Annotated in this window: 52 protein-coding genes and 1 pseudogene (2 of these 53 running past the window's edge); 29 read left to right on the forward strand and 24 right to left on the reverse strand. The window is 67.6% G+C overall.

Translation table 11 applies throughout. The annotated features are described in order from the left end of the window. Both GPX89_RS28115 and GPX89_RS28120 read right to left on the reverse strand, forming a co-directional pair. Positions 1-762 carry the 5' portion of an MFS transporter gene (locus GPX89_RS28115; protein ID WP_157390737.1) on the reverse strand. 699 nt of this gene lie to the left of the window's left edge, so the window shows 762 of its 1,461 coding nt (coding positions 1-762); the start codon lies at positions 760-762; its stop codon lies off the left edge, out of view. 171 nt (positions 763-933) lie between these two features. Beyond that, positions 934-1,617 (reverse strand): FadR/GntR family transcriptional regulator, encoded by a 684-nt coding sequence (locus GPX89_RS28120; RefSeq protein WP_328602397.1) that lies wholly within the window; start codon positions 1,615-1,617, stop codon positions 934-936. Between the two features lie 65 nt (positions 1,618-1,682). Here GPX89_RS28120 and GPX89_RS28125 point away from each other — a divergent pair, with 65 nt between their 5' ends. The 8 genes and pseudogenes from GPX89_RS28125 (at position 1,683) to GPX89_RS28160 (ending at position 11,028) form a co-directional block, all read left to right on the forward strand. After that, positions 1,683-2,975 carry a CynX/NimT family MFS transporter gene (locus GPX89_RS28125; protein ID WP_328602398.1) on the forward strand — a complete coding sequence of 431 codons (1,293 nt, stop codon included), beginning with the start codon at positions 1,683-1,685 and terminating at the stop codon, positions 2,973-2,975. Positions 2,976-3,259: 284 nt separating this feature from the next. Next, positions 3,260-4,729: a nitrate/nitrite transporter gene (locus tag GPX89_RS28130; RefSeq protein ID WP_235948296.1), complete on the forward strand. Its 1,470-nt coding sequence runs from the start codon at positions 3,260-3,262 to the stop codon at positions 4,727-4,729. A gap of 23 nt (positions 4,730-4,752) precedes the next feature. Continuing rightward, positions 4,753-7,317, forward strand: coding sequence for a nitrite reductase large subunit NirB (gene nirB / locus GPX89_RS28135; RefSeq protein WP_157390738.1), 2,565 nt, complete (start codon positions 4,753-4,755; stop codon positions 7,315-7,317). A gap of 67 nt (positions 7,318-7,384) precedes the next feature. Next, positions 7,385-7,777 carry a nitrite reductase small subunit NirD gene (gene nirD, locus GPX89_RS28140; RefSeq protein ID WP_157390739.1) on the forward strand — a complete coding sequence of 131 codons (393 nt, stop codon included), beginning with the start codon at positions 7,385-7,387 and terminating at the stop codon, positions 7,775-7,777. After that, positions 7,774-8,919, forward strand: a pseudogene (locus GPX89_RS28145) (uroporphyrinogen-III synthase); the annotation flags it as partial. The gene nirD and the pseudogene GPX89_RS28145, both read left to right, overlap by 4 nt. Before the next feature lie 344 nt (positions 8,920-9,263). Continuing rightward, positions 9,264-10,082, forward strand: a complete 819-nt coding sequence (locus tag GPX89_RS28150; RefSeq protein ID WP_328602399.1) for a sirohydrochlorin chelatase — start codon at positions 9,264-9,266, stop codon at positions 10,080-10,082. Positions 10,083-10,176: 94 nt separating this feature from the next. After that, a complete protein-coding gene (locus tag GPX89_RS28155) occupies positions 10,177-10,404 on the forward strand; it encodes a hypothetical protein (protein ID WP_157390740.1) in 228 nt (75 codons plus the stop codon). Between the two features lie 216 nt (positions 10,405-10,620). Further along, positions 10,621-11,028 (forward strand): nuclear transport factor 2 family protein, encoded by a 408-nt coding sequence (locus GPX89_RS28160; RefSeq protein WP_157390741.1) that lies wholly within the window; start codon positions 10,621-10,623, stop codon positions 11,026-11,028. Positions 11,029-11,046: 18 nt separating this feature from the next. Here GPX89_RS28160 and GPX89_RS28165 read toward each other — a convergent pair whose 3' ends face one another. Beyond that, positions 11,047-11,652, reverse strand: a complete 606-nt coding sequence (locus GPX89_RS28165; RefSeq protein ID WP_328602400.1) for a TetR/AcrR family transcriptional regulator — start codon at positions 11,650-11,652, stop codon at positions 11,047-11,049. A 145-nt stretch (positions 11,653-11,797) separates the two neighbouring features. Here GPX89_RS28165 and GPX89_RS28170 point away from each other — a divergent pair, with 145 nt between their 5' ends. The 5 genes from GPX89_RS28170 to GPX89_RS28190 all read left to right on the forward strand — a co-directional run bounded on the left by GPX89_RS28170 (position 11,798) and on the right by GPX89_RS28190 (position 18,720). After that, positions 11,798-13,150, forward strand: a complete 1,353-nt coding sequence (locus GPX89_RS28170) for a flavin-containing monooxygenase (RefSeq protein ID WP_235948299.1) — start codon at positions 11,798-11,800, stop codon at positions 13,148-13,150. Positions 13,151-13,159: 9 nt separating this feature from the next. Then, the gene (locus GPX89_RS28175) at positions 13,160-14,359 is read left to right on the forward strand and encodes a serine hydrolase domain-containing protein (RefSeq protein WP_157390743.1); all 1,200 of its coding nucleotides are present in this window, start codon (positions 13,160-13,162) and stop codon (positions 14,357-14,359) included. 154 nt (positions 14,360-14,513) lie between these two features. After that, positions 14,514-16,175: a class I adenylate-forming enzyme family protein gene (locus GPX89_RS28180; RefSeq protein WP_157390744.1), complete on the forward strand. Its 1,662-nt coding sequence runs from the start codon at positions 14,514-14,516 to the stop codon at positions 16,173-16,175. Positions 16,176-16,181: 6 nt separating this feature from the next. Beyond that, complete coding sequence (locus GPX89_RS28185; protein WP_157390745.1) at positions 16,182-17,927, forward strand: N-acyl-D-amino-acid deacylase family protein; 1,746 nt, start codon at positions 16,182-16,184, stop codon at positions 17,925-17,927. 13 nt (positions 17,928-17,940) lie between these two features. Beyond that, on the forward strand, positions 17,941-18,720 hold the full coding sequence (locus GPX89_RS28190) for an SDR family NAD(P)-dependent oxidoreductase (RefSeq protein ID WP_157390746.1): 780 nt from the start codon (positions 17,941-17,943) through the stop codon (positions 18,718-18,720). Positions 18,721-18,777: 57 nt separating this feature from the next. On the opposite strand, the gene GPX89_RS28195 is transcribed toward GPX89_RS28190, so the two are convergent. The 9 genes from GPX89_RS28195 to GPX89_RS28235 all read right to left on the reverse strand — a co-directional run bounded on the left by GPX89_RS28195 (position 18,778) and on the right by GPX89_RS28235 (position 24,713). Then, positions 18,778-19,632 carry an aldo/keto reductase gene (locus GPX89_RS28195; RefSeq protein WP_157390747.1) on the reverse strand — a complete coding sequence of 285 codons (855 nt, stop codon included), beginning with the start codon at positions 19,630-19,632 and terminating at the stop codon, positions 18,778-18,780. An 82-nt stretch (positions 19,633-19,714) separates the two neighbouring features. Beyond that, positions 19,715-20,089 (reverse strand): YbaB/EbfC family nucleoid-associated protein, encoded by a 375-nt coding sequence (locus GPX89_RS28200; protein WP_157390748.1) that lies wholly within the window; start codon positions 20,087-20,089, stop codon positions 19,715-19,717. After that, positions 20,080-20,295: a hypothetical protein gene (locus GPX89_RS28205; RefSeq protein WP_157390749.1), complete on the reverse strand. Its 216-nt coding sequence runs from the start codon at positions 20,293-20,295 to the stop codon at positions 20,080-20,082. The genes GPX89_RS28200 and GPX89_RS28205 overlap by 10 nt, the downstream gene beginning before the upstream one ends. Before the next feature lie 50 nt (positions 20,296-20,345). Then, a complete protein-coding gene (locus GPX89_RS28210; protein ID WP_157390750.1) occupies positions 20,346-22,148 on the reverse strand; it encodes a hypothetical protein in 1,803 nt (600 codons plus the stop codon). Position 22,149: 1 nt separating this feature from the next. Further along, entirely contained in the window at positions 22,150-22,443 is a 294-nt protein-coding gene (locus tag GPX89_RS28215) for a WXG100 family type VII secretion target (protein ID WP_157390751.1), read from the reverse strand. Beyond that, positions 22,440-22,763: a WXG100 family type VII secretion target gene (locus tag GPX89_RS28220; protein ID WP_157390752.1), complete on the reverse strand. Its 324-nt coding sequence runs from the start codon at positions 22,761-22,763 to the stop codon at positions 22,440-22,442. The genes GPX89_RS28215 and GPX89_RS28220 overlap by 4 nt, the downstream gene beginning before the upstream one ends. Positions 22,764-23,126: 363 nt before the next feature. Beyond that, positions 23,127-23,699 carry a histidine phosphatase family protein gene (locus GPX89_RS28225; RefSeq protein ID WP_157390753.1) on the reverse strand — a complete coding sequence of 191 codons (573 nt, stop codon included), beginning with the start codon at positions 23,697-23,699 and terminating at the stop codon, positions 23,127-23,129. Beyond that, positions 23,696-24,505, reverse strand: a complete 810-nt coding sequence (locus GPX89_RS28230; protein WP_157390754.1) for a CbtA family protein — start codon at positions 24,503-24,505, stop codon at positions 23,696-23,698. Before GPX89_RS28230 ends, GPX89_RS28225 begins: the two co-directional genes overlap by 4 nt. Before the next feature lie 22 nt (positions 24,506-24,527). After that, positions 24,528-24,713, reverse strand: coding sequence for a CbtB domain-containing protein (locus tag GPX89_RS28235; RefSeq protein ID WP_407939504.1), 186 nt, complete (start codon positions 24,711-24,713; stop codon positions 24,528-24,530). A 431-nt stretch (positions 24,714-25,144) separates the two neighbouring features. Between GPX89_RS28235 and GPX89_RS45570 the strand changes: the two genes are divergently transcribed. From GPX89_RS45570 to GPX89_RS28255, 4 genes are all read left to right on the forward strand, one after another. Further along, on the forward strand, positions 25,145-25,537 hold the full coding sequence (locus GPX89_RS45570) for a hypothetical protein (RefSeq protein WP_157390755.1): 393 nt from the start codon (positions 25,145-25,147) through the stop codon (positions 25,535-25,537). 41 nt (positions 25,538-25,578) lie between these two features. After that, positions 25,579-26,466, forward strand: a complete 888-nt coding sequence (locus GPX89_RS28245; RefSeq protein WP_157390756.1) for an SGNH/GDSL hydrolase family protein — start codon at positions 25,579-25,581, stop codon at positions 26,464-26,466. 93 nt (positions 26,467-26,559) lie between these two features. Beyond that, positions 26,560-27,498, forward strand: a complete 939-nt coding sequence (locus GPX89_RS28250) for an SGNH/GDSL hydrolase family protein (RefSeq protein WP_157390757.1) — start codon at positions 26,560-26,562, stop codon at positions 27,496-27,498. Further along, complete coding sequence (locus GPX89_RS28255) at positions 27,495-28,805, forward strand: acyltransferase family protein (RefSeq protein ID WP_157390758.1); 1,311 nt, start codon at positions 27,495-27,497, stop codon at positions 28,803-28,805. The genes GPX89_RS28250 and GPX89_RS28255 overlap by 4 nt, the downstream gene beginning before the upstream one ends. On the opposite strand, the gene GPX89_RS28260 is transcribed toward GPX89_RS28255, so the two are convergent. Next, positions 28,802-30,427 (reverse strand): MFS transporter, encoded by a 1,626-nt coding sequence (locus GPX89_RS28260; protein WP_157390759.1) that lies wholly within the window; start codon positions 30,425-30,427, stop codon positions 28,802-28,804. The two genes, GPX89_RS28255 and GPX89_RS28260, sit on opposite strands and share 4 nt — an antisense overlap. 300 nt (positions 30,428-30,727) lie before the next feature. Here GPX89_RS28260 and GPX89_RS28265 point away from each other — a divergent pair, with 300 nt between their 5' ends. Next, on the forward strand, positions 30,728-32,263 hold the full coding sequence (locus GPX89_RS28265; protein WP_157390760.1) for an alkaline phosphatase family protein: 1,536 nt from the start codon (positions 30,728-30,730) through the stop codon (positions 32,261-32,263). Between the two features lie 101 nt (positions 32,264-32,364). After that, entirely contained in the window at positions 32,365-33,033 is a 669-nt protein-coding gene (locus tag GPX89_RS28270) for a hypothetical protein (protein ID WP_157390761.1), read from the forward strand. A gap of 183 nt (positions 33,034-33,216) precedes the next feature. Here GPX89_RS28270 and GPX89_RS28275 read toward each other — a convergent pair whose 3' ends face one another. The 6 genes from GPX89_RS28275 to GPX89_RS28300 all read right to left on the reverse strand — a co-directional run bounded on the left by GPX89_RS28275 (position 33,217) and on the right by GPX89_RS28300 (position 40,627). Next, a complete protein-coding gene (locus tag GPX89_RS28275) occupies positions 33,217-33,522 on the reverse strand; it encodes a hypothetical protein (RefSeq protein WP_157390762.1) in 306 nt (101 codons plus the stop codon). A gap of 107 nt (positions 33,523-33,629) precedes the next feature. After that, positions 33,630-34,364 (reverse strand): respiratory nitrate reductase subunit gamma, encoded by a 735-nt coding sequence (gene narI / locus GPX89_RS28280; protein WP_157390763.1) that lies wholly within the window; start codon positions 34,362-34,364, stop codon positions 33,630-33,632. Continuing rightward, positions 34,361-35,041 carry a nitrate reductase molybdenum cofactor assembly chaperone gene (gene narJ, locus GPX89_RS28285; protein WP_157390764.1) on the reverse strand — a complete coding sequence of 227 codons (681 nt, stop codon included), beginning with the start codon at positions 35,039-35,041 and terminating at the stop codon, positions 34,361-34,363. The genes narI and narJ overlap by 4 nt, the downstream gene beginning before the upstream one ends. Continuing rightward, positions 35,038-35,208: a hypothetical protein gene (locus GPX89_RS28290; protein ID WP_157390765.1), complete on the reverse strand. Its 171-nt coding sequence runs from the start codon at positions 35,206-35,208 to the stop codon at positions 35,038-35,040. The genes narJ and GPX89_RS28290 overlap by 4 nt, the downstream gene beginning before the upstream one ends. Continuing rightward, positions 35,205-36,905 (reverse strand): nitrate reductase subunit beta, encoded by a 1,701-nt coding sequence (narH, locus tag GPX89_RS28295; RefSeq protein ID WP_157391187.1) that lies wholly within the window; start codon positions 36,903-36,905, stop codon positions 35,205-35,207. The genes GPX89_RS28290 and narH overlap by 4 nt, the downstream gene beginning before the upstream one ends. Positions 36,906-36,916: 11 nt before the next feature. After that, positions 36,917-40,627 carry a nitrate reductase subunit alpha gene (locus GPX89_RS28300; protein ID WP_157390766.1) on the reverse strand — a complete coding sequence of 1,237 codons (3,711 nt, stop codon included), beginning with the start codon at positions 40,625-40,627 and terminating at the stop codon, positions 36,917-36,919. Between the two features lie 344 nt (positions 40,628-40,971). Here GPX89_RS28300 and GPX89_RS28305 point away from each other — a divergent pair, with 344 nt between their 5' ends. From GPX89_RS28305 to GPX89_RS28325, 5 genes are all read left to right on the forward strand, one after another. After that, entirely contained in the window at positions 40,972-41,415 is a 444-nt protein-coding gene (locus GPX89_RS28305) for a YdeI/OmpD-associated family protein (RefSeq protein ID WP_157390767.1), read from the forward strand. Positions 41,416-41,492: 77 nt separating this feature from the next. Then, the gene (locus tag GPX89_RS28310) at positions 41,493-42,950 is read left to right on the forward strand and encodes an HNH endonuclease signature motif containing protein (RefSeq protein WP_157390768.1); all 1,458 of its coding nucleotides are present in this window, start codon (positions 41,493-41,495) and stop codon (positions 42,948-42,950) included. Positions 42,951-43,716: 766 nt separating this feature from the next. After that, positions 43,717-44,499: an MmyB family transcriptional regulator gene (locus GPX89_RS28315; protein WP_328602401.1), complete on the forward strand. Its 783-nt coding sequence runs from the start codon at positions 43,717-43,719 to the stop codon at positions 44,497-44,499. 154 nt (positions 44,500-44,653) lie between these two features. Continuing rightward, on the forward strand, positions 44,654-45,808 hold the full coding sequence (locus GPX89_RS28320; protein ID WP_157390769.1) for an alpha/beta fold hydrolase: 1,155 nt from the start codon (positions 44,654-44,656) through the stop codon (positions 45,806-45,808). Between the two features lie 10 nt (positions 45,809-45,818). Further along, a complete protein-coding gene (locus tag GPX89_RS28325; RefSeq protein ID WP_157390770.1) occupies positions 45,819-46,184 on the forward strand; it encodes a nuclear transport factor 2 family protein in 366 nt (121 codons plus the stop codon). A 1-nt stretch (position 46,185) separates the two neighbouring features. On the opposite strand, the gene GPX89_RS28330 is transcribed toward GPX89_RS28325, so the two are convergent. Next, positions 46,186-47,934 carry an NTP transferase domain-containing protein gene (locus GPX89_RS28330; protein ID WP_328602402.1) on the reverse strand — a complete coding sequence of 583 codons (1,749 nt, stop codon included), beginning with the start codon at positions 47,932-47,934 and terminating at the stop codon, positions 46,186-46,188. A gap of 354 nt (positions 47,935-48,288) precedes the next feature. Here GPX89_RS28330 and GPX89_RS28335 point away from each other — a divergent pair, with 354 nt between their 5' ends. Then, complete coding sequence (locus tag GPX89_RS28335; protein WP_328602403.1) at positions 48,289-49,089, forward strand: MmyB family transcriptional regulator; 801 nt, start codon at positions 48,289-48,291, stop codon at positions 49,087-49,089. A 26-nt stretch (positions 49,090-49,115) separates the two neighbouring features. Here the strand turns inward: GPX89_RS28335 and GPX89_RS28340 are convergent, their stop codons facing one another. Then, positions 49,116-50,018, reverse strand: a complete 903-nt coding sequence (locus tag GPX89_RS28340) for an alpha/beta fold hydrolase (RefSeq protein WP_157390771.1) — start codon at positions 50,016-50,018, stop codon at positions 49,116-49,118. A gap of 221 nt (positions 50,019-50,239) precedes the next feature. Between GPX89_RS28340 and GPX89_RS28345 the strand changes: the two genes are divergently transcribed. Further along, positions 50,240-50,677 carry a hypothetical protein gene (locus GPX89_RS28345; RefSeq protein WP_198347636.1) on the forward strand — a complete coding sequence of 146 codons (438 nt, stop codon included), beginning with the start codon at positions 50,240-50,242 and terminating at the stop codon, positions 50,675-50,677. Positions 50,678-50,758: 81 nt separating this feature from the next. Then, positions 50,759-51,043 carry a WhiB family transcriptional regulator gene (locus GPX89_RS28350; protein ID WP_407939494.1) on the forward strand — a complete coding sequence of 95 codons (285 nt, stop codon included), beginning with the start codon at positions 50,759-50,761 and terminating at the stop codon, positions 51,041-51,043. A 77-nt stretch (positions 51,044-51,120) separates the two neighbouring features. On the opposite strand, the gene GPX89_RS28355 is transcribed toward GPX89_RS28350, so the two are convergent. The 3 genes from GPX89_RS28355 to GPX89_RS28365 form a co-directional block, all read right to left on the reverse strand. Continuing rightward, positions 51,121-51,876: a VOC family protein gene (locus tag GPX89_RS28355; protein WP_157390772.1), complete on the reverse strand. Its 756-nt coding sequence runs from the start codon at positions 51,874-51,876 to the stop codon at positions 51,121-51,123. Between the two features lie 66 nt (positions 51,877-51,942). Then, positions 51,943-52,242 carry an MGMT family protein gene (locus tag GPX89_RS28360; RefSeq protein ID WP_157390773.1) on the reverse strand — a complete coding sequence of 100 codons (300 nt, stop codon included), beginning with the start codon at positions 52,240-52,242 and terminating at the stop codon, positions 51,943-51,945. Positions 52,243-52,256: 14 nt separating this feature from the next. Further along, on the reverse strand, positions 52,257-53,042 hold the full coding sequence (locus GPX89_RS28365; RefSeq protein WP_157390774.1) for an alpha/beta fold hydrolase: 786 nt from the start codon (positions 53,040-53,042) through the stop codon (positions 52,257-52,259). Positions 53,043-53,172: 130 nt separating this feature from the next. Here GPX89_RS28365 and GPX89_RS28375 point away from each other — a divergent pair, with 130 nt between their 5' ends. Then, a complete protein-coding gene (locus GPX89_RS28375; protein ID WP_235948370.1) occupies positions 53,173-57,051 on the forward strand; it encodes a PD-(D/E)XK nuclease family protein in 3,879 nt (1,292 codons plus the stop codon). Beyond that, on the forward strand, positions 57,051-57,423 hold the beginning of the coding sequence (locus GPX89_RS28380; protein WP_328602404.1) for an ATP-dependent helicase. 3,389 nt of this gene lie beyond the right edge of the window; the window shows 373 of its 3,762 coding nt (coding positions 1-373); its start codon is at positions 57,051-57,053; the stop codon falls past the right edge of the window. The genes GPX89_RS28375 and GPX89_RS28380 overlap by 1 nt, the downstream gene beginning before the upstream one ends.

Raw genomic sequence — 57,423 nt, forward strand, 5'->3', positions numbered from 1 at the left:
GGACGAGCCATCGGATTTCGCGCCGGAGAGCGAGTCCATGTACCGCAGTGCGCCGAACAGGGCGACCAGAATGAACGGAATCCACATGAGCACCGCGAGGGTGATGCCGAACCGGTAGCCCGCGGGGGTCTTGGCCACGATGTGGGTGCCCAGCGTAATGATCAGCGGGACGAACAACTGCGTCTGTGCCACACCGAGATTGCCGCCCGCCGCGTTGATTCCCAGCGCCGCGCCCTTCTTCCCTTCCGGGAAGAAGAAGTTGATATTGGCCATGGACGACGAGAAGTTACCGCCGCCGACACCGGCGAGGGCGGCCAGCACCATGAACACCCACATCGGGGTGCCCGGGTGGTTGATGAAGTACGCCAGGCCCAGGCTCGGCACCAGCAGCATGGCGGCGCTGAAGGCGCTGAAGGCGCGACCGCCGAAGCGCGGGATGGCGAAGGTGTAGGGCACCCGCAGCGCCGCGCCGACCAGGGTCGGGGTGGAGGTCAGCAGCAGGGCGTTGTTGACCGAGTCCGGGTTCTTGGCGCTCAGGAAGGCGAATCCGGCCGAGCCCATGGCGGTCACCACGCTGGCCCAGATGACCCAGATGCTGAATCCCAGGTTCTCCGCGAAAACCGAGAAGATCAGATTCTTTCGGGCGGTTTGTTTTCCGCCGTTTTCCCAGAATTCACTGTTATCCGGTTCCCAATGGTCGATCCATCGTCCGCGTCGCTGGTAGGTGAAGGTCGTTTCCGGCGCCTCTACTACGGTTGCCATGGGCAGCTGTCCTCTCGGCTGTCGCGACCGCCCTCATCGTGGGCTCCCGGTCGGGGGAGCCGCTGCGGTCGCGATCAACCGTAGGAAGCGCGTTTTACGTCCGAGTGTTTTTCCGTGACGGAGACGGTAATTCGGGCTCACTTTTCGGTGCGGCGCGCGGTGACCTTTCGGTTACTCCAATTTCGTATCGAGCGTCCGATATTCGGCCATGAGCGAGTTGAGGAAGCAGTTGGCGACGCGGGCCGCGCGGTCGGGGTCGCCGTCGATCACCGCTTGCACGAGTTCGGCGTGCTCGTCGTGGTAGGTCGCGCCGTCCTGTTCGGAGCGGAAGCGGATCCCGGCCGCGATGACGGGCAGCAGCGAGTCGTAGAACTCCAGGTATACCGCATTGTGGCTGGCGACGACGATGGCGCGGTGGATTTGCACGTCGGCCTCGATGGCGGCGTCGAAGTCGGTGTCCCAGAAGCGGGTTCGGTCGTCGAGTAGTCGTCGCAGGGTCGCTATGTCGGTCTCGTCGCGGCGGGTGGCGGCCAGCCGGGCGGCGGTGGTGTCGAGGGCCTGCCGCAGCTCCAGCAGGTCGCGCTGCTGGGCGTCGGCGAAGTACTCGGACAGGGTGCCGCCGAGGCTGGACGTGCTGATCACGTAGGTGCCCGAGCCTTGTCTGCGCTCGAGCATGCCCGCGTGGACGAGGGCCTGGACGGCCTCCCGGACGGTATTTCGACCGGTACCGGTGAGTTCGGTGAGCTCGGGCTCGGTGGGGATACGCGAGCCGACGGCCCAACGGCCGGAACGGATTTCGGCACGAAGCTGCTCTGTCACCTGGGCGATGAGGCTCGTGCGCCGGACTGGTTGCACGGGTGACAGCGTACCCTGCCTCACATTCGTTGCATCACATCATCGGGTCATCCTATGATTTTCGGGTGACTGCGACGATGGATGAGACGATGGCCCCGGGGAGGGGCCTTACCAATGCCCCCACCCGGACGGCAGTCGAGATCCGTCCCGAACTTTCCCGGCGCGCCCTGTTCGAGGGCCGCCTGCTCGTGCTCGTCGCCATCGTTGTGTCCGCCCTCACCCTTCGCGTCGCCGTCACCGCCTTCACCCCGCTCGCCGGCCGGATCGGCCAGGACATCGGCTATTCCACCGCGGTGGTGGGCGTGTTCGGCATGCTCCCCACGGCCATGTTCGCGCTCGGCGGACTGATCACCCCGCTGATCTCGCGCCGCCTCGGCCTGGAGCAGACCGCGCTGGTGGCCATGCTCATGACCGGCGTCGGCTCGGCGATCCGCGCCATCGTGCCCGACACCTGGGAGCTGCTGGCCTTCTCGGCGCTGGCCCTGGCCGGCATGGGCATCGGCAATATCGTGATCCCGCCGCTGGTCAAGCGGTACTTCTCGGATCGGCTCGCGCTGCTGAGCTCGGTGTACATCATGATGGTGCAGCTCGGCACGGTCTTCCCGGCGCTGATCACGGTGCCGGTCGCCGACGCGCACGGCTGGCGCCTGTCGCTGGGCATGTGGGCCGCGCTGGCCTTCGCCGCCGCGCTGCCGTGGGTCGGTGTGCTGCGGGTCCGCCGCGATCACGCTCGCGCCGATGTCACCGAATTGCCCTCCGACGCCGTGGAATCCACCGGCAGGGTGTGGCGCTCGCCGCTGGCCTGGGGCATGGCGTTCATGTTCGGCATGACCTCGCTGATCACCTATTCGCTGTTCACCTGGATGCCGACGATCTTCAGCGACGCCGGCGCGAGCGCCTCCTTCGGCGGCAGCATGGTCGGCCTGTTCGCGCTGTTCGGCCTGGCGGCCGCGCTGACCGCCCCGATCGTGGTGGGCCGCATGGCCAATCCCTTCCCGATCGTGATCGCCTGTGCGGTGTTCTTCTTCATCGGCTTCGGCGGCCTGCTGTTCGCGCCGATGAGCGCCCCGCTGCTGTGGGTGCTGGCCCTGGGCCTGGGTCCCTCGACCTTCCCGATGGCCCTGACGCTGATCAACCTGCGCACCCGCACGGGCGCCGGTTCGGCCGCGCTGTCCGGGTTCACCCAGGGCGTCGGCTATTCCGTGGCGTGCACCGGCCCGCTGGTGTTCGGCGCGCTGCACACGATGACCGGAGGGTGGCTGGCGCCCTTCGCCTTCCTCAGCGTGGCCGTGCTCGTCCTGATGGTCGGCGGCTGGGTGGCGTGCAAGCCGAAAATGCTCGAGGACACCTGGAACTAGCGGTTATCCGCCATTTCGAGAAATTTCACCGTTCGAGTTGCCGAGCCGTGAGGTTGAGGCCATTATTTGTGGCGAGCCTCTCACCCTCCGGCTCGGTTTCGAGTTTCCTGGCGATTTGGAGCTTTCGGAAACCGTTGTGTCACATGCTCGAAACATGGCACTACATCTCACGCCGTTCAGTCGGTTTTCGTGAGCAACCGTTGATTTAACGGTCATTTCGCGCAGCATCCACGCAATACCCGTTTTCTACCTTGGGGCCATCCAGATTTCAGGAGGGCCTCTTGTTGACGCAGCCGACTCGCTTGCCGAAGGCGCTGACCCGCAAGCGCGACATCGAGCATTGGGATGCCGAGGATGTCGCGGCTTGGGAAGCCGGCGGTAAGGACATCGCGCGCCGCAATCTGATCTGGTCGGTGTTCGCCGAGCACGTCGGGTTCTCGGTGTGGTCGATCTGGTCGGTCATGGTGCTGTTCATGCCGCAGAACGTCTTCCACATCGATGCGGCCGGCAAGTTCTTCCTGGGCGCGGTCCCGACGCTGGTCGGCGGCTTCGCGCGGATTCCGTACACCGTCCTGACCGCCAAGTTCGGCGGCCGCAACTGGACGATCGTGAGCGCGCTGCTGCTGCTGATCCCCACGCTGCTGACGCTGTACTTCATCAACCGGCCGGGCACCTCCTACACGACGTTCCTGATCGTGGCGGCCTTCGCGGGTCTGGGCGGCGGCAACTTCTCCTCGTCGATGTCCAACATCAACGTCTTCTACCCGCAGCGGCTCAAGGGCTGGGCGCTGGGCATCAACGCGGGCGGCGGCAATATCGGGGTGCCGGTGGTGCAGTTGATCGGGCTGGCGGTCATCGCCACCCTGGGCAACGCCTCGGTGGTGTGCGCGGTCTACCTGGTGCTGATCGTGGTGGCGGCCGTGGGCGCGGCGCTGTACATGGACAACGTCAAGAACCAGAAGGCCGATCTGTCCTACATGCTGAAGGCGCTGCGGATCCCGCAGTCCTGGGCCATCGCCTTCCTCTACATCGGCACCTTCGGTTCCTTCATCGGCTACAGCTTCGCCTTCGGCCAGGTGCTGCAGATCAGCTTCAAGGCCGGCGGCGCGAGCGTCGCCGCGGCCACCCTGCACGCCGCGCAGATCGCCTTCATCGGCCCGCTGCTGGGTTCGCTGGCCCGCCCGTACGGCGGCAAGTGGGCCGACCGCATCGGCGGCAGCAAGGTCACGCTCTACACCTTCGTGGCCATGACCCTCGCGGCCGTGGTGGTCGCGGTGGCCTCGACCATGGGCGACCACGCCGGGCACCCCAAGGGCGGCGTGCTGATCGCCATGATCATCGCCTTCACCGCGCTGTTCGTGATCTCCGGTTTCGGCAACGGCGCGGTCACCAAGATCATCCCGTCCGTGTTCGAGGCGAAATCCCGCTCGCTGGAGGGTGATTCGGCCTCCCGCGCGGCCTGGGCCCGCAACACCTCGGGTGCGCTCATCGGCTTCGTCGGCGCGATCGGCGCACTGGGCGGCGTCGGCATCAACCTGGTGCTGCGCTCCTCCTACGCCTCCACCAAGTCGGCGACCACCGCGTTCTGGGTCTTCATGGCCTTCTATGTGGTGTGCGGCCTGGTCTGCTGGGCGGTCTTCATGCGCCGCCCCGGCCTGCGCGCCACCACCGACGCCGATGTCGTCGTCGAGGCCGAATCCCTTGTGCTCGAGGCCGAATCGGCTACTTCGTCCACCTCGTCGGCTCGCGCCTGACGTCCGTTCTCGAAAGGACTGTCATGACCCACAGCATCGAACGCAAGACCGTCGTCGTGGTCGGCCACGGCATGGTCGGTCACCGCTTCGTCGAGGCGCTGCGCTCCCGCGACGAGGCCGGCGCCTGGCAGGTCGTCGTGCTCAGCGAGGAGAAGCTGGCCGCCTACGACCGCGTGGGACTGTCCTCCTACGTCGGCATCTGGGAGACCTCGGCGCTGGCGCTGCCGGGCAACGACTACGAGGGCGACGAGCTGGTCGAGGTCCGCCTGGGCGTGAAGGCCGACGCGATCGACAAGGTCGCCCGCAAGGTCACCACCTCCGCCGGTGACGTGATCGCCTACGACGCACTGGTTCTCGCGACCGGCTCCTACGCCTTCGTGCCGCCGGTGCCGGGTCACGACCTCGAGGGCAACTTCGTCTACCGCACCCTCGAGGACCTCGACGGCATCCGGGCCGCGGCCGAGGCGGCCGGTCCGGGCGCGGTCGGCATCGTGGTCGGCGGCGGTCTGCTCGGCCTGGAGGCGGCCAACGCGCTGCGCCTGCTGGGCATGACCCCGCACGTGGTCGAGTTCAACAAGTGGCTGATGCCCGCCCAGGTCGACGAGGGCGGCGGCGCGATCCTGGAGAAGCTGGTCACCGAGCTGGGGCTGTCCGTGCACACCGGCGTCGGCACCTCGTCCATCGAAACCGTCGAGGGCGCACCGCTTTCCGAGAAGCTCAAGGTCACCTTCTCTGATGGCACCGAATTGCGTTCGGCACTGGTGGTTTTCGCCGCCGGTGTGCGTCCACGTGACGAAATCGCCCGCAGCGCAGGGCTGGAGGTCGGCGAGCGCGGCGGTGTCATCACCGATCTGAGCCTGCGCACCTCGGACCCGAACATCTACGCCATCGGTGAGGTCGCCGCGATCGAGGGCGTCTGCTACGGCCTGGTGGCCCCCGGCTACAACACCGCCGAGGTGGTCGCGGACCGCCTGCTCGGCGGCGCGGGCGAGTTCCCGGGCGCGGACCTGTCCACCAAGCTGAAGCTGCTCGGCGTGGACGTGGCCTCCTTCGGTGACGCGCACGGCCGCACCGAGGGCGCGCTGTCGGTGGTGCTGCACGACGCCGCCAAGGGCACCTACGCCAAGCTGGTCGTCTCCGATGACGCCCAGACCCTGCTCGGCGGCATCCTGGTCGGCGACGCCACCCAGTACTCGGCGCTGCGCCCGCTGGTCGGCCGCCCGCTGCCGGCCGATCCGGCCGCGCTGATCTCGCCGGCCGGTGCGGAACTGGGCGCGGACGCGCTACCCGACGACGCCCAGATCTGCTCCTGCAACAACGTGTCCAAGGGTTCGATCTGCGGCGCGATCGCCGACGGCGCCTGCGACGTCCCGGCCATCAAGAGCTGCACCAATGCCGGAACCTCCTGCGGCGGTTGCGTTCCCATGCTCAAGAAGCTGCTCGAGCAGTCGGGCGTGGCGGTCTCCAAGTCGCTGTGCGAGCACTTCTCGCAGTCGCGCGCGGAGCTGTTCCACATCATCCAGTCGACGGGCATCCGCACCTTCTCGGGCCTGATCGCCAAGTACGGCACCGGAACCGGCTGCGACATCTGCAAGCCGACCGTGGCCTCGATCCTGGCCTCCACCTCGAGCGATCACATCCTCGACGGCGAGCAGGCTTCGCTGCAGGACACCAACGACCACTTCCTGGCCAACCTGCAGAAGAACGGCACCTACTCGGTGGTGCCGCGCATGCCCGGCGGTGAGGTGACCGCCGACCAGCTCATCACCATCGGTGAGATCGCCAAGGAATTCGACCTGTACGTCAAGGTCACCGGCGGCCAGCGCATCGACCTGTTCGGCGCGCGGGTGGAGCAGCTGCCGCTGATCTGGAAGCGCCTGGTCGACGTGGGCATGGAATCCGGTCACGCGTACGGCAAGTCGCTGCGCACGGTGAAGTCCTGCGTCGGTTCCACCTGGTGCCGCTACGGCCAGCAGGACTCGGTCGGCATGGCGGTGCTGCTCGAAAAGCGTTACCGCGGTTTGCGTTCCCCGCACAAGCTGAAGCTGGCGGTCTCGGGTTGCGCCCGCGAATGCGCGGAGGCGCGCGGCAAGGACGTCGGTGTGATCGCGACCGAGAACGGCTGGAACCTCTACGTCGGCGGCAACGGCGGTCTGACCCCGAAGCACGCGGTGCTGCTGGCCGGTGAACTCGACGACGAGACGCTGATCAAGTACATCGACCGCTACCTGATGTTCTACATCCGCACCGCGGACCGCCTGCAGCGCACCGCGCCCTGGCAGGAGGCCCTCGAGGGCGGCCTGGACTACCTCAAGGCCGTCGTGTGCGACGACAGCCTCGGTATCGCCGCCGATCTGGAGGCCGCCATGGCCAAGCATGTCGAGGGCTACAAGGACGAGTGGGCCGCGGTGCTCGAGGACGAGGGCAAGCTCTCGCGCTTCGTGTCCTTCGTGAACGCGCCGGAACAGGCCGATCCGACCATCGGTTTCGACGAGTCCGGCGAGCGCAAGACGCCGGTACTGCTCGGGATTCCGGACATTCCGGTCGGTGCGGCGCAGGTCACCGAGACCGCCACGCACGGGAAATGACTGCTTAACCGCTTGGAAACAGGACGCCCGTATCAATAGGTGCAGGCCGTTCGGAGGAGAGTTACCGATGACCGTGATCGACACACCCACCGCAGTCACCACCGTCTCAGGCTGGACCCAGGCTTGCCGACAGGACTATCTGATTCCCGGCCGCGGCGTGGCGGTCCTGTTGAAGGGCGGTCGCCAGGCGGCCCTGTTCCTCACCAACGACGGCACGCTGTTCGCCGTCGGCAATATCGACCCGTTCGGACGCGCGGCGGTCATGTCGCGTGGCCTGGTCGGTGATCGCGGTGGCGTGCCCGTCGTGGCCTCGCCGCTGCTCAAGCAGACGTTCTCGCTGATCGACGGCCGTTGCCTGGACGACGCGTCGGTGTCGCTGCCGGTCTACGCGGTTCGCGTCGTGGACGGCGTGGTCTCGGTGTCCAACGACCCCGTGCAGTTCGTCGGTGGTACCGCATGACCGAGGTCGACGGCGGTACGCCGCTCGCTGGATTCACGGTCGGCATCACGGCCGCCCGCCGCGCCGACGAGCTCGGCACCCTTTTGCAACGCCGAGGCGCGAATGTCGTTTCCGCCCCGGCCATCCGGATCATCCCGCTGGCCGACGACACCGAGCTGGAGCGCGTGACCCGTCAGCTGGTCGCCGATCCGCCGCAGATCACGGTGGCCACCACCGGCATCGGCTTCCGCGGCTGGATGGAGGCGGCCGAGGGCTGGGGCCTGGCCGAGGAGCTGCGCGCCACCCTGGCGTCCACCCGCATGCTGGCCCGCGGCCCCAAGGCCAAGGGCGCGATCCGCGCCGCCGAACTGCGCGAAGAGTGGTCTCCCGCTTCGGAATCCAGTGCCGAGGTGCTGGATCACCTACTGGCCCAAGGGGTCGAGGGTGTCCGGATCGCCGTGCAGCTGCACGGCGCGACCACCGAATGGGAGCCGGTTCCCGACTTCTGCGAGGTGCTGCGCATGGCCGGGGCCGACGTGGTTCCGGTGCCGGTGTACCGCTGGATTCCGCCGGACGACCGCACCCCGATGGACCGCCTGATCGAGGGCATCGTCACCGCCGCGCTGGACTGCGTGACCTTCACCAGCGCTCCCGCCGTGGCCTCACTTCTCATGCGCGCCAAGGAAACCGGGCTGCTGGAGGCCGTGCTGCACGCCTTCCGCACCCGGGTCCTGCCCGCCTGCGTCGGCCCGATCACGGCCGCGCCGCTGGAGGAGCTGGGCGTCACCACCTCCATGCCCGGCCGTGCCCGCCTGGGCGCGCTGGCCCGCCACGTCGCCGAGGAACTTCCCCGGCGCGCCAACCGGATTCAGGCCGCGGGCCACGTGCTGAGCGTGCGCGGCGGCTGCGTGGTCGTGGACGGCCACGTTCGTCAGCTGGCCCCGGCCCCCATGGCTCTCATGCGTTCCCTGGCCCGCCAGCCCGGTCGCGTGGTCTCCCGCGAGGACCTGCTCGCCGCCCTCCCGGGCGGCGGCGACGACACCCACGCCGTCGAAACCGCGATCGCCCGCCTCCGCGCGGGCCTCGGCACGCCCAAGGCCATCCAAACCGTCGTCAAGCGCGGCTATCGCCTGGCACTGGACCCCGCCGAGTGCATCGACAACCCGCACCCGGAACCCGCGAGCCCGGCTGCCCGGCAGCAGTTTCCGCCCCGAACCCCTGGTCTGGGCGGCCGACGGGAGATGCCGCCGCGGATGCCGGGAACCCGCCCGCCGCTGGGCGAGACACCTCCGGCCACCGGCATCAACCGCCGCCCCGGCTCACCGAATGCCGGCAACGGGGTGAACCGGCCCGCGGTCGTCGCGCCCTCTGCCGCAGTCCGCCCCGGAGCCGCGCCGGTGAGCGGGACCGGTCGCCCGGTGGGTGTGTCGACTCAGCCCGCGGTCCCCACCGGTGTGCCGGCAGCCGGGGCCGCGGTTCGTGCGGTGCGCCCGGTGCGGGGTGCGTGGTGAGCGCCCCGGCGCTGGTGCTGGTCGCCCATGGCACCAGGAGTGCGCGCGGTGTGGAGATGATCGCCGAATTGGCGGGGGCCGTGCGGCGTGAGTTGAGCGCCGCGGCTTTTGTGAACGGTGCGCTCGCGCACCATGTTGTCGCCCAGACAGGTGCCGGTGCCGATTTCGGGGCCGCATCGGCATCGTTGCGTGAGATCGCGATCGGTGGTGCGCCGACGGTGCGCACCGCGTTCGTGGATGTGCTGGGGCCCGCCCCGGCCGAGGTGTTGCGGGATCTGGATGGTGTTCCCGCCGTGGTGGTTCCGGCCTTCCTGGCCTCGGGCTACCACGTGTATCAGGATGTGCCGCGAGAGGTGGCCGCGAGTGCGCACGGTGCGGTCGCGGTCACCCACGCGATGGGCCCGGATCCGGCGCTGGCGGAGGTCATGCACCTGCGGCTGCGCGCGGCGGGCTGGCGGCCGGGTGATGCCGTGGTGTTCGCCGCGGCGGGGTCCTCGGACGCCCGTGCGCGCCAGGATGTCCAGCGCTCCGCGAGCCTGCTCTCGGAGCGGCTCGAGACCCCGGCGCACCTGGCCTATATCGCGACCGGCGAGCCCAGGGTGCCCGAAGTCGTAGCGGCCGTGCGCAGCTCCGGTGCGCGCCGGGTGTTCATCGCGTCGTACCTGCTCGCGCACGGGCTGTTCCATCAGCGCCTGCACGACGCGGGTGCGGACGGCGTGGCCGAACCGATCGGTGTGCACCCCGCGGTAGTGCGTTTGCTGGCAAGTCGCTACAGCTCTGCGGCGCACGCTCTTTCGGTAGCCGAAGCGGCCTGAAACGAATCGCCGGAAACTACGATGGCTTGGCGGTTCCGGATTTACGTGCAAGCATCGCAAGCGACATTTCCATATTGATCGAGAGGACCCTCTCTTGAAGAAATTCGCTGTCACCGCAGGGCTGTTCGCCGCGGCTGCCTCCCTCACTTTCGGCACCGCTTCGGCCGATGACGGCCAGGGTGTCGTTGTGGGTGTGGACCCGGCCGGGGCTTGCGCTTTTTACCACCTCACCGACGAGCAGTGCGCTCAGGCGATGCAGGGTGGCATCGGCGCGAACTTCAACGCGCAGGCGTGGACCGGTTACAACGTCGGCGTTCACTGAAACGTCTGAATTTCACAATTCGATTCGGGTCGGCACCATTCCGGGTGCCGACCCGAATCGTTTGCCGATGTGATCTCCGGCACGATTGCTAGCCGTTCGCTATCGCTATGCAACGTTCTCTGTCCGATCACGTCACGGTCTCAGTGGGGTGAATCCCGTTCCCGCTGGCCGGAACCGGCGCACCCGAGTCCCCGGTGCGCCGGGCAGGATCGCCTCATGCCCGCCGAACACCCCGCCCGCCATGCCGGACTCGCGTCCCAGGCCGCCGTCCGAGCCAAGTCCAAGGCGGACTGGCTCGCCCTGTTCGCGCCGGACGCCCGGGTGGAGGATCCGGTGGGGGTGTCCCCGTGCGACCTGGTCGGCGAAGGGCATTCGGGCCACGCCGCCATCGCGGCCTTCTGGGACAAGGCGATCGAACCCAGTGCGATCGAATTCCACTGGGCCGATTCATTCGCCTGCGGGAACGAGGCGGCGTTCACCGGCACAATTCGCAGTGTGCGCGCGGGGATGTCGGTAGAAGTCGATCTCGTCGCCGTCTATCGGGTGAATGCGGACGGGAAAATCCGTGCGCTGCGCGCATTCTGGGAACTGGATCGCGCCCGCGCCACTCCGTTGCCGGACTGACGATTAGGGAGTTGGCCCCTAATCATTAGGGGATTGCAGGGCCGGGAACCAGATGTCAGTCAGGACATTCGCGGCTTCCTCGGCGGAGACGTCGATGGTGCCCTGCATGGCCCATCGGGTGAAGAACCGTTCCAGTTGGGCCACGAGCAATTCCACCCGCAGCCGGGCCTCGTCCTGGCGCTCCGCCGGCCAGCGCGACAGGTACGAGCTCATGACATTGGGCAGCGCCATGATGCCCTCCCTTGCCACTTCCCGGAATTCGGGCTCCAGCGCGGTCGCCTCGTCCCAGGCGGGCAGCAGATCCTTGTACTCCTGGAACCAGTCGATAGCCCGCCGCATCCAGGCGGCGAACTCCGTGCGTGAACCGCTGTCGAGCACGTGGTCGAGGTCCTCGTAGAAATGCTGGACGCTGGGCAGCGTGCCCTGTTCGGCGATGGCGCGCAGCACATCCGGCTTCCCGGTGAAGTGCAGGTAGAAGGTGGCGCGGCTGCAGCCGACGGCGGCGGCGATGTCGTCGACGCGGACCGGGGCGTAGCCCTGGGTGGTGAACAGTTGCTTCGCGGCGTCGATCAGCCGGCTGCGGGTCAGCCGCTTCTGTTCTTCGCGCAATGAGGGTCGGGTCACGCCTGAATAATAGACGCAAGTTGACTCACTAGACACGATGTCTAGTGAGTGTTAGCGTGTGTGGCACATCACGTCCGGCCGGGGAGTGAACCCATCGCCGAACCAGGAGAGTGAATTGGCTGCGCCATCTGCACAGAATCGTGAATTGCCCAGGGTCTGCGTCATCGGCGCGGGTCCGTCGGGCATCACCGCCGCGAAGCGGCTCGCCGAGTACGGCATCCCCTTCGACTGCTACGAAGCCTCCGACGAGGTGGGCGGCAACTGGTACTACAAGAACCCGAACGGGATGTCGGCCTGCTACCAGAGCCTGCACATCGACACCTCGAAATTCCGGCTGCAGTTCGAGGACTTCCCAGCGCCCGAGGAATGGCCGGACTTCCCGCACCACAGCCAATTGCACCAGTACTTCAAGGATTACGTCGACCACTTCGGCATTCGCGACCGGATCATCTTCGGCCACAAGGTGATCGGGGCCGAGCGCGCCGCCGACGGCCTGTGGACGGTCACCACCGATCAGGGCCGCGTCGAGACCTATGACGCGCTGCTCGTGGCCAACGGCCACCACTGGGATCCCAACATCCCCGACTATCCGGGCGAGTTCGACGGCACCTTGATCCACTCGCACGCCTACAACGACCCGTTCGACCCGATCGACATGCGCGGCAAGCGAGTCGTGGTGGTGGGCATGGGCAACTCGGGCCTGGACATCGCCTCGGAGCTGTCGCAGAAGTTCCTCGCCGACAAGCTGTGGGTCTCGGCCCGGCGCGGGGTGTGGGTGCTGCCCAAGTACGTCGGCGGCAAGGTCGGTGACACGCAGGTGGTGCCGCCGTGGATGCCGCCCAAGCTGGCGCTCAAGCTCAAGCAGCGCTTCGTGGTCAAGAACCGCGGCCGCATGGAGGATTACGGCCTGCCCAAGCCGGATCATCTGCCGTTCGAGGCGCATCCCTCGGCGAGTGAGGAGTTCCTGCACCGGGTCGGTTGCGGCGATATCGATTTCAAGCCCGCCATCAGCCGCCTCGACGGCAGGTTCGTGCAGTTCGCCGACGGCTCGCGCGAAGAGGTCGACGTGGTGGTGTGCGCCACCGGGTATCACATCAGCTTCCCGTTCTTCACCGATCCGGCGCTGCGGACCGACGCGAACAACAGGCTGACGCTGTGGCGTCAGATGGCGCTGCCCGGTATCGACAATCTCTTCTATCTCGGTCTGGCCCAGGCGATGCCAACCCTGGTGAACTTCGCCGAGCAGCAGTCCAAGCTGGTGGCGGCCTATCTGACCGGCAACTACCGGTTGCCCTCGCAGGCGGACATGGCCGCCGACGCGGCCCGGGTCGAGGCGGAACGCGCCGCGCGGTACTACAACTCGCCGCGGCACACCATCCAGGCCGACTTCGACATCTATGTCCGCGAGCAGGCGAAGGAACTCGCTGAGGGGGCGCGGCGGGCCGCGGCCGCCGGACACGCGCTGCCGGTGCCCGGCCGGGCCGTGGCGCGGGTGTAGGAGGTGGAAATGATTGCATCGCGAAGCGATTCCCACAGGGGTGGCGGTGAGGCGACGGGTGGGCGCAATGTGGCTGGATTCTGTGCCGACGAATTCGATGCCGTGCGTGCGGCCTTCACCGAACAGGTGGAAACGGGCGCGGAGCTGGGGGCCTCGGTCTGCGTGACCGTGGAGGGCGAGACGGTGGTGGATCTCTGGGGCGGTTACGCGGATCTGGAGAAGACCGTGCCCTGGGGTGCGGACACCCTGGTGAACACCTTCTCCATCACCAAGACCATGGTCGCGTTGAGCGCCCTGCTGCTGGTCGAGCGCGGCGAGCTGGACGTGCACCAGAAGGTGGCCCACTACTGGCCGGAGTTCGCCGCCAACGGCAAGGCCGATATCGAAGTGCGGCACCTGCTTTCGCACACCTCGGGCGTCTCGGGGTGGGAAGCGCCGATCGTGCTGGCCGACATCTACGACACCGACGCGTCCACGGATCGCCTTGCGGCGCAGGCTCCCTGGTGGGAGCCGGGTACGGCGTCGGGCTATCACGCCATGAACTACGGGCACCTGGTCGGCGCGCTCGTCAAGCGCATCACCGGGCGGCCGCTGGGGCGGTTCTTCGCCGAGGAACTGGCCCGCCCGCTGGCCGCCGACTTCCATATCGGCACGCCCGCGGCGGATCTGGGCCGCATCGCCACCCTGGTGCCGCCGGAGCTGCCGGAGTTCGATCCCTCGCTGCTGCCGCAGGACAGCGTCATGTTCAAGACCCTGTTCCAGCCGCTGCTGGACTTCGCCGAGTGCGGAACCGCGCAGTGGCAGCGGGCCGAGCTCGGCGGTATGGGCGGGCACGGCAACGCCCGCTCGATCGCCCGGCTGCAGTCGCTGATCAGCAATGGCGGCGAGCTGGACGGCCGGAAGTTCCTGTCGGACAAGACCATCGACCTCATCTTCGAGCGGCAGTCCGACGGCCTGGACCTGGCCATCATGCTGCCGCTGCGCTTCGGCATCGGCTACGGCCTGCCGCAGGCGCAGACCGCGCCGCACGTGCCCGACGGCCGGGTGTGCTGGTGGGCCGGTCTGGGCGGCGCGTTCGTGGTCAACGACCTCGACCACCGGGTCACCTTCGCCTACGCCATGAACCGCATGGCGCCGGGCCTGATCGGCTCCGACCGCGCCGACGCCTATCTGAAGTCGACCTTCGACGTGGTCCGGGGGTGGGCATGAGGCGCGGCCGGTGGTCCGCCGGGGCGAGAACGCCGAGCCCCGTCATCCCAGAAAGTGGCACGGTGGCACCAAAAATTTGCGGTTCTCTCCCTCGCCGCCGCCCCGCTGCGGCAAGCTGCGAAGGTTGGCGCATCGACACCCGAGGACTTGATTCATGACCAATGCCATTGATCTCCAGGCACTCGCGGCTCAGGTCGCCGGGAAGCTGACCGCGCCGGGCGCGCCGTTCGAGATGACGGTCGAGCAGGTGCTGGGCGCGCCGCAGCAGGTGTTCAAGAACCGTCACGGTTCGCTGCTGGAGTTGCTGGAAGCCTCCCGGGAGCTGGGGGACCTCGACTATCTGGTGTCCGCGCGCACCCGCTACACCTTCGCCGAGCACTACGCGGCCGCCGGGGCGCTGGCCGCCGCGCTGGCGCAGCGCTACGGCGTCGGCAAGGGCGACCGGGTCGGGATTCTGGCCGCCAACACCCCCGAGTGGGTGCTGACCTTCTGGGCCGCGCAACGGCTGGGCGCGATCCCGGTCGGCTTCAACGCCTGGTGGGTGCCGCGCGAGATCGCCTACGGCCTCGAGCATTCCGCCCCGAAGGTGGTGATCGCCGACGCCAAGCGGGCCGCGCTGGCCGCCGAGACCGGCACCGACATCCCGGTGCTCACCATGGAGACCGATCTGCCCGCGCTGATCGCGGAATTCGCGGGCGGGAATCCGGTCACCGAGCTGAGCGAGGACGATCCGGCGATCATCCTCTACACCAGCGGCACCACCGGCCGCCCCAAGGGCGTGGTGCACGCCCAGCGGAACATGGTGGCGGTCGCCGACTACCACCGCTTCATGGACGCGCTGTCCGCGGGCTTCCGCGGCCAGACCTGGGACGGTTCCCCGGCCGCGCGCCGCTACCTGGCGACCATGCCGCTGTTCCACATCGCGAGCCTGCACAACCTGTCGATCCCGCGGCTCACCACCGGCGACGCGGTCATCTTCCCGACCTCGGGGGAGTTCGACGCGGAATCGCTGCTGCAGCTGGTGGAGACGGAACGGGTCACCAACTGGGCGGCCGTGCCGACGCTGGCGAGTCGCATTCTGGCGGTGGACATCTCGAAGTACGACCTGTCCTCGCTGACCGCGTTCTCGCTGAACTCCGCGCCGGCCTCGCCCGCGCTGGTGCAGCGGCTGCGCGAACGGTTCCCGGTCGCCCTGCAGGGCCTGACCACCAGCTACGGCTGCACCGAATCCGGCACCGCCGCGACCGTCGCCACCCCGCCGGAGCTGGCCGCGGACAACGAGACCGTGGGCCGGGCGGTGGTCGGCGTCTCGATCGAGGTCCGCGATCCCGACGGCAAGGTGGTGCCCGAGGGCGAGGAGGGCGAGATCTGTGTCCGCAGCCCGTACGTCATGCTCGGCTACTGGAACAACGAGGACGCCACCCGGGCGAGCATCGACGAGAACCGCTGGCTGCGCACCGGCGATTTCGGCACGCTGCGCGCGGGCAAGCTCTACATCTCCGGCCGCCGGTCGGATCTGATCCTGCGCGGCGGCGAGAACGTCTACCCGCAGGAGATCGAGAACGTCCTCGACGCGCATCCGGCGGTGCGGGAGTCGGCGGTGATCGGCGTTCCGCACGAGGATCTCGGTCAGGAGGTGGCCGCGATCGTCGTTGTCGACCAACCGGATTCGATGACCGAGGACGAGCTGCGCGACCATGTGGCCAGGGAACTGGCCTACTTCAAGGTGCCCGCCCGCTGGCTGGTCACCGCGGAACCCCTGCCGCGCAATGCCACCGGCAAGGTGCTGCGCCGCGATCTCTCACTGGGGGAGTGAATTCCTTTGTACGACACCATTATCAAGAATGGACGCTGGTTCGACGGCACCGGCGCGCCCTCGGCCGTGCGCAATCTGGGCATCCGGGACGGGCGGGTGGCGACCGTGTCGGCCGCGCCGTTGGACGAAACCGGTTGCGCGCGGGTGATCGACGCGACCGGGCGCTGGGTCATGCCGGGCATGATCGACATCCACACCCACTACGACGTGGAGGTGCTGCTGGATCCCTCGCTGTCGGAGTCGTTGCGGCACGGGGTGACCACGCTGCTGCTGGGGTCCTGCTCGCTGTCCACGGTGCATGTGGAGGGCTCGGACGCCGGGGACCTGTTCGGCCGGGTGGAGGCCATTCCGCGCAAGCATGTGGTTTCGGCGATCGACGGGTTGAAGACCTGGAACAGTGCGCACGGGTATGTGCGGGCGCTGGAATCACTGCCGTTGGGACCCAATATCGCTGCCTTCATCGGGCATTCGGATATCCGGACCGCGCAGCTCGGTCTGCGACGGGCCACCGATCCGGACGTGCGGCCCAGTGAGTCGGAGCTCAGCGCCATGGAACACAAGCTGCGTGAGGCGCTCGACGCGGGTTTCGTCGGCATGTCCTCGCAACAGCTGCTGTTCGACAAGCTCGACGGTGAGGTGTGCCGGTCGCGGACGCTGCCGTCGACCTACGCCACCACCAAGGAGCGGCGGCGGCTGAATCGCATTCTGCGCGACCGGAAGCGGGCGTTGCAGGGCGGGCCGGACGTGACGCGGCCGCAGAGCCTGGTGGCCATGGCGATCAGCAGCCTGGGAATCTTGCGGCCCAAGCTCAAGGTGAGCCTGCTCTCGGCCGCGGATATCAAGGCGAATCCCGTTGTGGTGAACATCTTCCCGGTGATCGGCAAGATCCTCAACCGGCTGGGCGGGGACTTCCGCTGGCAGCATCTGCCGGTGCCGTTCGAGGTGTACTCCGATGGCATCGACCTGCCGGTGTTCGAGGAATTCGGGTCCGGTGCGGCGGCTCTGCACCTGTCGAATCAGCTCGACCAGCGGCAGGAGCTGTTCGCGGATCCGGCGTATCGCAGGGCGTTCCGCAAGGACTACGAGAAGAAGTGGGGCACCCGCGTGTGGCACCGCGACTTCTTCGACGCCGAGATCACCGAATGCCCCGATCCGAGCGTGATCGGCAAGACTTTCGGGCAGGTGGGGCTCGATCGCGGCGGCGTCCACCCGGTGGACGCGTTCCTCGACCTGCTGGTCGAGCACGGTTCGGCGGTGCGCTGGCGCACCACGATCTCGAATCACCGGCCCGAGGTGCTGGATATGCTGGCGGCGGATCCCAGTGTGCAGCTGGGCTTCTCGGACGCGGGCGCGCACCTGCGGAACATGGCGTTCTACAACTTCGGGCTGCGGTTCCTGAAGCGGGTGCACAAGGCGCAGCAGCAGGGGCGGCCGTTCATGACGGTCGAGCACGCCGTGCACCGGGTCACCGGTGAGCTGGCCGACTGGTACGACCTCGACGCCGGGCACCTGCGCGAGGGCGACCGGGCGGATGTGCTGATCATCGATCCGGCCCGGCTCGACGAGAGCCTGGAAGCCTACGCCGAGAACCCGATTCCCGAGTTCGACAATCTCTCCCGCATGGTCAACCGCAATGACGACACCGTCACCGCGGTGCTGGTCAACGGGGAGTTCGTGTTCGGGCTCGGTGAGCGGGTGGCCACCCTGGGCAAGGAGCGCACCGGTGAGTTCCTGCGCGCCGGTCGCCGATGAGGAGTGAGAAATCTTGAACGCCAATAGATTCGACGGCCGTACCGCGGTCGTCACGGGTGCGGCCTCCGGCATCGGCGCGGCGATCGCGGCCGCGCTGGTGGCCGAGGGTGCGAATGTGGTCGGGCTCGACATCGACGAGGCCGGACTGGGCAAGCGGGCCGGTGAGCTGGGGGAGTCCTTCGTCCCCGTGGTCACCGACGTCACCGACGAGGCCCAGATCGAGGCCGGAATCGGGGTCGCCGCAACGCGTTTCGGCGGCCTGCACGCTGCCTTCAACGCCGCGGGGGCGTCCCGCATCGGCGCGGTCACCGACCTGCTCGAGGCCGATTGGGACTTCACCCTCGACCTGATCCAGAAGTCGGTGTTCCTGTGCACCAAGCACGAAGCGCGCCTGATGAAGTCGACCGGTGGCGGTGCGATCGTGAACATCTCGTCGCTGGACGCCCGCGTCCCCATGCCCGGCGGCAGCGCCTACTCCACCGGCAAGGCGGGCGTGGTGATGTTCACCAAGACCGCCGCCCTGGAACTGGCCCAGCACCGCATCCGCGTGAACGCCATCCTCCCGGGCCTGGTAGACACCCCGCTGGTGGCCCCGATCGTGGGCTACGAACCGGCGAAACAGATGTTCCTGGAACGCATTCCGATGGGCGTGCCCGCCACTCCGGAGCAGATCGCGGGCCCCAGCCTTTTCCTCGCCTCCGACGACGCCTCCTACATCACCGGCGTCGACCTGGTGGTGGACGGTGGCTGGGAACTGTCCAACTTCCCCAACCTGGCCAAGCTCGCGGGCTGAGCCGATCTCCGTTCCGCGCCGGAACCGTCCACCGTTCCGGCGCGGAACGGTTCGCCGTCAGAGCAGTCCGGCGGTGAAGGTGGCCGGGTCCGGGCCGACCCGGGTGCCCGAGTCGAGTGCGCTGATCGCACGCATCTGGTCGTCGCCGAGCTCGAAGCCGAAGACATCGAAGTTCTCGCGAATCCGGCTGGGCGTCACCGACTTCGGGATCACCACGTTGCCGAGCTGCAGATGCCAGCGAATGATCACCTGAGCGGGCGTGCGGCCGGTCTCCCCGGCGATGGCGACGATCGTCGGATCCTTCAACGCCGCACCGCGCCCGAGCGGGCTCCACGCCTCGGTGGCGATCCCGTGCTCGGTGTGGAAGGCGCGCAGCTGAGCCTGGATCAGGTTGGGGCTCAACTCGATCTGGTTCAGCACCGGAGTCTCACCGGTCTCCGCGATCAGACGCTCGAGGTGATCGGCATTGAAGTTGGATACGCCGATCGAGGCGACCCGCCCCTCCGCCTTCAATTTCTGAAAGGCCCGGAAGGTATCGACGTACTTGTCCGCCTGCCCGACCGGCCAGTGAATGAGATAAAGATCCAGCTCGTCCAGCCCGAGCCGCTCCATGCTGGCGTCGAACGCCCGCAACGTCGAGTCGTACCCCTGCTCGGAATTCCACAGCTTGGTGGTGACGAATACCTCGTCCCGGTCCACCCCGAACTCCCGGATGGCCCGCCCCACCTCCGCCTCATTGCCATAGATCGCGGCCGTATCGATATGCCGATACCCGGCCTCGAGGGCGGCCGTGACCGCCCCGAACGTGTCCCCTTCCTCAACCAGGAACACCCCGAAACCCAACGACGGAATGGTCTTCCCATCGTTCAGCACGGTCTCCGGAACTGAGCTGCTTCCGCTTCGAAAGGTCATAACCACCGACCCTACGCCCCGCCCTGCACCGACTGCGTGGCCGCCGATCCGAGAGCGGTGATGCCGAAGGGAGCCTGCTAATTCACATCGAATGGGTGATGCGAAGCGGGGTGGGTTCCTCCCACGCATCGGGACTCAGGGCAGTTTGTGCGCCGTGAGCGGCCTGGCGCGGCGAGAGCTGCGGGGAATCTTGCAGCTCTTCGATTACCTTGATCGCTTCATCTTTGGCCCGTTCGACGGCAGTTCCGTGACATTGGGTGATCGCCTGCGCGAGTCGGCCGGGATCGACGGACATCGCGGCCTGCGAGATTTGCAGGTCGGTGATCATTCCGTTCACGTCGGTCTCGATCGCCACCGCGCCGCCGGATGTCTGAGCCTTGCCTCGAACTTGCAGGATCGCGCTCTGGATGCGTGAACTGCGGGCGGCGGTGCTCTCCGCGTCGGGGTTCAGCCCCATAGCGACACCACAATTATTGCCAGGCCGATCAATACCACGGTCACGCCCAGCGCCACCAGAATGCCCAAGCCTATCCGGCGGGCTCGACCCGGGATCAGACACAACACGCCCGCGACCACAAGCTCGACCGCGTATGGGATGACCAGGATGTAGGCAGCACCCAACAGCACCACGATCGGGAGGACATTGAGCAACGCCACTCCCACCGCGACTCCCGATGAGGTACGGCTCAATCCACGTTTGCGAGAGGTGGTCATCATCGCCCCGGTACCGCCGGCGGGTTCTCTACCGACCCGAACTCGGTGGACGGCAAGTCCTTGAAATGGTCGAATGCGGTTGGCCCCGCACCGATATTGTGATGGAACGGCAGGTTGGTGGCGGGTCCGAGGGAGCTTCCCGACGCGGCCGGATCGATGCCCACCGTGCGTATCTGGGTGCCCACACCGTGGTCCTGGTAGGCCTCCATCGAGGGGTAGTCGGTGCGGGTGCCGCTGATGGTGACGCCGTCGGTTCCGGGGGTGAACACCAGGTCGCCGTTGACCGTCACCTTGTGATGACCGGGCATCCATGTTGTCTCGGCCAACGGATTACCCGCGTCGTAACTGATTCGCACCGAGCCGTCGGCGGCTTGGGTCACCGTGCCGGTGGGCTTGCCCACCTTCGTTTCCCCGGTGTCTTGTCGTACGGATGGGTCCTGCCGCATGACGACAATCCCGTTCTCGTAATCCACGTAAGTCGCAACCTTTGCGTGTTCGGGGTCGAAGTTCGGATCGAATGTACGGTTGTTGCCCAGGTCGCGTTCGAACGGGTTGCTGAACTGCGGGTCGCTGACGTCGCGTTGGGCGATGAACTGGTCGGATCGCACTACGCCTTGACCCTTGACCGGGTTGATTCGAACAACCTGGATCTGGGGGCCGACGCCGTGGTACTTCGGGTCGTAGCTGTTGGGGTTGAGTACTTCGGCGGTTTCCCAGTCGGTGCCGCTCTGCGGTGGATGGCCGAAGATCTGTGCGAAGGCCATGGCCGACGCGTGCACGCGCGCGGAGTCGTACCGGTGTGAATCGATGACCTCGAATACGGGCTTGTTGTCGTCGGTGTTGCCGAGTTCTTTCGGGATCGACAGCGCAGCGATGGACAGCAGCATCGGCTGGGTTTCGAGTCCGTCGGTGCTGCCGAAATCAGGTTTGGCGAGTTCCGTGGCGACGGGGCTGGTCGAGATGTCGCTCGCGACCACGGCACCCATTGCCATGAGCGTGGCCGAGTTGGGGACGGCACCGGTCAACGACACCTGCACCGAGGTGTTCCCGATGCTCGCGCTCACCCCTTCCACGAACGGTGGCTGCAGGTTCTTCGCGATCAATTCACGAACTGCGCCAAGGTCGTTCGCGTAGTTGCCGACGGCTTTGCCGATCGCCGCGGACACACTGGCGACGGCCTGCGCACCGCTGGAGAGGGTGCTCAGCACGGCGAGCAGGTCACCGACCTCGGGCGCCTCGATACCGTGGAACTTGCCGGCGGCCTGATCCAGACGTCCACCGGCCGTGGTGACGATCTCCGCGGCGGAGAAACTGGTCCAGGCGGCCCCCATCGCTGAGAGTTTCTGGGTGTCCCCGTTGGGAACTTGACCGGCTGCCCGGACCATATCGGCCATCAGAGGCGGTGTGACCAGGCCCGCGCCGTTGTCTCCGCCGGATGGCTGTATGAGACTCAGATCGCCCTGCAAGAATGCCCAACTGCCGACCGCCGCGGGCTTATCGGGTTGCGGGGTGGTCTTTCCCGCTGAGGTCCACTCGGCCAGGTCCCAGTTGTAGCCGCAGGCGTTGAACACATCGGCCGCCTTGGTCAGGGCATTGCCCAGGGCTCCGATGGTGTTCAGCACATCGACGCTCATCTGATCGCACTTCGTCGCCCACGATGCGGCGGACCCGTCCCCGGCCATTCCGGGGTTCGAAATGACCAGCGCCGGTGTCAGCGTCTTGACCGCCGTCGCCAATTCGGTTGCGATCGACTGGCACTCACCGGCGGCGTGGTAATACGCCTCCGTATTGACAGTGACCACGTCAGCTCTTGGAGATGCTGTTGAGGCTGATCACGGTGGTGTAGCTGCTATGGGCCAGCCGTGCTGCCTCGCTCGTGTCGGCAACTCCGTCAGCGAACTCCTTTGCGCTGGTGGACCATTGATTGTGCGCTTCGGTGTATGCGGACGCCGCAGCCGACTCCCAACTGCCGCCGGTCAGGGATTCGGCCTTCTGGTCGAGTTCATCCAGATGGTTCCGCAGAAAGTCCGCCAACTTGCCGAGCTGGGATACGACCTGATCGAGTTGTTCGAGGTTCACGCTGAATTCGGAGGTCAACTGCGGTCCAAGCTGGTGAATCCGTCCGCGGACAGCAGGTCGTGACTGGTGTACGTCTCGGCGGTAACGCCGAGTTTGCCCGCCAAGGTCGTCAGTGCATCGATCGTCGTGTGCCCGCCGTCGGAGCATTCGCCCCAACCCTTGCTGAAGAACTTCGCGGCCTCACCGGTCCACCCAGCGGTTGTAAGCGAGTCTACTTCCTGTTCAACCAATTTCAGAGCCGCACGCATGGTGTCGGCTACATCCAATGCGTACTTGCCGAACGCCTGCACATCCTCCGGGACGACGAACAGACCCCCCGAATCTCCTACTCCACCCATGGGGGTGGAGATTATCATCGCCGACCGGCGCTCGCACGTCAGTTTCTGGCGAATTGCAAGAGCGGTCTCGCACGTATTGTTCCACGCAGACCACGGTGGTTCGATCAATCCGGTGGCGGGGAGCTTCGGCTTGCGATGACTCCGGCACCGCCGATCCGATCGCGAAGACGTGTGGCTCAACCAATTTCGCACGAGGCTCCAGACTATCCGGTCCAGGATTCGGAAGTGGCGAGGCGCGGGCTCGAATGCACGAGTCGTCTGACAAACGCTGTGAAGCGAAGCGCTGTTTCGCGAAACTCGTGCCGCAATTGGGAAATACTGGCGCGTCGCCGGGCCGCCTCGGCGAGCTGGAATCTCTGGGGTTCAGAGTGAGAGATCGTGCGCGGTGGTGCGCAGGGTCCAGGCCGGGGCCCGGTGGTGGAGGGTGGTCGCGGTGAGCGGCGGGATGTCGATGCGCCAGAACGATTCCGGGGGAGCGTTCAGGGTGATGAGGACGGCCGCGCGGACCGCGCCCGGGTGGGTGATCGCGGTGATGCGGTCACCGGATCCGGTCAGGCTTTCCAGCCAGGCGCGGACGCGGGCGATCAGGTCGATGAGGGACTCGCCGCGGTGGGAGCGGTGCGACGGGTCGGTGAGCCAGCCCATCAGGTGTTCGGGGGACAGGTCGTCCATGGCCTTGCCCGACCAGTCGCCGTAGTCCAGATCGCGCAGGGCGGGCTCGGGAGCGCCGTTGAGGCCCAGTGCTTTCGCGGTCTGCGCGGTGCGGATCTCGGGTGCGCACAGGACACGGTCCGGCTCCGGGCCGGGCAGGCCGCCCACCGTCGCCACGGACCGCTCACCCAGCGGGTTGAGCGGTTCGTCGGCGGGGAAGCGGGCGGCCTGGACGGCGTCGGTGATCGCGTGCGTGATCAGGGTGAGGCGGGTGACTGCGCTCATGCCGCCGAAGGGGCTGGGGCAGAGTCTCGTTCGCCGAGCAGGCGGGGAGCCAGCCAGGCGAAGCCGACGCCGATCACGACCCAGAGGATCAGTTGGGCGGCGAAGGAGTACAGGCGGAAGCTGTACAGGTCGGCGGCCGGGAATCCGGGGTAGACGATGGCACCCGCCGGATTCCTCAGGGCCTCCGGCGTTTCGGCGGAGTAGCTCGGCAGCGCGAGCATGGCCACCGCGATGACCACCGTGCACGCCGTGGCCGCGGCGATACCGGCGGTCCAGTTGCCCAGTCGCGCGGCCAGTCTGCGGCCGAGCCAGACGGCCGCGAGCAGCGCGAGCACGCTGACCGCGATCATGATCGCGAACATGCCGGTGCGTTCCTTGATGGTGTCCGCGTCCGAGGATCCCGGCGGGTTGGCCGGGTACTTCAGGAACGGCACCGCGTACAGCGCCAGGAACATGCCACCCGACACCAGCAGCGCCAGATTCCGCGCGGTGATCCGTCCGGCCCGGCGCAGCGCCAGGTAGTACACGACCGCGAACAGCGCGCCCATGGCCATGCCGAGCACGATCACGCCGAACCCGAGGCCGATGTTCTGCTGCTGGCCGCGGGTGAACAGCTCCGAGCCCATCTCCATGTCCATCGGCTTGCCCGCGGCCTTGTCCAGCGCCATCTGCGCGTCGTCGCGGCCGTGTTCGTAGTCGATGGCCCGGTTGATGACGGGCTCGGACGCGATCCGGGCGAAGGCGAACGCGAGCAATCCACCGAGCGCGCCCAGCAGGACGCCTCGGCCGATGATCCGCTTTTCCATTGTGGCGACTCGATTCCCGTGGCTAGTGGCAGGGGAAACCGAGGAGATGCCGTCCGTCGTGGACGAATTCGTGCACGTGCATGTCGCTGCCGAAGATCGACACCGCACCCTGGTCGAAACCGATGAAGTAGATGGCCAGCAGCGCCAGCACGGTGGTCCCGATCAGCCACATGGCCGTGGTGGGAAGGGCGAGCGCACCGGTCGTGATGCCGGAACGGGGAGCGTAGGACGTCGCCACGGGAACTCCTAGGGTGAGAGGGGATTGCGCGCCCCTCGGCCGATACAACTTCTCGGCGTCCCGGGTCTGACTCGCACTCGCGGGGAGTGCTCACAGTGGCGCGACCGTCCCGGACTCTCACCGGATTCCACGAATCGCCGATCGCATAAAGGTACGAAACCCCGAGCCAACTGGTCAAACACCTGCCCACACTGTGGAATCGCGGTCGGCCGACCGGGGTGTGCGGGCGCTCATCTAGAACTTGTTGTACCGCTGAAATGGCGGCTGAGCAGGAATGATTCATTTCGTGCCCGGAGAAATCGGGGCAGTTTTCCCGAATCGGGTTCGTGGGGGTCCGTGGGTTGAATACACTGCCCGCTGAAGTGAACAGATCACACTTCAGTTCTAGATTCGAGGTGCTCATGAAGTCTGCTACACCGGGGGTTTTCGCTGCGCGCGCCGCGGCGGCTGTGATCGGCGGGGCATTGCTACTCGCGGGGGTTACCGGGTGCGGCAGCGACAAATCATCCTCGGATGGGTCGTCGGGCACCACCAGCGCGGTCGTGACTCCGGCGGTCGCGAGCTCCACGGCCGCACCCGCGCCGACCACCGTCGCACCCGCGCCCACCACCGAGGCGCCCGTTCAGCAGCCCGCCACCACGGAGGCGCCCGCTCCGCAGCCGGTCGCACCCGAACCGGCCCAGGTCGCTCCCCAGCCCGCCGCGCCGAAGCCCGCGCCGCAGACCCAGGAGGCGCCCAAGCAGGCGCCGCCCACCCTGGACGCGCCCGGATTCGAACCCCGCGCCGGCTACTGAGCGGACTGGACAGTCAGGTGCTCGGCAATGGTGGGCGGTGGGTGTGTGCCACCGTCGTCGCGCTCGCGGCCTCGTTGACGGCCGTGGGCGGTGCGGGGGCCGATCCGGCCCCCGCGGGGAAAGAGCTTGTGGTGCTGGGTGACTCGTTCTCCGCGAACGAGTGGGACCACTTCACCGGCCACGACGACTGCAACCTGCACGGGCGCACGGCCTGGCCGGTGCAGCTGGCCAAACTGATGGGCGTGTACGGGACCGACAATGTGTCCGACCCGTCGTGCCCGGGTGCCTCGATCGACAGCGGTCCCGGGTGGACGCTGGGTCAGGAGGCGCAGCGTGCGGACAAGGAGGGCGCCTTCGGGCCGGACACCAAGCTGGTGACGCTGCAGTTCGGCATGAACGACAAGTGGGGCTCCTCCGATCAGAACCTGTGGAACTCGTTGAAGCCCTGCGTGTTCAACCTCGAGCTGGGTTGTGACGAGGACTCGGTCGGGCAGGGCCGGATGACCGACTACAACGGTGTCTCCGGCGCGCTGATGGCCAAGCGCATGAGCAACGCGGTCACCTACATCAAGTACTACGCGCCGAACGCGCGCATCGTATTGGTCGGGTACCAGGAGCTTTTCGCTCCCGGCAGCAGCACGATCTGCCTCAGTATCGGCGGGGTCGTGCCGTTCATCAATCCGCGTGGGCGGGCGGTGGTGGAGTACCTCGACCGGATCGACCAGGCGCAACGGGAAGCCGCGCAACTGCTGGGCATCGACTTCTTCGATACCCGCGCCCTGACCGCCGGCCACGGCCTCTGCTCGTCGCAGCCGTGGTTGAACGGGGTCGCCGACCCTCGTACCGGCATCGACGGTCTGCCCTTCCATCCGTCGGCCCAGGGCGACACCGTCGTCGCGAACGCGGTGTACGACCGCTACGGACACTGATCCCGCGGTAGGGATCTCGCGTCCACCTCGTCTCTGTCCACCCCGCGCAAACAACTGAAAGATCTATAGTTCACTTTGCGATTCGAGGACTCCATGAAGTTCCGTATTCCAGGCGCATCGGCTTCGCTGTGCGCCGCGGTCGTGGCCATCGCAGCGGCCATGACCGGAACCGCGGGCGCACACGCCGATTCGACGGCCGCCGCCGGCAATACCACGGCACCGGACGGCAAAGAGATTGTCATTCTGGGTGATTCGTTCACGGCGAACGGCAGTCCGTTCGCCGACACGAACCACTGCGACCGCGGCGACACCGCATGGCCGGTCCAGCTGACCGCGCTGACGGGCCTGCCGCACGACACCGATCAGGTGTCGAACCAGTCGTGCGCGGGCGCGACGATCGAAGGCGGCGGGGGCTACACCCTGACAGTCCAGGCCGCCAATGCGGCCAAACAGGGCGCGTTCGGGCCCAAGACCAAACTGGTGACCCTGCAATTCGGCTTCAACGAACACTGGAGTGGGTCGGACCTGTCTCCGTGGAGCTCCACGGAGAAGTGCTTCTACGACATCGCGGGCGGGTGCGGACCCGACGCGGTGGCGGACGGCCGCATGATCGACCCGCAGGCCATCACCGGCGAGGCGTACGCCACCCGGATCAGCAAGGTCATCACCTACATCCGGTACTACGCACCCGCCGCGCACATCGTCATCGTCGGCTACCCGGAGATGTTCCGGCCCGACCAGGAATCCATCTGCTTCGACATCCTGAGCCTGCCGCTGCCACAGCCCAAGGGCCGCACCGTCGTCGAGTACTTCAACCGGATGGACACCGCCGAGCGCGAGGCCGCCGCCCGACTCGGCCTCGACTACCTCGATGCCCGCGCGCTCACCGCCGGGCACGGACTCTGCACGCCCGAGCAATGGATCAACGGCATCTTCGATCCGAAGACCAAACTCGACGGCCTGCCCTTCCATCCCAGCCCCCAGGGCGACGCCGTGGTGGCAAACGCACTGTACGAGAGGTACGTCCGATGACCCAGCTGATCGAGCCCACCCCGCCGGTGCGCACCGCCGAACCGATCGCGGCCATCCTGGCGGAACCCGTCACCGCCGTCCTCCCCGAACCCGCGCTCGCCCCCGCGCCGGTACGCCGGGGCGCGCTGCCCTCGCTGACCGGCGCCCGCTGGTGGGCGGCGTTCGCGGTATTCGTGCTGCACGCCTTGGTATTCCTGCCGGTCTACCCGTTCCAGAAGTCGGAGCTGTTCCGCCACATCCACGAGTGGGTGCCGATGCAGCTGGGCGCGGCGGGCGTGACGTTCTTCTTCGTGCTGTCCGGCTTCATCATCTACTGGTCGTTCAAGCCGGGCACGACCAAGCGCGCCTTCTACCGGCGGCGGGTGCTCAAGATCTATCCGACGCATCTGCTGGCGGCGTTCGCGTTCATCGCCGCGGCGAGCGTGCCGCTGCATCGCGCGGTGGTGTGGGTGCCGAACCTCTTCCTGGTGCACACCTGGGTGCCGAAGTGGACCACGGTCGGCGGGTTGAACGTGCCCTCCTGGTCGCTGGCCGCGGAAGTGCTGTTCTACGGCAGCTTCCCGCTGTTGCTGCCGTTGGTCATGCGCATCCCGACGCGCCGCCTGCTGCTGGCCATGGGCCTGCTGATGCTGGGCATCGTCGCGCTGCACACCTCGTACTTCCTGTGGGTGGACGGTCCCAAGGGCATCGCGAACGCCTTCGCGCCCCGCCTGGTTCCGGGCAACGTCTCGCCGCACTACGAGCTGCACGCCTCCCCGGCATGGTTCCAGCAGCCGAATATCCCGGTGTCGCCGTCGTATTGGCTCAGCTACACCTTCCCGCTCTCGCGGCTGCCCGAGTTCTTCCTGGGTGTGCTGGCCGCCCGCATGGTGATCGAAGGGCGTTGGCGCAACACGAATATGGCGTGGCCGCTGCTGGCTCTGACCGTCGCCTACGCGGCGACCTGGGTGGTGCCGGTGAACTACAAGATGTCGGTGCTGCTGCTGCCGCCGATGACCGCGGTCGTGGCGACCATGGCGGCCCGGGATCTGGCCGGTATCCGCGGCATCAACTCCCATCCGCGCATGGTGTGGCTGGGCAATGTGTCCTTCGCTTTCTATCTGATCCAGTTCCCGGTGATGGTGCTGGTGACGCGATACCTGATCGGCGGCAAGGAGTTCGGCATCCTGGGCTGGGCGGGCTTCGCGCTGCTGTGCCTGGTGGTCTCGACGGCGCTGGCCGCGGTGCTCTACCACTGGGTGGATCTGCCGATCATGCGCAACTTCGCCCGCGCCAAGCCCAAGGCCGCCGCCTCGCCCCGCTCCTAGCCGTCTCGATCGGATGAACGGGCACGCAGCACGATCGAGCTGATCAGACCGAGGGTGAGGAACCCGGCGGCGGTGAACAGCGCGGTTCGGGTGGCGTCGGCGAATCCCTCGGACAGCGCGGTCGTGATCCGCGGCCCGGCCGGCCCGAACCGGCCGTTCGGGCCTTGGGCCCGCAGCCCCGAGATCGCGCCTCCGGCAGAATCTCTGGTCGCGGTGACCAACCCCTGCTCGGCGGTCACCGGCAGATGCCCGACCGCATCCAGCCGCTCGCCCAGGTCGTGTGCCAGACCGAGGGACAGCACCGCGCCGAGAACGGCGGCGCCGAGGGCCGCGCCGAGCTGCCGCACGGTGCTCTGCGTGGCGGAGCCCTGTCCCGACTTCTCCGGTGGGACGTCCACCAGCACGGTGCCCGCCAATTGTGCCGAGGCCAGCCCCAATCCGGCCCCGTACCAGGCCAGCAGCGCCGCGAGCAGCCACGGTGAGACCGTCGCGGACAGGCACAGCGCCACCGCCGACACGCCGGTCACCTCGAGCGTCAGTCCGGCGATCACCGTTCCGGGTGCGCCCAGCACCGCCGCGATATGCCGGGCGGCGGCGCCGGATCCGAAGGCGCCCAATGCCATTGCGGCCAGCACCAGGCCGGCGCCCATGGTCGACAGGCCGAGCGCGTTGACCAGGAACAGCGGCAGCACGAGCAGCAGCCCGAACTCGCCGATCGCCACCGTCAGGGCGGTCAGATTGCCCCAGCCGAAGGTGGGCAGGGAGAACAGGCCCAGGTCCAGGATGGCGGATCGGCCCCGGCGGGCGCGGTGCCGTTCCCATCGCAGGAACAGCGCCAGCGCGGCGATGCCGATCAGCCCCGTGACCGGAACGATCGAGATCGGCGCGTGCCGCGGCCATTCGAAGCCGAACAGCCGGAACTCGGTCAGCGGCCGCCACCAGCCCAGGCGCTGCCCCTCGATCAGCGCGAAGATCACCCCGCCGAATCCGACGACGCTGAGCAGTAATCCGTCGACGTCGAGGCCGGGCTCGGTGATCTCGGCGCGGGTCTCCCGCACCACCAGCAGCGCCCCCGCCGCGACCGCGATGCCGATCGGGATATTGACCAGGAAGATCCAACGCCAATCGGCATAGGTCGTCAGGCTGCCGCCCAGCAGCGGTCCCACCGCGGCCATACCGGAGATGACCGCGCCCCACACCGCGAAGGCGACGATGCGATCCCGGCCCCGGAAGGTGGCGTTCACGCTGGACAGGGTCGCCGGCAATACGAACGCGCCGCCGACGCCCTGCACCACGCGCGCCAGGATCAGCGCTCCCGAGCTCCCGGCCAGGGCGGCGAAAACACTGCCCGCCAGGAACACCGATATACCGGCCAGGAATATCCGGCGGCGGCCGAGCCGGTCGCCGAGCCGTCCCGCGGTCAGCAGCAGGGCCGCGAAAACCACGGAGTAGGAACTGTTCACCCATTGCGCGTCGGTCAGGTCGAGGCCGAGATCGGTGACGATCACCGGCAGCGCGACGCCGACGATGGTGCCGTCCACGACGATCATCGACAGTCCTGCGGCCAGTACGCCCAGCCCGATCCAAGCGCGCCGGTCGGCCACGGTGTTGAGGGTCTGCATTGCTGGAATTCTGCGGATTCGAGCGGCCGTGCCGTAGGGCCTATCGATCGATCCGGGACCAACCTTCGATGGACGCGGAATTCATCAGTTCGACGCCGGGGTCGCCCGCGGTGTTCCCCGGCTGCTCGATGTTGCTCGGTCATAGCCGATATCGATTGGCACGCAAGGTCTCTCGCGTTGTGGTCGAGTGTCCAATAGGCGGTCGGTGTTCACCGTCCGGCCATGGGCGGACCGGCGATTCGACACCTGTCGCAGGTTTCATTCGGGGCGCATTTGTAACGACCCGCAAAAGGAACATGTATGCGCCACAACGGCGTTCGTCACCTCGGTGGCAAATCCCTCGTTATCGCGGCCGCGGCTGCGCTGGTCGCACTCGGAGGCTCGGCGGTCGCGCCGACGGCCGCGCACGCCGCGGTGATGAGCCCGAACCTCATCGTCGACGGCGATGCCGAGGCGGTGGCGCAGTGCTCGCCGAAGGGCCTGGACGGCATGACGCTGCCGGGCTGGAACATCGGCAAGGGTGAACCGAATGCGGTGTGCTACGGGCAGTCCGGCTGGCCCGACGCCTCCTCGCCGGGCCCGGCCAACCGGGGCGCGAAGTTCTTCGCGGGCGGCGGCACCGGCAATGCCGAGATGGATCAGACCGTCAATGTCTCGGCCGCGGGCTCGGCCATCGACCAGGGCGGCGTGAGCTTCGACCTCGACGGCTGGCTGGGCGGCTACGGCGCGCAGGACGACCGGGTCAATATGACCGCGACCTTCCTCAACGCGTCGGGCGCCCAGCTCGGCTCGGCCGAGTGTGACGACGTCAGCAGCATCGACCGCGGCCTCAAAACCGCCCTGCTGCAGCGCGATACGAAGGGCACCCTGCCCAAGGGCACCCGCGCGGTGAAGATCCAGCTGAACTTCACCTGGACCGACGGCGACACCAATGACGGCTACGCCGACGACCTGTCGTTCACCATCGGCGCGTCGCTGCCCGCGCCCAAGCTGACCGCGCCCGCCACCACCGTGCCGGGTTACGACCACGTCTTCATGGTCTACCTGGAGAACCAGGACTACGACGGCCTGTCCGGCATCATCGGTAATCCGCTGGCCCCCTACATCAATGGCCTGCGGCCGCAGGGCGCGACGCTGAGCCAGTCCTACGCCACGACCCACCCGAGCGACCCGAACTACGTCGCGCTGGCGGCGGGCGGTCTGTACGGGCTGGTCGACAACAGCGTGACCACCACGACCCTCGCCGCCAACCACATCGGCAACAGCGTCGACGCCGCGCACAAGACCTGGAAGGGCTACGCCGAGGACGCCAACGGCAACTGCGATCAGACCGCGCACGGCCAGTACTACCAGGACGATCTGCCGTTCCTGTACTTCAAGAACATGAAGTCGGATCCGGCCTACTGCGCGGCGCACCTGCAGCCGCTCACCCAGATGACCGAGGACCTGAAGTCGGCCGCCACCACCCCGAACTTCGTGTGGTTCGCTGCCAACGAATGCCACAACATGGAAGGCTGCGGCGTCGCCTCGGGTGACAGCTGGCTCAGCGGCACCCTGCCCGCCATCTTCAACTCCCCGGCGTGGAAGCAGCAGCGCTCCCTGTTGCTGCTGACCTTCGACGAGGGCGCCACCAAGGCGTTCGGCCCGCTGTTCCCGAACCGGGTGCCGACCATCATGATCGGCTCGCAGAACACGGTGAAGGCCGGCTTCACCAGCTCGCAGCGCACCGACCAGTACGGCCTGCTCCGCACCATCGACACCGCCCTGGGCCTGCAGCCGCTGACCAACAACGACCGCTACGCGGCCACGGTGAACGACATCTGGTCCGGACACTGACAATTCGGTCCGGCATGCGGCGTGTCTCCGGACGGCGCGCCGCATGCTGGGCCGATGGCGAGGTCCGGCATCCTGTCGCCTCCCGCCGCTAATCTGCGGGGATGGTCAAACCGGAATCGGCGCTGCGCCGCTTGATGCGTGACACGGGAAAGCTGCTGGAGCCGTACGGGTTTGAGGGCGGCGATCCGACCTGGGTGCGGGTCACCCCCGACGGTGTGGCGGCGGTGGCGCGCACCCGGACCTTCCGGTCCTTCACCGGCGGGCAGCAAGTGCTGCGCTTCGGGCTGGGCTCCTGGGCCACGCCGACGGCCTGGTGGGAGTTCTGCAACTGGCGCAACGAGCGGCTGGGCCTGTCGCCCACCGCGCTCGAGGCCGCGAGCGGTCCCGGCCTGCTCACCGACGACGGCCTGCCCGACGAGCGGGCCGAACTGTGGTCCGTGCGCCTGGACCCGTACCTGCCCGGCCACGTGATGACAGCCGACGTCACCGCGATCCGCGCCGAGCTGCCCCGCCGCGTCCACGCCCTCGCCCGCCGGGCCCTACGCATGGCGGAACCGGGCCGCTACCTGGGAGAGCTACTCGCGCAACCGAACCCGCACACCGGCGCCTGGGAGGCCATCGCGGTCCTGCTGGCCCAGCACGGCCCGAGCGCCCAGTTCGACGAGGCGATCGACAACCTCCGCCGCTGCGCGGACGAACAACCCTCGATCTACACCCGGCATGTCCTCGACTACGTGTCGGCACGCACCTTGTCGAGGCGCTCGGCATAGAGATGGACACGCCCGCAGTCGAGACAGACCAGGGCGAGCAGATCAGTCAGCTTCCGCCCGCCCCTTCGTGAGATCAGAAACATCTCGACCGCGCTTTCCGCCGGCACCCGCTGCCCGCCGCAGTCGGGGCAGGGCGTGGTCGGCGGCGTCACCCATTCGGGCTCTCGCCTTTTCCAAAACATGCTATTCGTGCCCGGTGGATTGCTGATATGCGCGCCAGGCCTTCTGGGTTTCGGTCAGTTTGGGTTTGGGCGTGCGATTGCGGAAGAAATTGACGATCATCATGACCGGCAGGATGAAGGCCTGGAAGAAGATGAAATACGACCCGCCGTCGAAAAGGAAGGCGAGGTAGAAGGCGTAGCCGAGAAAGCCGACGCCGAAGATGGCATTGAGCGCCCGCGACCAGTCGTTCTGCCCCTGGCGAAGCGCTGCCAGCACGAGCATGATCACCCCGCTGAGCGCGAGCAGACCGACATACCAATTGAACATGGAGTCCCCCGAAGACAATTCGAGCCCAACCGGTCGATCAGGCCGCGCGAAACCTTAACATCGGCCGAAGCCGAGTGCCATCGGGATTTCGATGAGCGCCCGGTGACTCAGCGACGGGGGATCGCCGGGGTTTCCCAGGCGCGGGCGTAGCGGGTCTTGTCGGCGGACTTGGTGGGTTTGGCGCGGTAGACGACGTAGGGGCGGACCAGGTAGCCGACGGGGGCGGAGAACATGTGGACCAGGCGGGTGTAGGGCCAGAAGGCGATGAGCGCCAACACGATCAGGCCGTGCACCTGGAAGGTCCAGGGGGTGCCGACCATGAGGTCGGGGTGGGGGTGCAGGGTGAACAGGCTGCGGAACCACGGGGAGACGGTGTCGCGGTAGTTGTAGGTGCCCCACAGCAGGTTGCTGCCCCAGGTGTTGAGCAGGCCGGTGATCAGGGCCGCGGCCAGCAGGACGTACATCGCCTTGTCGTTGGCGGTGGTGGCCTGGCGCACGGCGGTGAACTTGATGCGGCGGTAGATCAGAATGCCGATGCCGGCGATGACCGCGAGTCCCGCCACCGATCCCGCGGAGACCGCCACCACGTGATAGGTCTCCTCGGAGACGCCGACGGCCTCGGTCCACGACTGCGGAATCAGCACGCCGAGCACATGCCCGCCGATCACGCCGAGCATGCCGAAGTGGAACAGCGGGCTGCCCAGCTTCAGCAGCCGCGACTCGTAGATCTGCGAAGACCGTGTGGTCCAGCCGAATTGGTCGGTGCGGTAGCGCCACAGGTGCCCCAGCACGAACGAGGTGAAGGCGATGTAGGGGAGCATCAGCCAGAGCGTCGAGCTCATCGGCGGGCCTCCTGTCCGGTGAAGGCGATCGGGTCCATGGCGAAGGGGTCGAGGCCGACCTCTTCGCCGGGCGGACCTTCGGCGGCGAGTTCGGCGATGCGCCGGCGGTCGGCGGTGGTGACCGGTGGCAGGGTCGCCACCACCGACGCCAGCACCCCGGTGTAGGGAGATCCGCTGTCGGAAAGCGACAACCGCAGCAGTTCCAGCACCGGGACGTGTTCGCCCAGCAGCCGTTCGCCGCCGACAGGGTCGACGGTGGCGGCGAATTCGAGCAGCACGGGCAGATGGTCGGGCAGTTCCTCGTCGCCGAGTTCGACACCCGCGTGCCGGTAGGCGTGCTTGAACCGCAGCAGGGCCATGCCGCGCTTGCGGGTGTCGCCGTAGGCGTAGAAGGTCAGGTGCAGGCTGGCCCGGCGGCGCATGTCGAAGGTCTCGACGTAGTTCTGGGCCAGCGTGATCGGGTCGGTGGTGCGCAGGTGGGTGAGGAACCCGGCCAGCAGCGGCCGGACCGCGTCGGGCAGTTCGGCCACGGCGGCGTCGAGATCGTCGAGCATGGCCAGGGTCTGCTCGCTCGGATAGTCGAGCAGCAGCGCGCCCAGCCGCCACACCAGGCGGCGCTCGCGGTCGCTCATGGCGACGGCGGGTTCGGGCCGGCGACGCAGTTTCAGCAGGCTCATCGCGGCGCTCCGGTGGATTCCGGTGCGGTGGCGTCGAGTTCGGCCGAGCGGGCGGCGGTCCGTGCGTTCGGGTAGTCGAGGGCAAGCGCGCCGAGCCGCCACATGTGATGGTGTTCGGGTGTGGTGGCGGCGGGTTCGGAACGCCGTCGCAGTCTCAGCAGGTTCATCGCGTCGCTCCGGTGGGCTCCGACTCGACGGCCTCGGCCGCGGTCTCCGGGAGATGGTGCCCATTCCCATTGGCTCCGTTGCCATTACCAGCGGCCCCGTTGCCGTTGGCGGAAGTGGGCACCAGTCCCGCGGTGCTCTTGCCGTCCCAGTTCAACAGGTTGATCCGGTGGGATTTCCCCTCCGGCGCGGCGGCACCGTTGGTGTCGGTGAGGTGGAACTTCTCGGCCATGTAGTCGAAGGCCGTCATGCCCGGGCCGCCGTCGGTGTCCAGGGAGCATCCGGTGGCCAGCGAATCCAGTTCGTGCGCCTTGGAAGTCGCGCCGGAGGGGATCACGTAGCGGTGCTCGTACTTGGCGATGGCGAGCAGCCGGTACATGGCCTCGATCTCCTCGGGCTCGAGGCCGACCGCGTCCGGGATGGACAGGTCGGGTTCCTGGCCCAGATTGATCGAGCGCATGAACGAGCGCATGCCCGCCAGCCGCTGCAAGGACGCTCGTACGGGGCCGATCTCACCGGCGGTGAACAGTTCGGCCAAGTACTCCAACGGAATTCGCAGGGCGTCGATCGCGCCGAAGAGGTTGTCGTGGTTCTCCCCGTCGTGCCCGGTCTGGGTGAGGGTGTCCACGACCGGCGACAGCGGCGGCACGTACCAGACCATCGGCATGGTCCGGTATTCCGGATGCAGCGGCAGCGCGATCTGGTAGTCCACGATCAGCTTGTAGACGGGCGAATCCTGGGCGGCCGCAATCCATTCCGGGGAGATACCGGCCCGCTCGGCCTCGGCGATGACGCGAGGGTCGTGCGGGTTGAGGAACACGCCCAGCTGCGCCGGGTAGAGGTCCTTGTCATCGGTGACCGAGGCGGCTTCGAGGACCTTGTCGGCGTCGTAGAGCATGACGCCGATGTAGCGCAGTCGCCCGACACAGGTCTCCGAGCAGACCGTCGGGATGCCGACCTCCACGCGCGGGTAGCAGAAGGTGCATTTCTCCGCCTTGCCCGTCTTGTGGTTGAAGTAGATCTTCTTGTACGGGCAGCCGGTCACACACTGCCGCCAGCCGCGGCACTTGTCCTGATCGACCAGCACGATGCCGTCCTCGGCGCGCTTGTAGATCGCGCCCGACGGACAGGAGGCCGCGCAGGACGGGTTGAGGCAGTGCTCGCAGATGCGCGGCAGGTAGAACATGAAGGTTTCTTCGAACTCGAGCTTGACCTGCTCGGAGAGCTTGGCCAGCAACGGGTCCTTGCCGACCTGCTCGGGACCCGAGCCCAGCGAGTCGTCCCAGTTCGCGCCCCAGGTGACCTTGGTGTCCTCACCGGTGATCAGCGATTTGGGCCTGGCCACCGGCGTGGTGTCCATCTGCGGGGCGGACAGCAGAGTGTCGTAGTCGTAGCTCCACGGGTCGTAGTAGTCCGACACGGTGGGCAGGTCCGGGTTGGCGAAGATGTTGAGCAGCCGCTTCATCCGCGACCCGGACTTGAGGGTGAGCCGGCCCTTCTTGTCGAGGGTCCACCCGCCCTTCCACTTCTCCTGGTCCTCGTAGCGGCGCGGATAACCCTGTCCCGGACGGGTTTCCACATTGTTGAACCACACGTACTCGGTGCCCGAGCGGTTGGTCCAGGCCTGCTTACAGGTGACGCTGCAGGTGTGGCAGCCGATGCACTTGTCCAGGTTCATGACCATGGCCATTTGCGCCATAACACGCATGATCAGTACTCAACTTCCTGCGAGCGCTTGCGAATGGTCGTGACCTCATCACGCTGATTTCCGGTGGGGCCGTGGTAATTCAGGGCGAACGACTGCTGCGCGTAGCCGCCGATGAGATGCGAGGGCTTGATCATGATCCGGGTCAGCGCATTGTGGATGCCGCCGCGCTTTCCCTTGCCCTGCTCGGTATCCGCCGTGCCCTCGATGCGCGGGACGTTCACGGCGCGGTCCTGGGCGTGGTACATGAACACCGTGCCCTCGGGCATGCGGTGCGACACGATCGCGCGGGCCACGACGATGCCGTTGCGGTTGATCGCCTCGATCCAATCATTGTCGGCGACACCGATTTTCGCGGCGTCCTTGTCCGACATCCAGATCGCCTGGCCGCCTCGCGACAGCGTGAGCATGTGCAGGTTGTCCTGGTAGGCGGAGTGGATCGACCACTTCGAGTGCGGGGTCAGATACCGCACGGTCACCCCGTTGCCGTCGACATTGCCGATACCGGGTTCGGCGAACAGGGCCGACATGTCCAGCGGCGGACGGTAGATCGGCAGCTGCTCGCCGAGCTCGATCATCCAGTCGTGATCGAGGTAGAAGTGCTGCCGTCCGGTCAGCGTGTGCCAGGGCTTCTTGCGTTCCACGTTGATGGTGAACGGCGAGTATCGGCGGCCACCGGTCTCGCTGCCGGACCATTCCGGTGAGGTGATCACCGGAACGGGCCGGGCCTGGGTGTCGGCGAAGGTGATTCGCTTGCCCTCGTGTTCGGCGGCCAGGTCGGCCAGCTCGGTTCCGGTGCGCCGTTCCAGCGCATGGAACCCTTCCACCGCGAGCCGGCCGTTGGTGGTGCCGGACAGTGCCAGAATCGCCTCGGCCGCGTGGGTGTCCTTGGCCAGGGACGGACGGCCTTGCGCGACACCGGAAACCACGGTGCCGTTGACGCCGCGCAGGTAATCTACCTCTTCGTCGGGCAGCGTGGTGACGCCCTTGGTGGTGAGTCCCAGCGTCTCGACCAGCGGCCCGAGCGCGGCCATCTTCTCCGCGACACTCGGGTAGTCGCGCTCGACCACAACGAGTTTCGGCATGGTGACACCCGGAATCGGCTCGCACTCACCCTTCTTCCAGTCCAGCACCCGCCCGCCGGCCTGCGCCATGGCGTCGGCGGAGTCGTGCTGCAGCGGCATGGCGACCAGGTCCTTGCGCACGCCCAGGTGCTTCTCGGCCAGCCAGGAGAATCCGCGCGCGATGCGGTGGAACGCCTCGAAGTCGGTCTTGGCCTCCCACGGCGGGGAGATGGCCGGGGAGAAGGCGTGCACGAACGGGTGCATGTCGGTGGAGGACAGGTCGTGCTTCTCGTACCAGGTGGCGGCCGGGAACACGATGTCGGAGAACAGGGTCGTGGAGGTCATGCGGAAGTCCAGCGACAGCAGCAGATCCAGCTTGCCGGTGGCGGCTTCGTCGCGCCATTCCAGTTCCTGCGGGCGCACCCCGGTGGCCTCGGCGGTCTGCAGATTGGAGTCCGCGCCCAGCAGGTGCTTGTGGAAGTACTCGTTGCCCTTGCCGGAGGAGCCGAGCAGGTTGGCCCGCCACACGGTGAGCACGCGCGGGAAGTTCTCGGGCGCGTCCGGGTCCTCGCAGGCGAAGCGCAGATCCCCCGACTTCAGGCCGTCCACAACGTATTCCGCGGGGGACTTACCGGCCTGCTCGGCCTCGTCGACGAGATCGAGCGGGTTGCGGTTGAGCGTCGGGTAGGACGGCATCCAGCCCAAACGCGAAGCGAGAGCGATGTTGTCGGCCGCCGTGCGCCCCGCGAAACTGCCGTTGCCCAGCGGCGAGGCGAACGATTCCGAGGTGAACGGGTCGTAGCGCCACTGGTCGTTGGCCAGGTACCAGAACACGGTGCCCTGCATCTGCCGGGGTGGCCGCTGCCAGTCCGAGGCGAAAGCCAGGGTGGCCCAGCCTGTTACGGGACGGCACTTCTCTTGTCCCACGTAATGCGCCCAGCCGCCGCCGTTCACACCCTGGCAGCCGGTGAGCAGGGTGAGGGTGAAGAAGGAACGGTAGATCTGGTCGGAGTGGAACCAGTGGTTGGTGCCCGCGCCCATCAGGATCATCGAGCGGCCCTTGGAACGTTCGGCATTGTCGGCGAATTCGCGGCCGATGCGTTCGGCCTGTTGGGCGGGGACGCCGGTGATCGATTCCTGCCACGCGGGCGTGTACGGCTCGCTCGCATCGTCGTAGCCCGTCGGCCAGCTGCCGGGCAGGCCGGGACGGGCCACACCGTACTGGGCCAGCAGCAGATCGAACACCGTCGTCACCCGTCGTCCCGCAATGACGGTGGTCGGCACACCCCTGGTGAGAACGGCTGCGCTGCCGGCCCCTGACCCACCCTGGTGGTGCCCGTCGAAGCGCGGGAACTGCACGGCCGCAGCGTCATCGGTGCGACCGTGCAAACTCAGGAGGGGATCGATGTCCCCCAGTTCCAGATTCCAGCGGCCCTCACCGGCCTCGGTGAACCGGTGGCCGAGAGAACCGTTGGGCACCTGCGGAATACCGTCCGCGTCCAGCAGCACGGTCTGGTGCTGCGCACCCTCGCCGGTGTGGCCGAGATCGGCCGCGGTGAGGAACTTGCCCGGGACGGCCACCCCGTCCCTGTCCTCGAGGGTGATGAGGTAGGGCAGGTCGGTGTAGCGCTTGACGTAGTCGTCGAAGTGCGGAGTCCGCTTCTCCACGAAGAACTCTCGCAGCACGACATGACCCATGGCCATGGCCAGCGCGGCATCGGTGCCCGGCCGGGCCGGAACCCACTCGTCGGCGAACTTGGTGTTGTCGGCGTAGTCCGGGGACACGACCACGACCTTCTGGCCCCGGTAGCGGGCCTCGGTCATGTAGTGCGCGTCCGGAGTTCGAGTGACCGGGACATTGGAGCCCCACATGATCAGGTATCCCGCGTCGAACCAGTCGGCGGATTCCGGGACGTCGGTCTGGTCACCGAAGACCTGCGGGGAGGCGACCGGGAGGTCGGCGTACCAGTCGTAGAACGACAGCATCGAGCCGCCGATCAGCGAGATGAACCGAGCGCCGGTCGCATGCGAGACCATCGACATGGCCGGGATCGGCGAGAACCCCGCGACGCGGTCCGGCCCGTACTTCTTGATGGTGTAAACGTGTGCGGCGGCGGCGATTTCGGCGGATTCCCACCATTCGGCGCGAACGAACCCGCCCTTGCCGCGCGCGGACTTGTAGGACTCGGCCTTCGCGGGGTCCTCGACGATGGATTCCCAGGCCAGCACCGGATCCTTGAGCCGGGTCTTGGCCTCGCGGTAGAGCTCGAGCAGAGTGCCGCGCACGTACGGGTAACGGATGCGCGCGGGGGAGTAGGTGTACCAGGAGAACGAGGCGCCACGCGGGCAGCCGCGGGGTTCGTACTCGGGCTTGTCGGCGCCGACGCTGGGGTAGTCGGTCTGCTGGGACTCCCAGGTGATCACGCCGTCGGAGACATAGATCTTCCATGAGCAGGATCCGGTGCAGTTCACGCCGTGGGTGGAGCGCACCACCTTGTCGTGCGACCATCGCTCCCGATAGAACTCGTCGGCCTCCCGCCCGCCCACTTTGTGCAGGGTGCGCAGGTCTCCGGACACTTCACCGCGGTTGAAATACTTCCCCAGTCGAAGCAGAGCATCAGCGGACGACTGTCCGTTCTGCGAGATAGGCATTACGCCCCCTTCGAGCTGGAATACCGGGCTGTTGGCTCGACTGTAGGGACGTCGGGGAGGGCATCAAAACATTTCTCTCACATCACGCGGACAGTGATTGTGAGCTGTGAGATCCAAGAAATGTTCTGGTCACTACGAGGTAGCGGCCGAGGTCACACGTATACAGCGCGACCTGGGGAAACCCGGGTATGGTCGGTGAAACGTGTTCCCCAAAGTGGGTTTTCGGCCAGTGTCGGTGAAGCTTCCGAAACGGTCGGTTCTCGGTTACTTAATATTTGTTAACACATGTTCGGATTGCTGGATTGTCGCTATGCCGCACTTCCGAACGGCGATACGGTGCTCCCATGCAGCGATTCGAAGGCGTCATCGAAGCCGCCAACGGCGGCGGGGCATTCATCCCCGTACCGCCCGAGATCGTCGAAGCCCTCGGCGGCGGTGGCCGCATCCCCGTCGACGCCACCTTCGACGGCATTCCCTACCGAGGATCCATCGCCAATATGGGCGCGGGACCTTGCCTCGGACTACTGAAAGCCATCCGCACCGAACTCGGCAAGGGGCCGGGCGACCACGTCACCGTGACCGTCGAACGCGACACCGCCGAACGGACGATCACGATCCCCGACGACCTGTCAGCCGCCCTGGACGCCGCCGGCGTCGGCGGGGCATTCGAGGCGCTGTCCTACAGCACGCGCCGCGAGCATGTCACCGCTGTCACCGAGGCCAAGAAGCCTGAGACCCGCACTCGTCGAATCACCAAGATCATCGACTCGCTGACCTTGAAATCCTGAGTCCGAAGTTTCGAAATATCAAGTGCAACTGGACATTTCGGGTTCTGTGGCGATCGCGATGGGCGTAGAATTGGTACATGGGTTCGAAGGGGGTAACACTCGACAGCAGCGGTCTCACCGACCTGGTGACCGCCGTCCATCACCTGTGCGACACGATCGGACACGGGGACCTGGCACCGTTCTCCGACGGTGAGGTCGTGGAGTTCATGCAGCAGCTCGAAACCTGCAAACGTCAACTCGCCGCGTTGGATCCGAAACTGATCCTGGAAGCCTCCGAACGGTGCCTGCCCGAAACCAGCGGCGCAGGGAAACTGATTCCGTTCCTGCGTCAAACCCTCGGGTTGTCGGCGGCGGATGCGTCGGTGCGGGTCAAGCTCGCCCGCGAATGCGGAGAGTTCCGTGGGTTGAACGGGCAGTTGACCCCGGCCGCCTTGCCGGTGCTGGCGGAAGCTGCTGCGGCGGGCGAGGTTTCGCGGGATCATGCCCGCAACATCGTCAAGATCATGACCCATCTCCCGTCCGACCTGCCCGCCGAAGAACGCGCCCGCACCGAGGAACTGCTGGTGGAGAAGTCCTGTGCGGGTTTGCTTCCCGATGATCTGCCGAAGATCGGGCGCGAGATCATGGCCCGCGTCGATCCGGATGGGACGGTGTTCAACACCGCCGACCGCCAGCGCAAGCGCGGCATCACCGTCGGGCGTCCCGGCATCGACGGCATGACCTGGATCGAGGGCTACCTCACCCCGGAGCTGCGCGCCTTGCTGGATCCGTTCCTGGCCAAATACGCCCGCCCCGGCATGTGCAACCCCGAGGACGCCGAAAGCCCCAGCACCGCAAGCAATGCCGTCATCGACTCCACACTCCTGGACGCTGCCGCGCGCCGTGATCGCCGTGACGCGGCCCAGCGCACGCATGATGCGTTCATCGCGATGCTGCAACCCGGCGTCGATATGAGCAAGCTGGGTAAGCATCGCGGGATGGCGGTGCAGACGGTGTTCGTCATGAACCTCACCGATGTCGAACGCGGCACCGGCATGGCGACCACCGCTTCGGGGGTGCAGGTGCCGATCGACTCGGCGTTGAAGATGGCCACCGGCACTCGTCCGGTCCTCGCCGTCCTCGACGAGCACGGCGTCCCGGTCTACCTGGCTCGGGGCAAGCGTCTGGCCTCCTCCGGCCAACGTCTCGGGTTGATCGCGCGGGATCGGGGTTGCACCCACCCCGGCTGTGACATGCCTGTGAGCATGTGCGCGGCGCATCATGTGATCGATTGGGCCAAGGGCGGACCCACCGACCTGAACAACCTCGCTCTGGTCTGCGATCACCACCACGCGATGGTCAACGACAGCGAAACCGGGTGGAAGACCGTCATGCTCGGCAAAGACTCGGCCCACGCCGGGCGGGTCGGGTGGATCGCCCCGAAATCGATCGACCCCACCCAGACTCCCCAGATCAACGAGAACCATCACGTTGGGGAGCGGGTCGCCTCCACCCTCGAGGCGCGGTCACGCGAAGAGTTTTCTCGCGCGGCGTAAAACATGTGATTCATCGACTCGAGGCCAGGTAACCCGGGGAAAGACTTCCCGAGTGAATGAACCAGAACGGTTTTGCTCGACGCTCGGATGTACCGGAAGTGTGGTCGCCTCGCCTGCCCTACCGGAGTTGGGCTGACGCCGAGTCGGGTGCCGTCAGCCTTCGATCCCAGCCCACGGACTGCACGGATCACGTTCACTGACAACTACACAGAGAATCTCTTTTCTCTTCACACCGGGAGGCCAACACGGTTCGAGCCTCGAGGAGGCTGGAACCGAGCTCGGGCTCCCAACCCAGCCATCCCCTCTCCCTCCTCCAGGCATCTTTTATCTCTTCTTCTCTTATCTCTTCTTCTTTCGCGCGAGGCAGGATGAGCCGAGCTCGGAATCGTCCGCTCGACCTCGAACGGGATGTTGCGAATCATAAACGGTCACAGCGGTTTTCAAGCCTCACCCGAGAATTGTACGCATCACCTTCTCGATGCCGTCCCGCCCAGATCCGGTGCACGCACGACGCGGGAAATCAACGCACCGCCTGCTTCTCTGGCACCCGGCGCAAGAGGGTAAGTTGGCGAGCATCCTCGCGTGGCCATGGCCGCCGACGCACCGGACTTATACCAATAGGAGTATCCGGTGATACTGATTGGATTTGTCCGGCTGAACTGCTCGTATCGAAATCTGTGTAAGTATCCGTTCCAAAGGAGATCGCGGTAGTGCCTCCACGGGGAGGTGTTCGGAACTGCCGGGATTCCGAGAAGAAGGGAACCAGGTGGGCGCGAGAGCGGTACGCGGACAGGATTTGCGGGATCTCGAAGCACCCACCTTCGGCAACCTCCTCCGCCGGCTACGAGACAATCGCGGCGTTTCCCGCGAACGGCTGGCATTCAATGCCGGTGTAAGCGCAAGTTACATAACGCATTTGGAGAAGGGTGACCGCGGCAACCCGACCCGCGAAGTGGTCGAGGCGCTCACCCGATACCTGGACCGGCTGGACCCCCTCCCCACCGAGGACCGCCGCCAGCTCGCCGACCTAGCCGGTCTGGGCGGCGGCGAGCTGCCCAGCGTGGACGAACTGCGGGCCGCCATCACCCCGGAGATGACCCGGACCCTGGAGCTGCACAGCCCGAATATGGCCGCGCTGCTCGACATTCAAGCCAATATGCTGGCCAGCAATGACAGTTGGAACGACGCTTTCCCGGGCCTGGCGGCCGACGGCAATATGCTGCACTGGTTCTTCGGCAACGAGCTGGCGACCCGCGTCATGGTGAACTGGGAGAACGACGCCCGCCGGGTCGCGCGCTGGATGCGCGGATTGATCGGCCGGTCGGGCAATGTCGACGGATTCGCCGATCTCATTCGTGATCTCGGGGAATTCCCGAAATTCCGGCAGGCGTGGTCGGAGGGCGGCGTGGAGTTCGCGCCCCACGTATGGACCCTGCACCTGCGCAACCCGGTCACCGGACTGCGCCGCCGGATTTACGCCCAGACCGGACGGCTGGACGGCGCGGCCTACCCGGGCCAGTTGTTGACGATTCTCGGACTGCCCGGCTGAGACCGCCCCACTCCGGTCCCCGCGCTGAGCGCCCGTGACGAGGGTGGTGGCGGTCCCCCTATTGACGTGCTTTGTCCCGCTACGGGGTACCCGGCTCGAAATAGCCTCTGGGAAAGTGCCTGTCGGGCACTGTTTCTCAGGAAGGGATCCTCAGATGGACCGTCACGAGTCGGGCCTGCGCGAGTATCGGGAATTGATCGGCGGCGAGCCTGCCGAGAAGCTGGCCGCGGTGCGAGCGGCCTCGCCGGAAATGTACGAGACGATGATCGAATCGGTGTTCGGGGGTCCGCTTGCCCGGCCCGAGTTGGCCAGGGCTGACCGGGAATTCGCGACGGTGGCGATGATCGCGGCCATCGGCGGCGCGGACGACAAACTGGCCGGGCATGTGCGCGCGGCCCTGCATCACGGCTGGCATCCCTCGGAACTGCGGGCGCTGGCCGAACACGCTTCCGCCTACGCGGGATTCCCGCGGGCCCTGCACGCCCTGGAGGTGATCGACCAGGTGGTCGGTGCGCGCCCGCCACTGGTGCGGCGGGTCCGGGCCAGTGATCACGAGACGCTGGTCGCCTCGCTGGGGGAGAGCGGTCCCGCGGTGATGCTGTCGGGATCGTTCGGAATCGATTGGCGCATGTGGGAACCGGTCATGGAACGGCTGGCGGTCGGCCGTCGGGTGTTCGCCTACAACCTGCGCGGGCACGGCGTCGCGGCCGGTTCGCCGCGCCCGTTCACCATGTCGACCATGGCCGACGACGTCCTCGCGCTCATGGACAACCTGGGCCTCGGGACCGCTCACGTGGTGGGCTTGTCGATGGGCGGCGGGGTGGCGCAGACGCTCGCGGTCCGGAACCCCGAGCGGGTCGATTCGCTGGCCTTGCTGGGCACCACCGATTATCCGTTCACCGACGCGTTCCGGGTGCGGGCCCGCTCGGCCGAGATCGACGGCCTCCCGGCGCAATTGGAGCCGACGCTGACCCGCTGGTTCACCCCGGCGGCGCTGGCCGCGAACACCTGGGGTGTGCGCTATGCGCGGGAACGGATCCTCCGCTTCTCCGCGGAGGACTGGGTGGCGGCATGGAATGCGTTCGCGGACATGGATGTCCAGGGCAAGCTGGCCGACTTCGGCAAGCCGGTGCTGGTGCTTTCCGGTGAGAAGGACGCCTCCTGCACTCCGGAGATCATGTCCGGCATCGCCGAGCGCATCCCGGGCTCGAAATTCCAACTCCTGCCGGGCACCCCGCATCAGCAGACGTTGGAGCAGCCCGACCTGGTCGCCGACGCCCTCGACGCCTTCCTCCCGGCCGAGCGGTGAGGGGCCGTCGATGAACTCAGCACTGGTCGCCGACTATCTCGAACAGGTGTGGAATCAGGGCCGCGCCGATCTCGTGGAACGCTTCGTCGCCGAGGACCTGATCCAGCACAGCCCCGTCATGCCCGACGGCCGGGCGGGACTGATCCGGGTGGTCGAGAGCATGCACGGCGCGTCACCGGAATTCCGGTTCGAGACGCACCGCATCGTCGCCGAGGGTGACCTCGTCTTCGCCCACAGCCTCTACGCCACCGGCCCGGACGACCCGGGCACCGTGGTCGTCGACATCTACCGGATCGCGGACGGGCTCATCGCCGAACACTGGGACGTGCGTGAGCAGGTCCCGCCGGCAACCGTCAACGGGCACCCGATCATCTGAATCAGCCTCGGAGGGGGATGAATTCGGCCGCGGCGCCGTCCTCGGCGTCGGCGGGAACGATGACCACGCCGTCGCGGTGCAGCAGGTCCGCCAGGTGGGCGGTGTGGAGGCGGAGGTCGCCGTGGAAGCCGCCGCCGGGCAGGGCGCGGGCGGGGACGATGCGGGCCACGGGGGCGGTCAGTTCGGCCGCGTTGACCAGCGGGCCGATGATGGGGTGGGCCGCGGTGGCGGCGGTCAGGCCCTCGACGGTGGCGGCGATCAGGCTCAGCAGGGTGGCCACGGCGGCGAAGGGGTTGCCGGGCAGGCCGAGAACGACTGTGCCGGTGGCTAATTGGGCGGCCACGGTGGAACCGCCGGGGCGTAGTCGCAGGCGGCGCAGCAGCATGGCGGCGTCGGTGCGGTCCAGGGCCGAGCGGAGCTGGTCGGCCGCCCCGCCGCCGGTCGCGCCGACGATGACCAGCAGATCGCAGTCGTCCGCGGCCGCCAGCACCTCGTCGAAGGCATTCGCGCTGTCACGCAGGTGAACCCGGTCGACGACGGTGACGCCGTACCAGGACAGGATGTCGGGCAGGATGGGTCCGATGGCGTCGCGGGTCTGGCCGGTGTGCAGCGGGCCGTCACCGCGAATCTCGTCCCCGGTCATGACGATTCGCGCCCGCACCGGGCCGCGCACCGCGGCGGTGGTCACCTCGGCGCTGGCCGCCACCGAGATCAGCGCCGCATTGACCGGCGTACCCGCCGCCGCGACTTCGTCACCGGGCAGCCAGTATTCGCCGCGGCGGCGCACATCCTCGCGAATCGGGGTGTCGGGCAACCGGTACAGCGTGCCGTCGTCGTCGATGCGGACGAACTCGTCGCGCACCACCGATCCGGTGCCGTCGGGCACGTGCGCGCCCGTGGCGATCCGCACCGCCTCGCCATCCAGCAAACCGACCGGCCGCTCGCCACCGGCGAAGCCGATATCCCGGCGCAGCTGCCAGGGACCGTCGCCGCTCACCGCGTAGCCGTCCATGGCCGAGACATCGAAGCGCGGCAGCGCGTCGGCGGCCGTCAGGGGAGCGGCCAGGGTCGCGCCGCGCGCCGCGCGCAGCACCGCGTCGCGGACCGGCAGCGGGGAGATATTGGTGCGCAGCACATCCCGCGCCTCGTCCAGCCACAGCGGCGCGGCCGTGCGAGCCGCCCCGGTGCGCGCCCGCCGCACGTCCTCGGGGGTGTCGCAGTCCTCGACCCCGGGCAGCGCCACCATGGCGGTGTCCACCGGCACCAGGGCCTTCATCGGCCGATTCACCAGCGAGTCCAGGCCCTTCAGCGCTTCGGTCAGCGCGGTGCGGCGCCACACCCCGACCAGGTATTGCGGTCGCCCGGAGGCGTCCGCCGCGAAGACCGCGTCACTGCCCGATTCTCTTGCGTGAGCCAGTAATTCGTCCACCCCCGCCGAGGTGAGAAACGGCATATCGGCCGCCAGCACCACGATCAGCCCGGCCGGGAACTCGCACCCGGCCAGCGCGCCCAGTCCCGCCGCGATGGCGGCCACCGGACCGGCCCCGGCCGGTATCTCCTGCGCCTGAAGGATTTCCGGCGGCAGTTCCGGTCGATGCGGCCCCACCACGACCGTGCGCGCGCAGCCCGCGACCGCCGCCAGCGCCGCGTCCAGCATGGATTGCCCGCCCACCACGATCGCCGGCTTGTCCACTCCGCCCATGCGGCTGGCCTTGCCGCCGGCGAGCACGATGGCGTCGACGGGCGTCACGAGCCGGATCCCGGAGCGGTGTGGTTCGCGGACAGACTGGGCATGGTTGAAGATCGTAGTGGCAGGCTGTTCGCGGCTTGTCGGGCGCGCCGGAAACCTGCGCTTGCTAAGCAATTGCCGATACTCGTTGCGTTATGTGATGAGGTACGACACATAGTAGAAATGGTCTTGTTTTAACCTTCGGAACAATCTCATATGGCAGTATCCGATCTGAGAACTGGCGGAGTACGCGGCGTTCGTCACAGTTCACACCAGGCGTCACACCGGGTCCCACTGTCCGGTACCGGGAGGACTCAGAGCGATGAAGGTTGGTTTGCTGAATGTTTGTGGAGAGGGAACGGCGTGGTGCTCGGCGTGAAGTCGGATAGGGACTCGGACGACCTGAAGCCGCCCACATTCGGACTGTTGCTGCGCCGCCTGCGTGATGCCCGGGGCGTATCACGAGAAAGGCTGGCGTTCAATGCCGGCGTGAGCGCCAGCTACATCAGCCATTTGGAGAAGGGTGATCGCGGCCATCCGACCCGCGAAGTAGTCGATGCGCTGCTGCGGTATCTGGACCGAATAACACCGCTGTCCGCCGTCGAGCGCCGCCATCTGCTCGATCTGGCCGGACTCGGGGTCAGCGAATTTCCCACCGTGGAACAACTGCGCGCGGAAATCACCGCCGACATGCGCCGCGCGTTGGATCTGCACGAGCCGAATCTGGCCGCCTACGTCGACACCCGCTGGAATGTGCTGGCCTGCAACGAAAGCTACGCGCGTGCTTTCCCGGGGCTGGACCGCGATATCAATATCCTGCGCTGGTTTCTGGGCAATGAGGCCGCCCGCGAGGTCATGGTCGAGTGGGAGGAGGAGGTCCGGCTGACCGTGCACTGGCTGCGGGGCCTCATCGCGAGCTCCGGCGACACCACATGGTCGGTCGAATTTCTCGCGGAACTCGGACGATTCGGACTATTTCGGGAAATGTGGGACGAGGGCATCGCCGCCTACGGGCGTCCGCGCGCCACCATGCGGCTGCGTGAACAGGGCAGCGGCCGTCGCTTCGATATCGCCGTGCAGCTGTTCAGCGTCTTCAACGCGGCCTACCCCAGCCAGATTCAGATCTTCCTCGGCATTCCGAGCTGGCACGAGGGTGGAGAGACCAACCGGCCGTGACCTTCAGGGGCACGGCCCGCGGGCTGTCACCGGGCGGCTTGGATCCCGCGATCCGCGCGCCGATTCGGCCACGGGGCGGTCAGCGCCCGGCTCAGCATGCTCTCCCGCTTGACGGTCGCCCGCTCGACCAGCCGGATCAACAGCGGCGCAACCACTTCCGGATGGGTCCAGGCGGCGCCGTGCCCGGCCCCGGGAATCGTCACCACGCCGTCCGCGCCCGACAGCCCGGCGGCCAGCGCCTCGGACTTCTGCGCGGTGCTGGTGGCGTCGTGGCTGCCGCGCACCACCAGCGCCGGGGCGGTGATCTCCGGTAGCCGGTGCAGCACCGAGCGCCGATCCATCAGGCAGCGGGCGGCGGGCATGATGGCCTGCCGGTCGGAGCCGTACCAGCGGCTCGTCCATGCCCGCCACAGCCGCGGATCGGTGCCGCCGATGATCTGCGGGGCCAATTCGGCGACCAGCGGGGCCATCGGCTCCTCGCTGGTCCAGCGCTCGAAGAATTCGCGATAGAAGGCCAATTCGGACGGGCTGCACGCGCCGGCCTCGGTATCGATCAGGGCCAGCCCCTGGACGCGTTCGGGGGCCAGCAATGCCATGCGCAAAGCCGCATACCCGCCCTGGCTCATTCCGCCGACGATTGCCTTCTCGATTCCGAGTTCGTCCAGTACGGCCAATCCGTCGGCGGCCAGATCCCAATAGCTGAATGGTTCGCCATCGGGTGACTGAGTACGTCCGTGGCACCGTGCGTCGACAGTTACGAGATTGACACCGGCGGCTGCCAGAGATTCGCGCATCGGTGCGAACATCGACTCGTCCATGAAGAAACCATGGGCAAGCAACAGGGTCGGACCGTTGATTCGGCTGCTGGTGCGGTGATCTTCGCTGGTAACGAAATGGACTGTGGCTGAACCTGATCGCACATAAGGCATGGTCAGACCCTAAACGGCGGAAGCGGTCGCTCCCTATATGTTTGCCCGCGTGGTGCCAGGCACCCTCCGGTGCGGTTCCCGACGGGTACCAACACTGGCCAGTGTCAGTACTGCTAGGGGTTTGCCCCAGATTGCCTCAAAACTGGACAACAAGATCACATTCCATTTTTAATCAGGGCCATGGCGCTTTTGGGACAAGCGCATTTTCTAGGGAGGAAACAATGTTCGACGTCACCACCGCAGCTCGCCGCAACGACTTCCGGATCGATCGTGGCGCTGGATTGCGGGAGTCGCTCGAAGGTCTGTTGCTGCACGACGGAGTCGGCCTGGATGCGCGTATGCGCCATGCGATTTCCGCGGTAGTGCACCTCGCGGTCGATGCCCCGCTCGGAGTTCCGGAGGACGCCGAGGAATTCCTGGGCCGGTTGGACGCCTCCTGGCTGTTCGCCGCCTGGAACGACAGCGATCAGGAGCTTTCCCTGCTGAATACCCTCTGCGGCGGCGAGGTGCCCGCATTGAGTTGGTGCGAACTCATGTTCACCACTTCGCTCGCGCCTTGGTCGGGTGCGCCGGCGGCGGTGCACGCGCGACGCATCTTCGTCAATGGCGAGCAGGCCCGGCTGGCCGCGGTCGGCGGCGATTGCTCGGGTCGCGGGTAAAACAAACCGCACGTTTTATTTCTGAGCACCACGCGGGGGATCCCGCGAAATCTTGCCGAACATATTGAAGGGATAGAGGAAGTGAAGCTGCTTTTCACCAATTTCGACGCCATGTTCGAATCCCTCGCCCGCCGCGACGGATTCGAGTCCGAATCCTGGCATCAGCAGGCGCTGTGCACGCAAACCGATCCGGAGGCGTTCTTCCCGGACAAGGGCGGCTCCACTCGCGAGGCCAAGCGCATTTGCTCCTCCTGCGAGGTGCGCAAGGAATGCCTGGATTACGCGCTCAGCCACGATCAGCGTTTCGGTATCTGGGGCGGCCTGTCCCCGCGCGAGCGCCGGCGCTACGAGCGCGGCGCGGCGTGACGGGCATCCGAATCCGGTGCCGGCTGATCCTCCGCGGGGAAGAGGACCGGATCAGCGGTATCGGATCGGATGCCCGGTCAATCGATAGTTGTTCGCAATAGGCAGAATTCGTTGGTTTCGGGGTCGGTCAGCACCACCGCCGGATCGTTGGCCGGAGGTGCGCCCGCACCGAAACCGCCGGGAGCCACCGGCATTGCGCCCGCGGCTCGCAACCGCTCCGCCTCCGCGGCGGGATCGTCGGCGGGGAAGGCGACCAGATCCAGGTGGAGGCGGCCGCACTTGGTCGGCGCGTCCGGTCTCCACAGGAACTCCAGCCACGGACCCTGTCCGGTAGCCGAGCGGAGACCGGCATAGCGCGGATTCTCATGGGTGAGCGGCCAGCCCACGGCGGCGGACCAGAAATCGGCCAGCCGCAACGGGTCCCGGGTATCCAGCACGATGGCCGCGACCGCTCCGGTGTCGACGTACTGCTCGCGCGGCTCCAGCACGCAGAACTCGTTGCCCTCGGGGTCGGCCAGCACCGTCCACGGCACCGCGCCCTGACCGATGTCCACCCGGCGCGCGCCCAGCGCGAGCGCGCGATCGATCTGCAGCTGTTGATGATCCAGCGAACGGCTGGACAGGTCCAGGTGCAGCCGGTTCAGGGCGGTCTTGGGTCGCCGCGCGGGCAGGAAGGTGAGGGCCACGTCCGGGCCGTCCGGGTCCGGTGCGGCCACATCGACCGCCCCGCGCCGCTCCACCGTCACCGCCCAGCCCAACAGCTCGGCCCAGAACCGGGCCACCGACCTGGGCTCGACCGCATCGAACACCACGCACGCCAGTCGGGTGGACATGATTCACGGTAACCGGCGGGCGGGGTGTGCCGTCGGCTTTCCGGAAAGCCCCGTCGATCGGGAAACTCAATCGGGAAAGCGGTGCCGGGCGCGGCGCAGATCCACCCGGCCGTCGGTGACGGGGCAACCCTCCGCCGCCAGCTCGGCCAGTTGACGATGCGCCAAATGTGGTGCGGGCGTACCGTTTGCGCGCAGCACCCGATGCCACGGCAGATCCGCGGCGTCGGTGCGCATGATCCAGCCGACCGTGCGCGGGGTGGACAGGCCCGCCGCGGCCGCGATATCGCCGTAGGTGGCGACGCTGCCGGGCGGAATCGCCGCCACCAATTCCCGCACCCGCTCGATTTCGGCTTCGGTGGTTGACATTTCGCGCCTTCGGGTCAGAGGACGGTGCGCACCAGGGCCGCGGTCTCGGCGGGGCGGGCCTGGGCCACCATGTGATCGCAATCGAATTCGTGGACCGTGAGGTGTGCGCCCATATGGGCGGTGAGCGCCGCGCGGAAGTCCGGGGACACCAGCGGCGGGCTCACCTTCATCGCCTGCACCATGACCGTCGGCAGCCCGCGCGGCGGCAGCACGTACTCGCGGGCGATCTCGCCCCAGAAGGCGATGATCGCGGGCATGGTGACGCGCCAGCCCAGGCGGCCGTTCGCCGTGGGCATCAGATGCTCGTCCAGCTCGGCCTCCAGGACGGCCGGATCCACCTCGCCCCAGGACGTCTCGAGCTTGTCGAAACGGGCCTGCTCGCGGCTCTCGTAATCCGGTGCCGCCAGCATGGAATTCGCGATGTGCAGCATGCGCTCGGGTTCCAGGCCGATGGCCGGGTCCAGCAGCACCAGCGCACGCACCAGCTCGGGATGTTCGTTCGCCAGATGCACCGCGGTGGCCGCGCCGAACGAATGCCCGAGCACCACCACCGGTTCGCTGGCCTCCGCCGCCAGCAGCGTCGCGAGATCATCGACCAAAGTTTCGAAATCCCACGGCGGCACGCCGGGCGACCTCCCGTGGCCCCGCAGATCCGGTGCGAGGATCGCGACATCGGGGAGATGCTCTTCGGCCAGCCGCTGCCAGCGCCGGCCGTGGCCCGTCAACCCGTGCAACGCCAGGACGACCGGACCGGTCGAGGGACCGAAACGATGAATATGAAGCTCCGCCACCCCGCCCATTCTGCTGCCTGCGGCCGACAGGAACAGCCCGCGCGCGGTGAGATGAACGACTTGTCACCTGTGACCGGCGGCACGGACAACTCATGGCAAACGAAACCTGTCGGGGCGGTCTGTTGAAATAGCCAGCGTGATGCGGTCATATAGCTCGGTGCAACTGGTGCGCCGGGCCGAGGCGGAAGCTCCTGTACGGGAGTGGGCCGCCGAGCTCCGGCCGCTGTTCGAGGACCTGGGCGCGGATCCCGGCTGGCGGCCGTGGCAGGTGCTCGGCGGGCCCGGGACCGGCAAGACCGCGCTGCTCGTGGATGTCGCCGCCGCCCACATCCTGGCCGGGGCCGCACCCGAATCGGTGCTGGTGCTCACCTACACCAAGCGGGCCGCCAGTGCGGTGCGCGCCGCCATCACCGCCCGCGTCGGCGCGGCCGATCCGGAACTCGGCGGCGTGCCCGGGGCGACCCGGGGACCGCTGGTGCGGACCATCCACTCCTACGCCTTCGGCCTGCTGCGCGCCTTCGCCGCACAGCACGGCAATCCGCCGCCGCGTCTGCTGACCGGATCCGAACAGGACATCGTCATTCGCGAGATGCTGCGCGGCGATCTCGCCGACGGCGCCGCCGACTGGCCCGAGCGCCTGCACCCGGCCCTGCCCGCCGCCGGATTTGCTGAACAGTTGCGAGATCTCATGTTGCGGGCCACCGAACGCGGCCTCGGCCCCGAGGATCTGATCGAGCTCGGCCGCGCCCATCGCCACCCCGAATGGGTCGCCGCGGGCCGCTTCGCCGAACGCTACGAGCAGATCATGATGCTGCGCTGGTCGGTCGGCATGGACGTCCCCGAGGCCAGCGCCCCCGCCCTCGACGCCGCCGAACTCGTCGCCGCCGCCCTCGACGCCTTCGCCGCCGACCCCGAACTCCTTGCCGCCGAACGCGATCGCCTGCGCTGCATCCTCACCGACGACGCCCAGCACCTCGACCCGCACGCCGCCCACCTCCTCCGCGCCCTGGGCAGCGGCGGCGCGACCACGGTCATCGCCGGCGACCCCGACCAGGCCGTCTACACCTTCCGAGGCGCGGACTCCCGCTTCGCCGCCGATCCCGACGCGCCCGCGAGCCGCCGCATCACCCTCCACCGCAACCACCGCTCGGCCCCCGCTATCCAAGAAGTAGCCGACCGCATAGCCTCCCGGCTCCCCGGCTCCCCGGCCCACCGCACCCCACCCCCGGGCTCGCGCCCGACCGCCTCCGCCGACTTCCTCCGCGACATCGTCGCAGACCTCACCGACAGAGACGGCGGGATTCCCCACGGCCCGAGCGGCACTCGAATTCTGCACCGCCCGCACGGCAGTGACCGCGCGCCCGGAGCCGACCGCGGTGAACCGAGCGAGCGGGACACCTCCGCGAACATGGCCGATCTCGTAGGCGACGGTCGCGATTCCCGCGTCGGCGCCGCACCGAACGGGCAAGCCGCCAACTATCGCGGTGCAGGTGCGCGCCCCGCCGGAGAGGGCGCGGATAAGGCGGCTCCCGGTCCGGGCGGGGCCGCTGATTCGCGTCCTGGAGCCAACGGTCGTGCGGCCGAGAATGCCCGGGAGGCTGGGCAACTCGAGGGCGAGGTGCGGGTGCAGGTGCTGACAACGCCCGCGAAGGAGGCGGCGCTCATCGCTGATCATCTGCGTCGGGCGCATCTCACGCACGGGGTGCCCTGGTCGCGGATGGCGGTGATCGTGCGGTCGGTGCCGTTGTCGCTCGCGCCGCTGCGGCGGGCGCTGCTGGCGGCCGGGGTGCCGGTTCGGCAACCCCCGGCCGATGTGCCGTTGGCCCGACGGCGGGGTGCGGTGTGGATGTTGTTGGCGCTGCGGGCCGTTACCGCGGGGGATCCGACGTCGGTGCGGCATCCGCGGCCCATCGCGTTCACCGCCGATGATGCCCTGGACCTGCTGGCGGGGCCCTTGGGCGGGGCGGACCAGATCAGTCTGCGGCGGCTGCGGCGTGGTATTCGGCGCAGCGTACTCGAGCTGGGCTACCCGGACCGTGTGCGAGATGGCGACACCGAGATCGATGCCGGTGAGCATGCCGAAACTGCTGCCGACGAACAGAATTCGAGCGAAACGCACCGGGATGGCGGCGCCACCGACGGCCGGAGGTCGGCCGCCGGTGCGCGGCCGCGCGACGGAGCTGTCAGCGGTGAGAGCGTCGGCACCGTGCGCGAGGTCGAGTTCGACCCGGACCCGGATGCGGCGCGGTTCGCGGATTTGGATCGGTCGTCGGCGGAGATTCTGCGGGATCTGCTTGTCGGGGTGGGGAATCGGGCAATCTTGGAGCGGCTGACCGAGGTGGAGTCCGCGCCGTTGCGGCGGGTGCTCAAGGCCATGGGGCGGGCTCGGAAGGTGCGCCGCGACGGAGGCGGGCTGGAAGACGTGATGTGGGGGGTGTGGACCGCTTCGACACTGGAGAAGCGGTGGGTCGGGCAGTCCGAGCGCGGGGGAGCGGTCGGGATGCAGGCGGACCGGGATCTGGACGCGGTGGTGGGGCTGTTCGAGGCGGCGGCGTCGTATGTGGACCGGCTGCCGCGCGCCACCATCGAAGGATTCGTGGAATACCTGGAGCAGCAGGAGATTCCACAGGACAACGCACCGGTCACCGATCCGGGCGAGGCGGTGACCATCTGCAGTGCGCACGCGGCCGCCGGACGCGAGTGGGACACCGTGGCGGTGGCGGCCGTGCAGGAGGGGATCTGGCCCAACCTGCGCCCGCGCGGCACCCTGCTCGGTGTCGAGGACCTGGTGGATCTGCTTGCCGGAGTGGGTGGTTCGGGCGAGAAGGTGAGCCGGGCCGCACCGTTGCTGGCCGAGGAGCGGCGGCTGCTGCTGGTGGCGTGCAGCCGGGCGCGGCGCTCGCTGCTGGTGACGGCGGTCGAATCGGTCACCGGCGACCAGGACCTGGTGCCCTCGCGCTTCCTCGCCGAGCTGGACGCGGATGCGGCCGACGGCCAACCCGGGCGGATTCCGCCGCCCGTGGATCCGGGCCGGGCGCTGGCCATGCACGCCCTGATCGCGGAATTGCGCTCCGCCGCTTGCGATCCCGAGACGGCACCGGAGCGCCGGATGCGGGCGGCCCGGCAGCTGGCCCGGCTGGCTCGAGCGGGCGTCCGGGGCGCGCACCCGGACGACTGGTACGGCACCGCCGAGCTGTCGTCCTCGGATTCGTTGTGGGACACCGAAGACGGGGCCATATCGCTGTCGCCGTCCACGGTGGACCAGCTCAAGACCTGCCCGCTGCGCTGGGCGCTCGAACGGCACGGCGGCGGTGACGGCGAGAACCCGCACGCCCTCAAGGGCAACCTGGTGCACACCCTGGTGCAGGCGCTGGCCGGGCAGGTGAGCGAGGACCAGGTGAAACAGGCCCTGGTGAAGGCGTGGAAGAAGGTCGACCCGAGCGCCCGCGACGGCGAGAACTGGCACTCCCGAGCCGAACTGCGGCGCACCGAGACCATGGTCGACACCTTCCTGGCCTGGCTGCGCAATACCCGTGACGAGCTCACCGCCATCGGCGTCGAGGTCCCGGTGGACTGCGTGCTGCCCGCCCGCGGCCCCGGCGAACAGCCGGTGCGGATCAGCGGCCGCGTCGACCGGGTCGAGCGAGATCCCCTGGGCCGCTTCGTCATCGTCGACGTGAAGACCGGCAAGACCCCCATCTCCAAGCAGGCCGCCGAGGAGCACGCCCAGCTGGCCACCTACCAGGTCGCCGCCGCCGAGGGTGCGCTCGGCGAGGGCGAGCCCGGCGGCGCGCGGCTGGTGTACGTGGCCAAGCCCAGCACCAAGGAGGGCGCGACCCAGCGCATGCAGCCGCCGCTGGACGCCGAGGGCATCGACACCTGGCGCGGCGTGATCCACGACGCCGCAGATGCTTCCAAGGGGCCCAGTTATCTGGCCATGCGCAATGACGGCTGCCGTCACTGCAAGGTCGCGGGCAGCTGCCCGGTGCAGGACACGGGTCGGCAGGTGACGGACTAGTGGCCGTCACCCCGCGTCAGCTCGCCGACGCGCTGGGCTTGCCGCCGCCCACCGACGAACAGGCCGCCGTCATCGCCGCACCCTCCGGGCCGACCCTGGTGGTGGCGGGTGCGGGCGCGGGCAAGACCGAGACCATGGCCGCCCGCGTCGTCTGGATGGTCGCCAACGGCCTGGTCGAACCCGAACAGGTGCTGGGCCTGACCTTCACCCGAAAAGCCGCCCAGCAGTTGACCACCCGCATCCGCACCCGCCTCGCCCGCCTGGCCGGCGCCCCGGTCATCCGCGACATCGACCCGACCGGTCGCCTGCGCGGCCTGCTCACCTCCTCCGAACCCGAGATCAGCACCTACCACTCCTACGCGGGCCGGCTGC

Source organism: Nocardia terrae, assembly GCF_009760405.1.
Taxonomy (GTDB): Bacteria; Actinomycetota; Actinomycetes; order Mycobacteriales; family Mycobacteriaceae; genus Nocardia; species Nocardia terrae.

Excerpts from the sequence above, each read along its gene's own strand:
- nirB (WP_157390738.1), top strand. The coding sequence starts at position 4,753 with ATGACCCACAGCATCGAACGCAAGACCGTCGTCGTGGTCGGCCACGGC.
- nirD (WP_157390739.1), top strand. The coding sequence starts at position 7,385 with ATGACCGTGATCGACACACCCACCGCAGTCACCACCGTCTCAGGCTGG.
- GPX89_RS28160 (WP_157390741.1), top strand. The coding sequence starts at position 10,621 with ATGCCCGCCGAACACCCCGCCCGCCATGCCGGACTCGCGTCCCAGGCC.
- GPX89_RS28175 (WP_157390743.1), top strand. The coding sequence starts at position 13,160 with ATGATTGCATCGCGAAGCGATTCCCACAGGGGTGGCGGTGAGGCGACG.
- GPX89_RS28180 (WP_157390744.1), top strand. The coding sequence starts at position 14,514 with ATGACCAATGCCATTGATCTCCAGGCACTCGCGGCTCAGGTCGCCGGG.
- GPX89_RS28195 (WP_157390747.1), bottom strand. The coding sequence starts at position 19,632 with ATGACCTTTCGAAGCGGAAGCAGCTCAGTTCCGGAGACCGTGCTGAAC.
- GPX89_RS28200 (WP_157390748.1), bottom strand. The coding sequence starts at position 20,089 with ATGGGGCTGAACCCCGACGCGGAGAGCACCGCCGCCCGCAGTTCACGC.
- GPX89_RS28220 (WP_157390752.1), bottom strand. The coding sequence starts at position 22,763 with ATGGGTGGAGTAGGAGATTCGGGGGGTCTGTTCGTCGTCCCGGAGGAT.
- GPX89_RS28225 (WP_157390753.1), bottom strand. The coding sequence starts at position 23,699 with ATGAGCGCAGTCACCCGCCTCACCCTGATCACGCACGCGATCACCGAC.
- GPX89_RS28230 (WP_157390754.1), bottom strand. The coding sequence starts at position 24,505 with ATGGAAAAGCGGATCATCGGCCGAGGCGTCCTGCTGGGCGCGCTCGGT.
- GPX89_RS45570 (WP_157390755.1), top strand. The coding sequence starts at position 25,145 with ATGAAGTCTGCTACACCGGGGGTTTTCGCTGCGCGCGCCGCGGCGGCT.
- GPX89_RS28250 (WP_157390757.1), top strand. The coding sequence starts at position 26,560 with ATGAAGTTCCGTATTCCAGGCGCATCGGCTTCGCTGTGCGCCGCGGTC.
- GPX89_RS28255 (WP_157390758.1), top strand. The coding sequence starts at position 27,495 with ATGACCCAGCTGATCGAGCCCACCCCGCCGGTGCGCACCGCCGAACCG.
- GPX89_RS28260 (WP_157390759.1), bottom strand. The coding sequence starts at position 30,427 with ATGCAGACCCTCAACACCGTGGCCGACCGGCGCGCTTGGATCGGGCTG.
- GPX89_RS28265 (WP_157390760.1), top strand. The coding sequence starts at position 30,728 with ATGCGCCACAACGGCGTTCGTCACCTCGGTGGCAAATCCCTCGTTATC.
- GPX89_RS28270 (WP_157390761.1), top strand. The coding sequence starts at position 32,365 with ATGGTCAAACCGGAATCGGCGCTGCGCCGCTTGATGCGTGACACGGGA.
- GPX89_RS28275 (WP_157390762.1), bottom strand. The coding sequence starts at position 33,522 with ATGTTCAATTGGTATGTCGGTCTGCTCGCGCTCAGCGGGGTGATCATG.
- narI (WP_157390763.1), bottom strand. The coding sequence starts at position 34,364 with ATGAGCTCGACGCTCTGGCTGATGCTCCCCTACATCGCCTTCACCTCG.
- narJ (WP_157390764.1), bottom strand. The coding sequence starts at position 35,041 with ATGAGCCTGCTGAAACTGCGTCGCCGGCCCGAACCCGCCGTCGCCATG.
- GPX89_RS28290 (WP_157390765.1), bottom strand. The coding sequence starts at position 35,208 with ATGAACCTGCTGAGACTGCGACGGCGTTCCGAACCCGCCGCCACCACA.
- narH (WP_157391187.1), bottom strand. The coding sequence starts at position 36,905 with ATGGCGCAAATGGCCATGGTCATGAACCTGGACAAGTGCATCGGCTGC.
- GPX89_RS28300 (WP_157390766.1), bottom strand. The coding sequence starts at position 40,627 with ATGCCTATCTCGCAGAACGGACAGTCGTCCGCTGATGCTCTGCTTCGA.
- GPX89_RS28305 (WP_157390767.1), top strand. The coding sequence starts at position 40,972 with ATGCAGCGATTCGAAGGCGTCATCGAAGCCGCCAACGGCGGCGGGGCA.
- GPX89_RS28310 (WP_157390768.1), top strand. The coding sequence starts at position 41,493 with ATGGGTTCGAAGGGGGTAACACTCGACAGCAGCGGTCTCACCGACCTG.
- GPX89_RS28320 (WP_157390769.1), top strand. The coding sequence starts at position 44,654 with ATGGACCGTCACGAGTCGGGCCTGCGCGAGTATCGGGAATTGATCGGC.
- GPX89_RS28325 (WP_157390770.1), top strand. The coding sequence starts at position 45,819 with ATGAACTCAGCACTGGTCGCCGACTATCTCGAACAGGTGTGGAATCAG.
- GPX89_RS28340 (WP_157390771.1), bottom strand. The coding sequence starts at position 50,018 with ATGCCTTATGTGCGATCAGGTTCAGCCACAGTCCATTTCGTTACCAGC.
- GPX89_RS28345 (WP_198347636.1), top strand. The coding sequence starts at position 50,240 with ATGTTCGACGTCACCACCGCAGCTCGCCGCAACGACTTCCGGATCGAT.
- GPX89_RS28355 (WP_157390772.1), bottom strand. The coding sequence starts at position 51,876 with ATGTCCACCCGACTGGCGTGCGTGGTGTTCGATGCGGTCGAGCCCAGG.
- GPX89_RS28360 (WP_157390773.1), bottom strand. The coding sequence starts at position 52,242 with ATGTCAACCACCGAAGCCGAAATCGAGCGGGTGCGGGAATTGGTGGCG.
- GPX89_RS28365 (WP_157390774.1), bottom strand. The coding sequence starts at position 53,042 with ATGGGCGGGGTGGCGGAGCTTCATATTCATCGTTTCGGTCCCTCGACC.
- GPX89_RS28375 (WP_235948370.1), top strand. The coding sequence starts at position 53,173 with ATGCGGTCATATAGCTCGGTGCAACTGGTGCGCCGGGCCGAGGCGGAA.